Source organism: Embleya sp. L77 (assembly GCF_055557415.1).
The window spans coordinates 1,421,685-1,478,329 of the sequence record NZ_CM145710.1 but is presented as its reverse complement, the minus strand read 5'-3'; the positions used below and the strand labels follow the sequence as shown (position 1 = coordinate 1,478,329).

The window sequence follows — 56,645 nt, the reverse complement described above, 5'->3', positions numbered from 1 at the left end:
GGCGGTGGTCGCCGGGGTGCCCGTGCGCGAGGCGGTGACCGCGATCGGCGACACGATCGCGGCCTTCCCGGCGGACACCTATCCGCACCTGGTGGCGACGGCGCGCGAACTCACCGAGCCGCACATCGACGAACGCTTCGAGTTCGTCCTCGAACGCTTCCTGGACGGCCTGGCCGTGCTGCCCCGGAATCCGAAGTCCGACGGGGGAGGGACGACAACCGCGGCCGAGGACGGCTGACCGACGGGTCGGTCGGCGGCGATCGCCGGCGCGACGTGCCCGGAAAGCGGGTGCGCACACCGTCGTTCGGCGACCGATGCGCCCTCCTGATTCGGCGAGTTCACCATGTATTAACCCGCCCTGTGCCCAACTGGGCGTTATTCGGTGGACGGTTGGACCATCCGTCCAGGACAATCCGCCGTCGGACTGTCGGCAAGCGATGAGTTTCGGGGCGCCGCACAGTCTGAACACCTGTATGCAACACAGCAATTTTCGGCACCGACCGGTTGGCTCCGGGAGGGTCGCGGACAGTCTCGATCGCCCGGTCACGGAGCCGGCGTAGAGCTGACTCCATGTTGTCGATCGACCGCTGTTTCCTTGGAATCAGCCCATCAGCTGGGGGATACATGAACCGGATCAAGGCGCTTGCGGCGTTGCCGTGCGGGCGTCGATCCAAGTGGGTCGTGCTTGCTTTGTGGTTGGTGCTGCTCGTTGCGGCAGCACCGCTCTCGGCCAAGTTGACCGACGCTCAGAACAACGAGGTCTCGTCGTGGCTGCCCGCCGAGGCCGAGTCCACGAAGGTGATCAACGAACAGAAGGACTTCCGTCCGGACACCACGGTGCCCGCCGTCGTGGTCTACGAGCGGACCTCCGGCCTGACGCCGGACGACACGAAGGCGATAGCCGACGACCGGGCCGCGTTCGGTACCGCCAAGGGCGTCACGAACAAGGTCGAGGACGCGCGACTCGATCCGCAGAACAAGGCCGCGCAGGTCCTGGTTCCGATCACCATCAAGGACGGTGGCTGGAACGACCTCGGTGACGCGGTCGAGGAGATCAAGAAGAGCCTGAAGGACAACCCGGACGGGCTCAAGGCGTACGTCACCGGCCCGGCCGGACTCGGTGCGGACCAGGCGTCCGCGTTCGAGGGCATCGACGGGACGCTGCTGTACGCGACCCTCGGCGTGGTCGTGCTGATCCTGCTGTTCACCTACCGCAGTCCGGTGTTGTGGCTGCTCCCGGTGATCTCGGCGGTCGCGGCGCTGTTCACCGCGCAGGCCGTGGTGTACCTGTTCACCAAGGCCGGCCTGGTCGTCAACGGCCAGAGCGCGGCGATCCTGACCGTGTTGATCTTCGGTGCGGGTACCGACTACGCGCTGTTGCTGATCGCCCGCTACCGCGAGGAGCTGCACCGGTACGAGGACCGGCACGAGGCGATGGCGGCAGCGCTGCTCCGCGCCGGACCGGCGATCGTGGCCAGCGCCGCGACGGTCGGCATCGGCATGTTGTGCCTGATGGCTGCGGAGATGCAGTCGACCAAGGGCCTGGGCCCGGTCTGCGCGCTCGGTGTGGTGGTCGGCCTGATCGCGATGACCACGCTGCTGCCCGCGCTGCTCGTGATCGTCGGCCGCTGGGTGTTCTGGCCGGTCCGCCCGGCCTACGAGCCGGACGCGATCACGCACGACGAGAACGGCATCTGGGCCAAGGTCGGCCGGCAGATCGCCCGCGGCCCGCGCCTGGTGTGGATCGTGACCGCGGTCATCCTCGGCGTGATGACCATCGGCCTGACCAACCTCAACGGTGACGGCATCGCCAACAAGGATTCGTTCACCAACAAGCCGCAGTCGATCACCGGCCAGGAGATCTCCGAGCGCTACTTCCCGGCGGGCTCCGGCGACCCGATCGTGGTGATCGGCCGCGAGTCGGCCGCGGGCACGCTGATGCAGACGCTCCAGGGCACCCCCGGCATCGCTCCCGACGGGGTCCGCCAGACCGGCGCGGCCAACGGTCGGGTGCAGATCGAGGGCGTGATGAGCGATTCGCCCGACTCGGCGGCGGCCAAGGACACCGTCAAGCGGGTGCGCACCGCGATGCACGCGGTTCCGGACGGCGCGGCCAAGGTCGGCGGCGGCACCGCGACCCAGATGGACGTCGCCAAGGCGTCCGAGCACGACGACAAGGTGATCATCCCGCTCATCCTGCTCGTGGTGCTGATCGTGCTCGGCCTGCTGCTGCGGGCGGTGATCGCACCGCTGGTGCTGATCGCCACCGTGGTGTTGTCCTTCGCCGCGGCGCTGGGCATCAGCGTGTTCACCTTCGAGCACCTGCTCGGCTTCGAGGGCACCGACGTGGGCTTCCCGCTGTTCGTGTTCGTCTTCCTGGTGGCCCTGGGCATCGACTACAACGTGTTCCTGATGAGTCGGGTGCACGAGGAGTCGAAGAAGCACGGGACCAGGCGCGGTGTACTGATCGGCCTGTCCGCGACCGGCGGCGTGATCACCTCGGCCGGCCTGGTGCTGGCGGCCACGTTCGCGGTGCTCGGCACGCTGCCGATCGTCGCGTTCGCCGAGATGGGCTTCACCGTCGCGCTGGGCGTGCTGCTGGACACCTTCATCGTGCGCTCGGTCCTGGTCACCGCGCTGGGCCTGGACATCGGCCGCAAGATCTGGTGGCCGAGCAAGCTCGCGCAGCACCCGGACGATGAAGAGCCGAAGGCCGGCGGCGACGGCGACCGGGAGGGCGTCCTGGTCGGCTGAACCGGCAAGGCGCCGATCCGTTGATCGGGGCCTGCTGATCGAGGGTGGTGGGCGGATGGCACGCGCCCACCACCCTCTTCGCGTCCGGCGGGCGGCTACCGGCTCCGGGCCCGGGCCCGCAGCGCGGCCAGGAACCAGTCGAAGACCGGGGCCAGGCTCGGCCGGGACGGCCAACCGTTCATGACGCCGAGCAGTTGCCAGTAGCGTTCGGCGCGCGGGTCGGTGCCCACCTCGAAGCGCTCGGACAGCCAGGCGACGAACGCGTCGTCGGGGGTCCGGCCGAAGGCGGTGGCGTATTCCGCGAGCAGGTCGGCGAGCACCGGTTCGGCCTCGGGCGAGGTCGGTTCGACGCCGGCCGTGCGGGCCGCCTCGACCCACTCCCGGGTGATCGCGGTCAGCCGCTCGTGGGTGCCCGGAGCGACGTCGTCGCCGCGGGTGCGCGCCTGGTACTCGGCCATCCGCCGAATCGACGCGCGGAAGTCCGGATCGGCGACCAGTTCGCCCAGTTCGACCCACGCCTCGACCTGCTCGGCGGTCGGGTCGTCCGGCAGGGCCGGCAATCCGCAGCGCATCTTGGCCAGGAAGTCCGGGTCCACGTCCAGGTCGGCGAAGGTCGCGTCGAGGAAGTCGGTGATCATCTTCCGGCGTTCCTCGTCGGACAGTTTCGCGAGCTTGTGCATCAGGTCCAACTCCTCGGGACTGGAAGCCCGCCGAGCCACCGCGCGCAGCACGGCCCGGCGCAACCGCAACGTGCGGATCTGCGTGTCCACCGCGTTCGCGTGCGCCTCGGCGACCTCGGCGACGGTGACCTCGCGGGCCAACACCCGTCGGATGGTCACCAGATCGATGCCGAGGTCGCGCAGCGTGCGCACGAGTTCGAGGCGCACCAGCGCGTCGAGGTCGTACAGCCGGTAGCCGGCGGGACTTCGTCGAGTGGGCGGCACGACTCCCGCGTCCGCGTAGAACCGGATCGTCCGGACCGACAGGCCGGTCCGGCGCGCCAGGTCGCCGATCGAATACAGGGTTGCGCCGTCCATGTCCCCCACCGTGTCGCCTCCACCCGGTGGAGACTCAAGTCCCGTCCGTTCCGGGCCGCGAGCCCATGGGTCCGCGGCCCGGGGATCGGATAGCCCTTTCGGATCAGCCCTTGAGGCCGATCCGGTCCATCAGCACCATGCCGTCGTTGGTCAGCACCATGCCCACCACCGCGGACCGGTGGAACCCGGTCACCACCGAGGACTGGTAGGTCCACAGCGGGGCGTCCTGCTTGAGCTGGGCGGCGACCGCCGTGTACGCGGCCTTGCGCTGGGCCGGGTCGCTGGTGGTCCGGGCCTTGTCCAGGTTCTGGTCCACGGCCGGGTTGGCGTACAGCAGGTAGTTGTTCGGGCTCGTGCTGTAGAGGTTCACGTACAGCCCGGGCTCGGCGTCCGAGAGGTAGTAACTGAACATTGCGGCCTGGTAGTTCTTGTTGATCACGATGTCCGTCTGGTAGGCGGCGATCGGCATCGGGGCGAGCTTGACGGTGACGTTCTTCAGGCCCTGGAGCGAGGTCATGATGTATTCGGCGGTCCGCTGTGCGTTCGCGTTCTGCGGTATCGAGTACGTGAAGTCCAGCGGCTTGCCCTCGGCCGCCAACTCGTTCAGCAGCCGCTGCGCCTCCGCACGGTCGGTGCGCTGAACGGTCTCGGTACCGGGCTCCACCAGCGGGCTGTCCGGCGGGAAGATGCTCTTGGTGGGCGTGCCGTTGCCGCTGAAGGAGATCTTGTTCACCTCGTTCGCGTCGAGCGCGAGCTGCACGGCGCGGCGGGCGCGCACGTCGTCGAACGGCGCGCGCTTGTTGTTGAAGAAGAGCGACTCGCCGCCGATGATCGTGACGATCTTGGTCTCCAGGCCCTTCTGCTTGGCCTTGACCGGGTCCTCCGCGTTGACCGAGACCTTCAGGTCGGCGCTGCCGGAGAAGACCGTCTCCAGGGCCTGGGTGCTGTCCTGGATGATCTTGAACACCACGGTGTCGGCGTAGGGTTTGCCCGCGCCCTGCCAGTAGCCGGGGTTCTTGACGAACGTCATGTGGTCGCCGTTGGTCCACTCCTTGAACGTGTACGGACCCGCGCCGACCGGGTTGCGGGCGAAGCCGGCCGGATCCTTCTTGTACGCGGTGGGCGAGACGATGAAGGACAGGTTGGATGCGACGATGTGGTCGAAGTTGGCGTTCGGGCCGCTCAGCGTGATCTTGAGGGTGGTGGGGTCGACCACCTCGGTCGTCTTGACCGCCGCGATCGTGCCCGCCTGGTACGACTTGCGCGCCGGCGCGGCGTGTTCGTCCCAGGTGAACTTCACCGCCGCCGCGTCGTAGGGGGTGCCGTCGGAAAACTTCACATTCGGCTTGAGCTTGAGCGTCCAGGACGCGTTGCCCGGGTCCGGGGTCAGGCTCTCGCCGATCTGCGGCATCATCTTGCCGGTCTTGGCCTCGTGCCAGAACAGCGAGTCGTAGACCGTGTTCAGCCGGGTGTTGTCGGTGTACGAGTTGCTCAGCGCGCCGAACGGGTCCATCGAGCGCATGTCGCTCGCCATCGCCACGGTCAGCGTGCCGCCGCTCTTGGGCGCGACGGTGGAGGTGTCCGGGGTCTCGGCCGCCTTGTCGTCGCCTCCGCCGCATGCGCCGAGCACCAGGCACGCGGCGACGGCGGGGACCACGGTACGAAAGGCGCGTGCGCCGGCCGGGCCTCGGGACGGTTCGTCGGGGAGCCGATTCCGGCGTGTCGTATCCATCTGTTTGCCTCGCTTCGATCTGTGCGCCGACCCCCGAGGGGCAACCGGTGGCGGAGCATAATCGAAGCCGCGAACGATCTTTGTCGCGCTTTTTCGGGTACTGATGGATGTTTCGCCCGGGGCCCGGGCCCCGGGGCCCGGTGCTGCGCGTGCCCGCGGGCGGGATCCCTGCCGTCGGTCCGCTCGCCTGCGCGCGCGAGGGCCCTCGTCCGCCGACGAGGGCCCTCGGTGCGAGCGAGTGCGGGACGCGCGGGTCAGCGCTCCGGGTGCAGCGTCTTGCTCCACAGCACGGTCGAGGCGCCGTCGCGCAGATTGACCGTCAGGTTGCCCGAGGGGCCGTCGATCTCGACCTCGCCGAAGTGCTGGAAGCCCTCCAGCGGCGAGTAGTTCGCGCGCGGCGGGGCGTGCACGAACTCGGCCCTGGGGCCGAACGTGCCGTCCAGCGCATTGGGGCCGAACGCGCCCGCGTTCAACGGACCCGAGACGAACTCCCAGAACGGGTCGAAGTCCTTGAACGCCGCCCGGGACGGGTCGTAGTGGTGCGCCGCGGTGTAGTGCACGTCGGCGGTCAGGAACACGATGCCGCGCACGCCGCGCCGCTGCGCCGTGCGCAGGATCGTGGCGAACTCCATCTCACGACCCAGCGGATTGCCCGGGTCGCCCTGCGCGACGCCCTCCTGCGCGGCGGCGCCGTCCGGCACCACCAGGCCCAGCGGCAGGTCGTTGGCGATCACCTTCCAGGTGGCGCGGCTCTGCGACAGGCCCTCGATCAGCCACTGACGCTGCCGGTCGCCGAGCAAGCCGCGCTTGGGGTCGGCGTAGCGGTTGTCGTCGTTGGGGTCCTTGTAGGTGCGCATGTCCAGGACGAACACGTCCAGGTGCCGGCCGTAGGAGAGCTTGCGGTAGACCCGGTCGTCGCCGATCGGCACCCACTCGCGGAACGCCTGCCCGGCGCGCGCAGCGAGCACGTCGACGCGCTTCTCGGTGTAGCGGGCGTCGTCCAGGATCTGGCCCGGGTACCAGTTGTTGCGCACCTCGTGGTCGTCCCACTGGTTGATCTGGGCGACCTCGGCGGCGAACGCGCGGTAGTTGCGGTCGAGCAGGTTGTAGGCGAACTGCCCCCGGTACTCGGTCAGCGACTCGGCGACCTTGGACTTCTCCGGGGTGACCACGTTGTGCCAGATCCGGCCGTCGGGCAGCGGGACGCTCTCCACCAGCGGTCCGTCCGAATAGACCGTGTCGCCGCTGTTGAGGAAGAAGTCCGGACGCAGCCGGCGCATCTGCTCGAAGATCGTCATGCCGCCGATGTCCGGGTTGCTGCCCCAGCCCTGGCCGACGGTGTCGCCGGACCACACGAACCGCACACCGGAGCGGCTGCGTTCGCTCGGCGCGGTGAGCAGCGAACCGGTCACCGGCCGGCCGGCCGCGCCGCGTTCGCCCTCGACCCGGACTCGGTAGTGGATGCGCCGCCCGGACGGCAGGCCGCGCAGCCGCACCCGGCCGGTGAGGTCGCCGTCCGGGGTCAGCCACGGCCCCCGCACGCAGTGCGCGTCGCGCAGGTCGGGCCGGGTGCCGTACTCGACGATCAGCCGACCGGGCCGGTCGGCCCGGCCCCACACGATCGCCGAGGACGCGGTGGCGTCGCCGCTCTGCACGCCGTGGCTCAGGCTCGGCCGGCCGGAGGCCACGTACGCGGGCGCGCCCGACGTCGACGCCGAGGCCGAGGCGGCGCCCACCACGGGAGCGATCGCGAGGCCGGCGCCGACGACCGAGCCGGTGCGCAGGAGGGTCCTTCTGTCCACTGAGGTCATGGACATGTGTGTAGTGGCGCCGGGCGACGTATCGGCGAACGCGGGTTGGCCGACTCGTCAAGTCTGGTCGGCGGGCCGGGGCGGGGCCGCCGGGCAGGTCACCCGGGCGCGTGGTCGGCGGCGCCGTGCTCGCGCCACGGATATCCGTGCGACCGGAACGCCTCGGCCACCGCGCCGCGTCCGGCCTGCGGCCGGGCCCGCACCAGCGGGCGGGCGTCGTGGTCCAGCGCGACCACCCGCTTGGCGTCGAGGAAGACGGCGGATATGTCGGCCCGTTCGAGCGTGATGGTGCGGTCCGGGTGGTCGAACAGGACCCGGGAGTCGGTGAGGGTGATGCGAGTCGACTCGGCCACGGCGACGAGGGCGGCGCCGACGCCCAGCAGCAGTCCCAGGACCGCACCGACGGCGACCTGCCACGGCTCCTGCGTCGAGGCGACGAAGCGGACGACGGAGCGCATCGGCAGGATCGGCATCCGGATCGCGATCCGGGCCGCCGGCGGCAACAGGAACGCGAGCAGCAGCCCCAGCGCCGGTAGGCCGCCGAAGATCGCCATCAGGTGCGCTCGCGGGTGGCCCGGCACCGTCCGCCGCTCGGCGGCCGTCGTCGCCCGCGCGGCTGCGTGTGCGGACGCGGGTGCGGATTGCTCTTCGGCCATGGCGTGCGCTCCCTTCCCTGCGGTGGCGGTCGACACCGTCCGCCGTCTCGATGCTAGGGAGGCACGGTCGACGCCCGCAGCGGCCGAAGGTCGACGCGGCCCAGACTTACGTCGAGAACTCCGAGGCAAGCGGCGGACCGGCCGCGTCCGACCGCCGGCCGGCCGGACCGCCGGACACGGCCTAGACCACGGTCAGCACGATCTTCCCGGAGGTACGCCCGCTCTCGCCCAACTCGTGTGCCTTGCCCGCCTGCTCCAGCGGCAGCACCGCGTCGATCACCGGCCGCAGGAGGCCCGCCTCGGCCAGCGCCGCGATCTCCTTCAGCCCGCCCTGATCCGGCTCCACGATGGTGAACCCCGCGCGCAGCCCCGCCGCCTCCGCCACCGGCACCAACTCCGCCTCGGCCGGTGACGCCAGCGAGACCACCAGTCCACCCGGCCGCAACGTCCGCAGCGAGCGCGGCCCGTACTCGCCGCCGATCGTGTCCAGCACTACGTCCACGTCCCGCACCGCCTCGGCGAAGTCGACGCTCGTGTAGTCGATCGGTTCGTCCACCCCCAGGCCGCGCAACAACTCGTGCTTGGCCGCGCGGGCGGTGCCGATCACATACGCGCCGCGGGCCTTGGCGATCTGGACCGCGAGATGCCCCACCCCACCGGCCGCGGCGTGGATCAACACCCGCTGACCGGGCCGTACGTCGGCCGCGTCCACCAGCGACTGCCATGCGGTGAGCGCGGCCACCGGCAGCGCCGCCGCCTCCACGTGCGACAGGGCGACCGGCTTGCGGGCCAGGTGTCGGGCCGGCGAGGTGACGAACTCGGCGTAGGTACCGGCGGGCTGCGGCAGCCGGGGCATGCCGAACACCTCGTCGCCGGGCCGGAAGACGCTCACGCCCAGGCCGACCGACTCGACCACGCCCGACACGTCCCAGCCCAGCGGGACCGGGGTGTCGCCGAGCAGGCCGCCGCTGCCGCGGTGCCAGTAGTCGGTCGGGTTCACCCCGGCCGCGTGCACCCGCACCAGCACCTCGGAGGGTCCCGGGGTCGGGCGCTCCACCTCGACCACCTTCAGCACCTCGGGCCCACCCAGCGTGTCCTGTCGGATGGCGCGCATCGTCATCACATTCCCCTGCTCGTGTTCCGGTTCGACCGTCGTGTCCGGCGGCGTGGGAGCAACTCTGCCGTCGCCCCCCTGGCCCATCGAGTGGCCGAGTGGCCAACATGTGAAAGGATCCGGCCATGCATCGAGTCGTGGTCCTGGCCCTGGAAAACGTCTATCCGTTCGAGCTGGGCATCCCGGTGCGGATCTTCGGCACCGCGACCGGCGCCGCCGACGAACCGCTGTACGAGGTGATCACCTGCAGCCTCGACGGCCGACCGGTGCGCACCAGCGCCGACTTCGGCATCGCCGTCGAGCACGGCGCCGAGGTGCTGGCGAGCGCCGACACCCTGGTGCTCCCGCCGTTCACGTGCGGCGTGGACGAGAACGACGAGCCGGACTGGCTCCCCGAACCGCTCGCCCGGGCACTGGCCGGACTGCGGCCCGGCACCCGGATCGTGTCCATCTGCACCGCGTCCTACGTGCTCGCCGCCGCCGGCCTCCTCGACGGCCGTCCGGCGACCACGCACTGGAACGAGGTCGAGCAGTTCCGCAGGCGGTTCCCCCGCGTCGAGGTCGATCCGGACGTGTTGTTCGTCGACGACGGGGACATCCTCACCGCGGCCGGGGTGGCCGCAGGCATCGACCTGTGCATGCACCTGCTGCGCCGCGACCACGGCAGCGAGGTGGCCAACCGGGTCGCCCGGCGCTGCGTGACGCCGCCGTGGCGCGAGGGCGGGCAGGCGCAGTTCATCGAGCGCCCGGTGCCCGAGCCGTCCTCGGCCACCACCTCGGCGACCCGAGTTTGGGCGCTCGAACACCTGCACCGGCCGCTGTCGTTGGCCGAACTGGCCGAACACGCGCGGATGAGCGTACGCACCTTCACCCGGCGCTTCCGGGACGAAGTGGGGATGACCCCCGGCCAGTGGCTGACCCGGCAACGCGTCGAACACGCCCGCCGGCTCCTGGAGACCACCGACCTGAGCGTGGACCGGATCGCCGACCGGGCGGGCTTCGGCACCGGCGCCTCGCTGCGCCAGCACCTGGTCGCCACCATCGGTGTACCGCCGATGACCTACCGGCAGACCTTCCGCACCCACGAGCCGGTGTCGGCGCGCGGGTGAGACATCGGCCGGCGTGCGGGCAGAAATCGTGCAGACGCTGCCGGTTGCCCGCACTCGGGTGCGGCGGCCGGCTCGGCGTCCTGCCTGCGGGTGAGCACGGTCAAGCCGGCCGCCGTTCCGGCCGATATCTCCGACACCGTGCCCACGTTCCGGAGGAGATCCACTCGTGCCGTCGCCGTTCCGTGTCGCCGCGTCCATCGCCGCCGCCACGGCCCTCACGTTCGCCGGAGTCGGCGCGCACCCGGCTCCCGCCGCACCGGTCGCGCGTTACGCGGCGCTGGGAGACTCGTACAGTTCGGGCGTCGGCGCGGGCGACTACCTCGCCGACGGCGGCGACTGCAAGCGCAGCGCGAACGCCTATCCGGCGCTGTGGCAACGGGCGCACGCGGCGGCCGAGTTCGCATTCGTGGCGTGCTCCTCGGCGACCACGGCGGATGTGCGTGCGCGGCAGTTGTCCGCGGTGACCGCCGACACCACGCTGGTGACGATCAGCGCCGGCGGCAACGACATCGGCTTCGCCGACACGATCGCGACCTGTGTGCTCGGCAGCGACCGGGCCTGCTCGGACGCGGTGGCGACGTCCACGGCGTACGTGCGCGACCGGTTGCCGGCCGATCTGGACGCGACCTACGCGCAGATTCGTCGCCAGGCCCCGAACGCGCGACTGGTGGTGCTCGGATATCCGCGCCTGTTCGAAACGGGCAGCTGTCTCCTGGGGCTGAGCCTGGCCAAGCGGCGGGCGCTGGACGACGCGGCCGACACGTTGGCGGACGTCACGGCACGCCGGGCGGCGGCCGGCGGCGCGGAATTCGCGGACGTCCGGGCCCGGTTCGCCGGCCACGGGGTGTGTGCGGCGGACGAGTGGCTGCACGGGCTGACGCTGCCGGTCGACGAGTCGTACCACCCGACCGCCACGGGCCAGGCCAGGGGCTACCTCCCGGGCCTGGTCGCGCTCACCGGCTGAGGGGCCGCGGGCGTCGGACGGGCGGGCCGACGGTACGCACCCGGCCGCCCCGAGCCGCAGCGGGACCCGAACAGCCGAGTGCGTCCCGGAGGGTCAGCCACGCCCCTCGGCCAACACCTCGCCGAGCGTGGTGCGTCGGTAGTGCACGGAGCGGCCCACCCGCAGGCCGGTGACCAGGTCGGCGCGGCGCAGCACGGCCAGGTGGTCGCCGACCGTACCCAGGCCGAGGTTGAGCCGCGCGGCCAGTTGGGTGGTCGTCGCCTGGGTGGCCAGCGCGCGCAGGATCGTCGCGCGCGTGGTGCCGAGCAGGTCGGCCAGCGCCTCGTCGTCCGATCGGGCCGGGGCGCCCAGCAGTTCGGCCACGCCCCGGGCCGGATACACGATGGCGTACGGCCACGGCGGTTCCACGTAGGAGATCAGCGCACCGAACGCGGACGGCACGAACAGCAGCCCGTCGCCGCCGAGTGCCACCGTCTCGGTCGCCTTGCGGGCGACCTCGATCACGCCCTCGTCGCGCCACCGCAGCCGCGGCGACAGGTCGCCCAGCGCCGCACCCCAGCCGTACGCCGCCAACCGCCCGGCGGTGCGCACCAGATCACGCTCCAGCACCGCCCGCAGCGCCGGCCACTCCGGCTCGACCAAAGCCGTCCACGCGGCCTCGATCGCATCCGTCAGCCGCGCGACCACATCGGGGGAGTCGAGCAGCGCACGGGTCGAGGCCGAGGGCGCGCGGAGCCCGGCCAGGTTGCGGGCGAGTTCGGAGCGGGCCCGGGCCAGGGGTGTGGCCCGCAGTACGGCCAGTTCGTCGCCGATGCCGGCCGGAGTGCCCGACGGGGGCGGGTGCAGGAGGTCCGCGTTGTAGCCGCCGCGCCGGTAAAGCGACGTCATCGCGGCGACCGCCGGCTGCTCGCGGCGCAGCCGCTCGTACGCCGGCCGCAACCGCTCGATCCACGGTCGCAGCGGCCCGGCCTGGTGGCTTCCCGAGAGCGTCCGCAGCACCCACACCACCTCGCCCAGCGGCGAGATGCCGAATCTGCTGCGCGCCACGTCGGCCGGCCCGACCTCGATCCTGAGCATGCGCCGCCTCCCACCCGGCAGCCTGCCAGGTTTCGGCTGTGACCGAAAGATTGGCCGGCGGGCGGCGTGCCGCAGCACGCTCGCCCCCATGATCGGCGACGACGTCAAACCGGCGACCTACCGCGAGGTCTTCGCGGTGGGCGCCTTCCGGGTGCTGTTCGGTTCCTATGTACTGCTGCTGATCGGCGACACCGTGCGGATGCTCGCGCTCGCGGTGCTCGTCTACGAACGCACCGGGTCGCCGGCGCTGTCCGCGCTCGCCTTCGTCGCCGGGTTCGTCCCGCAGGCGTTCGGCGGTGCGCTGCTGCTCTCGCTCACCGACCGGGTGCCGGTGCGTACCGCGATGGCCGGGTACGACCTGGTGCGCTGCGCGCTCGCGCTGGTGCTCGCCGCCGACGTGTTGCCGGTGTGGGCGGTCCTGGTGCTGCTCGCGAGCGTCGGGCTGGTCAGTCCGGTCGCCGGCGCCGCGCGTCAGCGCACGCTGCCCGAACTGTTGCACGGCGACGCCTATGTGCTGGGGCGTTCGGTGTTCGGGATGACCGCCGGCGCGATGCAGGTGCTCGGCTATGCGGTCGGCGGCCTGTTGCTCGCACTGGTGGGGTCGAGCGGTGCGCTGCTGTTCGCGGCCGGTACCGCGCTGGCCTCCGCCGCGGTGCTGCGATTCGGCCTGCCGGCGGCGGCGCGCCCCGAGCGCGCCGCGGCGGCCCGGACCGAGGGCACGGTACGCGCGACCCGGCGGGTCAATCGCGAACTGCTGAGCGACCGGACCGTGCGCGGCCTGCTGCTGGCCCAGTGGATACCGGCGAACCTGGCCGTGGCCGCCGAGGGCGTGATCGTCCCGTACACGCCCGAGCACGCCGGTGTCCTGTACGGCTCGGCCGCCGCCGGGATGCTCCTGGGCAACCTGCTGGTGGGCCGCTTCGTGCGCCCGGCCGGGCGCGAACGCCTGGCGCTGTGGCTGGCCCTGCAACTCGGCGTCCCGCTGGTGTTCTTCGCCGCCGGGCCGCCGCTGTGGGCGACGGCCGGCCTGTTCGTGCTCTCCGGCGCGGGCCTGTCCTACCAGCTCGGCCTGCAACGCCGCTTCCTGGACGCCGTCCCCGAGGCCGCCACCGGCCAGGCGATGGGCCTGGCGATGACCGGCACGATGACCCTCCAGGGGGTCACCATGGCGGGCGCGGGCGCACTGGCCGGCGTGCTCGCCCCCGGCCACGTGATCGCGCTGGTCGGCCTGGCCTCGATCGTCGGCACGCTGGCGGTGCACCGCGTGCTGCGCCCGCCGGCGGACGGGCGGTCGGCGCCGGGGGCGGTCGCGGTGCCGGTCCAGTCCGCGGAGTCGGCGGAGTTGGCGGGGTCGGCGGGGTCGGTGGTGCCGCCGGGACAGGCGGCGGCGCCGACGGTGCCGGCGCTCGGGGCGGAACCGACGCAGGCCGGCTGACCGGGTTCGGGCCCTGGGTCCGGTTGCCGACGGGTGGCGTGGCGGAGGCCGCCGTTCGGGGTGTTCGGGGACGGGTACGGCCGGGCGGCTTCGTCCGCCGCGGATCGATTCGGCATTCTGTCCGCCGGGATGTCGAGAACCGTCGACTCGCTCCGACCCGGATACGAGCGACCCGCCCGGCGACTCGGCAGCGTGATCCCGAGCACCGGATCGGGCCGCCGGTCGGACCGGGGCACCCGGCCCGACCGCACCGAACCGGAACCACCAGGAGCCACCGATGAAGTTCATGCTGCTGATCCACAACCGCCCGGGATTCGTGGAGGAACTCTCCGAGGCCAAGCGCACCGAGCTGTTCGGCGAGGTCGACGAGCTGATGGCCGAGCTGACCGCATCCGGCGAACTGCTCGGCGGCGAGGCGCTGGCCGACCCCGCGCAGACCCGCACGGTAAGGGTCCGGGACGGTGTACCGGCGGTCACGGACGGCCCGTTCGTGGAGGCCAAGGAGCACTTCGCCGGCTACCTGCTGGTCGAGTGCGAGAGCACCGAGCGGGCCGTCGAGATCGCCGCGCGCTGGCCGGACGCCCGCTACTGGGCGATGGAGGTCCGCCCGGTGATGACCGACTCCGGGACGGAGATGTGAGCCGGGACGCGCACGTCGAGGACCTGCTGCGGGAACTGACCCCGCAGGTCCTCGGCGTGCTCGTCCGCCGGCACGGCCAGTTCGACGCGTGCGAGGACGCGGTCCAGGAGGCGCTGCTCGCGGCCACCGTGCAGTGGCCCGTGGAGGGGATTCCGGACAGTCCGTGGGGTTGGCTGCTCACCGTGGCCGACCGACGGCTGATCGACCACTGGCGCAGCGAGCGGGCCCGCCGCAACCGCGAGGAGCGGCTCGCCGCGCAGGCCCCGGCCGACGAGTTCGTCTCGCCGGCACCCGACGACGACACCGCCGGCGATCGCGACGACACGCTGACCCTGCTGTTCCTGTGCTGCCACCCGGCGCTGACGGGAGCCTCGCAGGTGGCGTTGACGCTGCGCGCGGTCGGCGGTCTGACCACCGCGCAGATCGCCGACGCCTTCCTGGTGCCGGAGAGCACCATGGCGCAGCGGATCAGCCGGGCCAAGCAGCGGATCAAGGCCGCCGGCGGTCGCTTCGGCACGCCGGCCGGGCGGGAGCCGATGGAGCGGCTGGGTGCGGTGTTGCAGGTGCTCTACCTGATCTTCAACGAGGGCTACACGGCCGGTTCGGGCCCGGATCTGCTGCGCACCGACCTGACCGCCGAGGCCATCCGGCTCACCCGTGCGGTGCGCCGGTTGCGGCCGGACGACGGCGAGGTGTCCGGGTTGCTCGCGCTGATGTTGCTGACCGATGCGCGCCGAGCCGCGCGCACCGCCGCGGACGGTGCGCTGATCCCGCTGGCCGAGCAGGATCGCGGCCGCTGGAACGCGGAGGCGATCCGGGAGGGCACCGAACTCGTCACCGACGCGCTCACGTGGGGGCCGCCGGGCCCGTACCAGATCCAGGCCGCGATCGCCGCGGTGCACGCGGAGGCGGCGCGTGCCGAGGACACCGACTGGCGGCAGATCCTCGTGCTGTACCGGCTGCTCGACCATCTGTCGCCGGGCCCGATGGTCACCCTCAACCGCAGCGTCGCGACGGCGATGGTGCACGGCCCGGGAGCCGGCCTGGAGCTGCTCGACACGCTGGCCGAGGACGACCGGATGATCGAGCACCACCGGGTGTGGGCGGTGCGCGGCCATCTGCTCGAACTCGCCGGCGACCGCGAGGCGGCTCGGATGGCCTACCGCGAGGCCGCCCGGCGGACCACCAGCCTGCCGGAGCGGCGCTACCTGGAGATACGCGCGGCGCGGGCGGCCGACGGGGCGTGATCCGCGGGTGGCGCGTGGCGCGTGGCGCCGCGGCGCACCGGCGGCCCCGCCGGCTCGCGCCCGCCCGCCGGTCGGCCCGCCCTCGACCGCTCGCCCGCCTGCCGGCCTCACCCACGCCCGTCCGCTCGTCCCGTTCGCTCCGCCCGCGCCCGCTTGCCCGCCCGCTCGTCCGCCCGCGCGAGGATCTCGGCGAAAACTTGCTCGGCAATCCGTCCGGACATGTCGAGGACCGGGGGTCGGCTCCGACCTCCCCGTGAGAACACCGGAGACCGGCACGATCAGGAGCCTCGAAATGCGCAAGATCCTCTACATGGTCCACCAGTCGCTGGACGGCTGCATCGAGGGCCCGAACGGCGAATTCGACTGGGCGATGATGGGTCCGGAGCTGTCCGACTTCGGGCAGACCCTCAACGACGGAGCCGACACGTTCCTGTACGGTCGGGTGGTGTGGGAGATGATGTCCGGCTACTGGCCGATCGCCGAGACCATCTCCACCGATCCCCACGACCTGCGGTTCGCGCCGATCTGGCGCGCGACCCGCAAGGTGGTCGTCTCGAGCACGCTGGACCGGGCCGAGTGGGGCGCCGAGGTGATCGGGAAGAACCTGGCCGAGGACATCACCGCGCTCAAGCACGAGCCCGGCAAGGACATCCTGCTCAGCGGCGGTTCCGGGCTGGCCGGCTCGCTCACCGGGCTCGGCTTGATCGACGAATATCTGATCTTCGTGCACCCGGTGATCCTGGGCGGCGGCAAGCCGGTCTTCCGGCCCGGCGACACCCGCCACTCGCTGAGCCTGGTCGACTCGCGCACGTTCGACGCGCGCACCGTGCTGCTGCGCTACACGCGAGCCGGCGAGTAGCGGCAATCCGCCGCCGGGCCCGGGCGGCTCAGCCCGGAAGTCTGCCGGCCGCGCGATCGGCGAGCCAGGCGTCGAACCCGGTCTGGGCCTCGGCGGCGTCCTGCTCGGTCAACGGGCGGGACTGGTGGGTGATTTCCAGGTGCGCGCCGTTGGGGTCGAAGCAGTACACCGAGTACCACACGCCTTCGTGGTCGATCGGGCCCCGGACCTCGACCCCGTGTCGGCGGATCTGCTCGGCCATCGCGTCGACTTCGGCGACGGAGTTCATGGCGAGCGATACGTGCCGGGCCCACCGTTCGAGGCCGTCGGGCACGGGAGCGAAGTCCTTGGCCACGTCGAAGAACGCGCCCGAACGCAGGCCCGATCCGTCTATCCGGTGCCGGCCCGGGAGTGATGCCGACCCGGGGCGGGCTTCGGTGCACGGTGGGTCGGTCGATCGTGGTGAAGGGGCCGGTGCGGTCGCCGATCAGGGTCGCGAGGCGGTCCAGGCCGTGGTCGATCGTGGCCGGGTCGAGCGTGCCGCAGGACAGCCGCAGGCGGTGGGTGGGTCCGATCCCGGGGTGGTAGAAGTGCGCCATCGGCGTCCACACCACGCCGTATTCGCGGGCGGACAGCTCCACCAGCTCGTCGTCGGCCACGAACGGCACGGTCAGCACGACGAGGAAGCCTCCGTCCGGGCTGCTCCAGTGCACCCGACCCGCGGCCGGACCCCGGCCGAACCGGGCGGCGAGGCCGTTCAGCAGGTGTGCCGGGTTGCCGCTGCGGCCGAGCCGACCCGGCCGGCCGGTTTCGCCGAACGAGCCGACGTGTACGACGCGTTGCCGGGTGTCCAGGGCCGCCAGTGTCGGCGGTCGGCGATCGCCGGCGACATGGCTCAGGCCGTACGGGTCGTCTTCGAGCAGCAGCAGGCCCAACTCTGCGGCAGTGGCCAAGAGTTCGCACCGGGCGAAGCGGTCCAGGCCGATCCCGGACGGGTTGGCGAAGTCCGGGACCACGTAGAGGGCGCGTGGACGCAGACCGGCCGCGCGGGCGCCGTGGACCTGCGCCGCGAGGTCGTCCAGGTCGACGCCGCGCGGGCCGTCCGCGACCGGGAGTACCGGTATGTCGGCCCGCCGGGCCGCACCGATCAGCCCGAGGTAGGCGGGCGCGACCGTCAGCACCACGTCCCGATCCGAGCCGCGCAGCACCCGCAACACCCGCAACAGCGCGTCCCGTCCGCCGGCGGTCGGCGGGTCCGTCGCGGTGTCACCGTACGGGAGCCGGCCGGCGAACGAGATCGCCTTCGGGTGGCGGCCGGCCACCGCGTCGAGCAGGGCCGCCGAGCGCAGGATCGGGTCCGTGGGTGCGGACTTCGGGCCGTCGGGGGTCGATTCGCCACCGATGTGCGTCATCGCGGGCCCCTCTCCCGTCGGCCGCCGACCCGGAGCGCGGTATCCACCGGCACATCACCGAGATGCCACGCGTCGCCCGGGCCGCCGGGTTGGCGACGAGGCTAGGAGGTGAACGGGGCCGGCGGGCGGCATCTGAGCAAAACGTGAGGTTCCCGGGGTGCGAGCGATGCAAAGGACCGGTGGGTATGCGGTGTTCAGCCGTTGCGGGCCGGGTGCCACATCCCCCGTTCCTACCCGATGGCTACCGGTAGTACCCCGCCACCACGTCGCGTACCTCTTCGAGCAGCGCCGGGCCGACCTGCGGTACGGGGGGTTGGCCGCTGCTCGGTCTGATGTCCAGGAGTTGTTCATTGGACAGCGCGAACACCACCCGGCGCAGGCCCGCCCGCTGGATGACCGCCGCGCACATTTCGCACGGCTGGCAACTCGTGTACATCGTGGTCTCCGCCGCCGTGGCCGCGTCCAACTCGCGTGCGGCCCATCTCGCGAGCTTCAGTTCCGGGTGGGCGGTGATGTCCCTGTCGGTGAGCGTTGTGTTGCGCTCCTCCGCGAGGACCTTCCCGTCCGGTCCCGCCAACAGCGATCCGAACGGCGGGTTGCCGTTGGCGCGGGCCTCGGCGGCGAGCGCGATGGCCTGCCGGAGGAGGGTGTGGTCGTCGGGTGTGTTGGTCATTACTGCTCCGTTCCCGTGCGGGTGGTGTCGAACCGCGCCGGCTCCGCGGCGAGTGCCTGCCGAGCAGCCTAGGGCCGGCGCGTCCGGCGGGGGCGCCGCCGTACGGGGCAAGGAGGACGGTCTCGGCGCCGGGCGGGCCCAGGTGCCGAGGGCGTCGACGATCAGGCGGGGTGGTCAGGGCGTCGGTCGGAGTGCCTACGCGGCATTGCCGGGTAGGTTTCGACCATGACTGCCTCAGCCTCCCGTACGACTACGCCTCGGGGCTCCGGCGGCCGACCGCCCGCCGGGTTCGACCGGCTCGGCCCGCGGCTGGCCCCCGCCGGGATCGCCATGCCCATCCTGATCGTGGCCTCCACGCTGTGCGCCGTGGCCGCGGACACCGATCTGGCCGATGCCCGCGGCCTGTGGATCCTGGCCGCGGCCGTGTGCGCGGTGGCGGCGGGCGTGGCGTGGACCGACATCCTGATCGTCGTCCACCGCCGCCGCCCGACACCGCGAGCCACGGCGCCGACCCCCGTGTCACCCCACCCCGCCCACCCGCCGGTCGGCCCATCGACTCACACCAACCCCGACTCGTAGGCCACGATGACCAGTTGCACCCGGTCCCGGGCGTCGAGCTTGGCCGGCAGGCGGGCCACGTGGCTCTTGGCCGTGGCCATGCCGATGTGCAGTTCGGCGGCGATCTCGCCGTTGGATCTGCCGCGCGCGATCAGCGTCAGCACCTCGCGTTCGCGCTCGGTGATCCCAGCGATCCCGGCGACCCCGAGGGCCCCCTCCCGGCGGCCTCGCCGCGTGTGCGCGGGGGCACGATCGACGAACTCGGCGATCAGCCGTCGGGTGACGGCGGGCGATCAGCGCGTCCCCGGCCGCGACCACCCGGACCGCCGCGATGATGTCCTCCAGCACCAGGTCCTTGACCAGGAAACCGCCGGCGCCGGATCGTGGCTCGCGCTCGCCCTGTGGCCGGTCGCCGCGCTGTGCGCCGCGACCGCCGTCCTCGGCCGGCGCGACGTGTGATCCGCCGCTGCGCCGGCCGCCCGGTCGGTTGACGCCGGGGCAGAGCCCGGCCCGGTGGGGCCGGCCCGTTTTCAGCGCCTGGGTCGGCCCTCCTTGGGTTCCAGCAACTGGGCTCGCAGGGCCGTCAGTTGGTGGGAGTGCTCGACCGATCGGGTCTCGTCCAGGGAGGCCACGGCCAGCAGCAGCGCGTCGCTGAGCACGATCGCGGCCAGCGATTCGGCGGTGATGCCGGTCGGGGTGTGCGGTGCGTACAGGACCGCGTCCGCGGTGTCGGCCAGGCGCTCGACCAGTTCGTCGGTGACCACCACGATGCCGGCGCCGACCACGTGGGCGCGGTCCAGAAGCACTTCCATGTCGCGCAGGAAGCGCCCGGGGACGAACATCACCACCACGTCCCGGCGACGCAGCGCGAGCAGCTCGTCGGCCAGGGCGAAGCCGGTGGTGCCGACGAAGCGGGCTCGCCGCCCCATCCGGTTGAGCTTGAGCGCGAGATGCCGGCCGGCCAGTTCCGAGGCGCCGACGCCGTACGCGAGCACCTCGCCGGCGTCGGCGAGCAGTTGGGTGGCCCGGCGGAAGGCGGTCGCGTCGAGGTTGGCCCGGCCGTGTTCCAGCCGTTCGATCGCCTCGTCGTAGACCCGGGCGCGGATGCCGTCGAGGTCTTGGCCGACCTGGGTGATCCGCTGCCGGACCCGGACCTCGGGGGCCACGTCCGCGCTGAAGTCCGCGGCGATGTCGCGCTTGAGCGCGGACAGGCCGCCCAGGCCCAGTCGCTGCAGCGTACGCACCACGGTGGCGTTGCTGACACCGATGCTCGCGCCCAGGTCCTGGGCGCTGGCGAAGAGCACCTGCTCGGGGGAGCAGTTGGTCAGATATCTGGCCACGTTCCGCTCGGCCGGGGACAGGTCGGCCCATTGATCACGGATCGCCGCCCGGAGTCGGGCCAGCGCCGGATTCTGCGGTTGTTCGCTCACGCCTCTTGACTCCCCGGTATCAACCATTACTCTCCTCATGAAACAAGCAATACATGTTACCGCGAACTCGTAATGAACATTACGAAGCCCGTGGGTCGAACCACCCGACCCGGGACGACGAACGGTCGCCACGAGGCTCGCGGCACCCGGGGCGTGCCCCAGGACAGCGTGCAGCACCCGCCCGCCCGCCCAACCCCCAGCACCCAGGAGACGACGTGAGTGGCGTGTCCCTTCCGACCATCGAGATCGGCGGCGAGCCCCGGACCAGGGGCCGCCAGTACGGCGAAGGGGCGAGCGCGCTCATCCATTCCGCGGTCGACTACTACGCCGAGGCATTCGGCGCGGCCGGCGGCCTGACCTGGCGTCAGGTCACCGACCGGGCCGAACACTGGCTCGCCCCGTCCCGCGCCTTCGCCCCCGACCTGGTCGAGGAGATGGCCGGGATCGCCGAGGGCGCCGGCCTCGGCCTGCTCGACATCCTCGCCCTCAACGCCCGCGGCGAGATCATCTACGACGACACCTTCGCCGCGATGGGAGCACCGGACGCGCCGGGCACACCGGACGCGTCGGCCGAGCCGCGGACGCCGGAGAACCCCGACGGCTGCACCTCCTTCGCCCTGCTCGACCCGGCCTCCGGCGACGGCCACGTCTACGCCGGCCAGAACTGGGACTGGCGCTACGGCGTGCGCGAGACGGTCATGGTCGTGCGGGTGGTCCAGCCCGGCAAGCCCACCGTGGTGATGCAGGTCGAGGCGGGCCAGGTCGGCCGGCAGGGCGCCAACTCGGCCGGCCTCGCGCTCAACGCCAACGGCCTCGGCGGGCGCTTCGACCACGCCGTCGGCATCCCGCAGACGCTGATCCGGCGGCGCGTGCTCGACTGCGCCAACCCGGCCGAGGCGCTGGACGTGCTCTTCCGCACCCGCGCACACATCGCCAGCAACGCCCTGCTCACCCACCGCGCGGGCTTCGCGATCGACATCGAGACCACGCCCGGCGCGAACGGCTGGATGTACCCCACCGACGGCCTGCTCGTGCACGGCAACCACTACCAGGCCTTCATGCCCACCCAACTGGCCGCGAACTACCGCCCCACCGCCCCGGATTCATTGCTTCGGGTCCCGCGCGCCGAGGCCGGCCTGCGGCGCTGCCGGGACGCGGGCGACCCGGCCGAGACCCGCAAGCTGATCCACGCCGCGATGTCCGACCACCTCGGCCACCCCGAATCGTTGTGCACCCACCCGGACCCGGCCCGACCGGCGGTCCGGCAGTGGGCGACGCTCCTGTCCAGTTGCGTCGACCTGACCACGGGCGAATACCGCGTCACCGCCGGCACCCCGTGCGATCACGAGTACGAACTCCTGCCCTGGAACCTGCACGACGGTCCCGGCGGCGCCTGACCCAACCGCCCGCTCCCGCGGCGCCCGACCACCCGCCCGCTTCCACGCCGGCGATCGGCCCACCGTCCCCCCCCGCACCCCCCGGAGAGTCGCATGTCCCGCACTCGCACCCTCGCCGCGCTCGGCCTGGCGGCCCTGCTCGGCCTGAGCACCGCGTGCTCCAACAAGACCGCCGGCGGCAACCCCGCCGCAGGCACCCCCGGCAAGCCCGCCGACCTCGCGCTGACCGACACCACCGCCAAGGCCACCGGCGCGGTGGACAGCGTCAAGTGGCTGCTGGCCAAGGAACCCAAGTCGCTGGACCTGGACGTGCGCTCGGACAGCGACTCCAACGCGCTGCTCGCCAACGTCTGCGAACGCCTGTTCCAGACCCAGCCCGACCTCAGCATGCGTCCGCACCTGGCCGACTCGGCGACCTACACCGACCCCACGACGCTCGTGCTCAAGCTGCGCGCCGGCGTCACCTTCCACGACGGCTCGCCGATGACCGCCGACGACGTGGTGTGGAGCCTGCAACGGCACGCCGCGGACGGGAAGAACGAATCGGACGAATTCGAGCGGGTGAGCTCCATCGAACGCACCGGCGACGCCGAGGTCACCGTGCGCCTGAAGGAGCCCGACGCACTGTTCACCAAGGCGCTCGCGGGCAACGCGGGCGTCGTGCTCGATCGCGAACAGGCCGAGCCCGCGGGCAAGGACTACGGCACCCCGGGCCGCACCGACGCGTGCTCGGGCCCGTACACGCTCAAGGAGTGGAAGGCCGGCAGCCGGATCACCCTGGAGCGCTACGACGGCTACTGGGACAAGTCCCGCAAGCCGCTCGTGCGTTCGGCCACCTTCGGCTGGGCGGACGAGAACGCCATGGTGAACAGCATGACCACCGGCGCCGCCGACGGCACCTACCTGACCACGATGAGCGCGGTCCCGCCGCTGGCCGGCAACGGCGCACTCACCGTCTCGTACGGCTCCTCCTCCCGCGCCTGGACGCTGATCCCCACCGAGCGCGGCGGGATGAAGGACCCGCGTGTGCGGCGTGCGCTCTCGCTCGCGCTGGACCGCCAGGGCATCGCCAAGGCGGCCTTCGCCGGACTGGCCACGCCGTGGAAGACCCCCCTGGGGCCGGGCGCGTGGGGCTACGAGAAGGCCACCTTCCAGGCCGGCTACGACGCGCTCCAGGGCGCCCCGGCCCAGCCCACCGCCGCCGACCTGGACGCGGCGAAGAAGCTGATCACCGAACTGGGCCCCGCCGCACCGACCATCGTGGTCGCCAACGACGGCACGCCCACCCGCAACCTGATCGCCAACGCGGTGGTGGACGCGGCCCGCCGGATCGGCCTCAAGGCCGAGATCAAGACCATGTCCGGCGCCGACTTCACCTCGCTGTACACCGACCAGGCGCTGCGCAAGAGCGTCGACATGTTCGCCGACGACTGGTACATCTCCAAGGCCGACCCGGCCGGCTTCTACGACAACGCGCTGACCGGCTCGAACAACAACTGGGTCGGCTTCAGTTCGCCCGAGTACGACAGGATCGTCAACGAGGCGCTGCGCACCACCGACGACGCCGCTCGGGCCAGGCTGCTGGTCGAGGCCGAGCGCCGATTCACCGCGGACGCGGTGTGGTTGCCGCTGGTCCAGGTGCCCAACGTGTTGATCACCAGCGCCAAGCTGACCGGCGCGCCCGCGTCGATGGCCAACGTCGCCTACCCGTGGCTGGCCGACCTCGGCGCCAAGGGCTGATCTCTCGCGTTGCGCCGGCCGTACCGGCACCCATGCCCGGCCGGCGCACCGGCCCGTTTCCCAGGCCCTCTCCTCGATCCCGCGCCGTGCACCACGACGCGGAATCGAAGACCGGCCCTCGCCCTCGGAGGTGTCCCCCATGCCCGCCCGCGCCCTGCGCATCACCCTTGGGCTGCTCGTCACCCTGCTCGCCGCGTCCTTCGTGATCTTCGGCGCGATCTATGCGGCCCCCGGCGACCCGGCCGCGTTCCTGGTCGGCGGCCAGGAGGACGCGACGCCGGAGAAGCTGGCCGCCGTCCGGGCCGCCTACCACCTCGACGACCCGCTGTGGGTGCAGTACGGGGACTGGATCGGCGGGGTCCTGCACGGCGACCTCGGCCGCTCGATGCAGTACCACGACCAGGTCGCCGACCTGGTGTCCTCGCGCGTGCCCACCACGCTGTTCCTGGTCTCCTACTCGGCCGTGCTGTTCGTCGTGGTCGGCGTCGCCCTCGGCGTGTGGTCCGCGGTGCGCGGCGGGCGGGTCGACGCGGTCGTGGTCGCGGTCACCACGCTGCTCGCGTCGATCCCCAAGTTCGTCAAGGCGCTGGCCCTGGTCGCCTTCCTGGGCGTGCAGTGGGGCTGGTTCCCGGTCACCGGCGCCGGTGAGGGCTTCGGCGACCGCCTCTACCACCTGACCCTGCCCGCGCTCTCGCTGGCGCTGGGCGAACTGGCCGTGGTCAGCCGGGTGACCCGGCAGAGCATGCTGGAGCAGTTCGCCCAGGACCACGTCACCGTGGCCCGCGCGGCGGGACTGTCCGAGTTCAAGGTGATCCGCCGACACGTGTTGCGCAACGCGCTCGCGCCGGTGGTGACCATGTGCGGCCTGATCACCGCGAGCCTGTTCGCGGGCACCGTGGTCGTGGAGACCGCGTTCGGGATCAGCGGGATGGGCTCGCTGCTGGTCCAGGCGATCAACACGCACGACTTCCCGGTGACCCAGGCCGTACTGCTGCTCATGGTGCTCGCGTACATGCTCGTCACCACGCTCGTCGACCTCGTGCACCCGCTGATCGATCCGCGGGTGCGCCTCGAAGGAAGCGCCGCATGACCCTCCTCCAAGCCGCCGCGCCGCCGGTGCCGGCGGCGTCCCCCAAGCCGGCCAAGCCCAAGCGGACCTGGCCGATCTCGTTCCGGATCGCGGCCGGATTCCTGCTGCTGACCGCGGCGCTGGCGATCCTGGCGCCGCTGGTGGCGCCGTACGAACCGGACGCGATCGACCTCGACGCCTCGCTCGCGCTGCCGAACGGCGCACACGTGCTGGGCACCGACCAGTCCGGGCGCGACCTGCTCTCCCGGGTGCTGCACGGGGCCGGCCCGAGCCTGGTGGCGCCGCTGGCGCTGCTCGCGCTCGCGTCGGTGATCGGGATCGCGTTGGGCACGCTGGCCGCCTGGCACGGCGGTTGGGTGGACGCCTTCGTCTCGCGCGTGACCGACGTGATGTTCGCCTTTCCCGGATTGTTGTTCGTGATCCTGATCGTGTCGGTGTTCGGCGACGGGCTGACCACGGCGGTGATCGCACTCGCGCTGGCCTACTCGCCGGTGGTGGCCAAGTACACCCGCAGCATCGCGCTGGCGGAACGGGCCAAGCCCTACATCGACGCCTATCGGGTGCAGGGCATGGGCGGATTCGCGATCTGCGCCCGGCGCCTGGTGCCCAACCTGGCGCCGTCGCTGATCGGCTACCTGGTGCTGATGTTCGGTCAGGTGCTGATGGGCATGGCCACCCTCAGCTATCTGGGCTTCGGCGCGCAGCCGCCGAGTTCGGAATGGGGCCTGATGGTCAAGGAGGGGCAGGCCGCGCTGGTCCAGGGCGCGCTGTGGCCGGCCCTGGTACCCGGTACCGCGATCGCCCTGGTCGTGGTGGCCTTCAATGTCGTCGGCGTGCGGATCTCCGACCGCCTGGGGGTGAGGGAACGGTGATGACCCACCACGAGAAGGACCCGGTGCGGACCGCACCCGGCCTCGATGCGCTGCTGGACATCGAGGACTTGACGGTGGAGCTGCCCGGCGTCGGGGCGCGGCGTCCGGTGCTCGACGCCGTGCGCCTGCGAGTGGATCGTGGCGAAGTGGTGGGTCTGGTCGGCGAGTCCGGCTCGGGCAAGTCCACCGCCGCCAAGGCCGTGCTGCGGATGTTGCCGCGCGATGCGCAGATCCGCGGTCGGGTGGGCGTGGCCGGGCGCGACGTGCTCACCCTGGACGCCGGCGACCTGCGTGAACTGCGGGCCCGTCGGGTGGCGATGGTGCACCAGGATCCGCGCTCCTCGCTCAATCCGGTGCGTCGGATCGGCGACTTCCTGACCGAGCGGCTGATCCACACCCTGGGCCGGCCGAAGGCGCAGGCGTACGCCGAGGCGCTGCGGCTGCTGGAGGCGGTGGGCATCGTGCGCCCGGCCGAGCGGCTGCGGCAGTTCCCGCACGAGTTGTCCGGCGGGATGCTCCAGCGGGTGGTGATCGCGGCGGCGCTCGCGGGCGACCCCGAACTGCTGCTCGCGGACGAGGCGACCAGCGCGCTGGACGTGACCACCCAGGCCGAGATCCTGGCCATCCTGCGCGAGCATCGCACCGGGCGCGGCCTGGGCCTGCTGTTCATCACGCACGACCTGCACCTGGCCGCGGCCTACTGCGACCGGGTGTACGTGATGTATGCCGGACGGGTCGTGGAGGAGCGGACCGCAGAGCGGCTGTTCGAGGATCCGCGCCATCCGTACACGGCCGGCCTGTTGGCGTGCACGCCCGAGTTGGGCGACCCGCGCCCGATCCGGCCGATCCCGGGCCGACCGCCGTCGCTGGACGACGCCTTCCCCGGCTGTCCGTTCGTGGCGCGCTGCCCGGTGGCGGAGACCGCGTGCGAGACCTGGCGGCCGGTCGCGCGCGAACTCGACGACGGCGGCAGCGTGATGTGCCGCCGAACCGATCTGGACCACCCCGTGGAGAAGGTGCGCAGATGATCACCCCGGCTCTGGAAGTACACGGTCTGTGCCGCGAGTTCGCGCTGCCGGGCCGGCGCGGCGAGCGCACGGTCGCGGCCTGTGACATCTCCTTCACCGTGCCGCCGGGCGGTTCGCTCGGCCTGGTCGGCGAGTCCGGCTCGGGCAAGACCACGATCGCGCGGATGCTGGTGGGCCTGGTCCGTCCGGACGCGGGCACCATCGCGGTGGACGGACATCGGCGCGCGCCGCGCGCCCGGGGTGCCGCGGAACGGCTGCGTCGGGCCCGGGAGATCCAGATGGTCTTCCAGGATCCGTACGTCTCGCTGGATCCCAGGCTCACCGCCGCCCAGTGCGTGGCCGGCGTGCTGCGCCTGCACGGCGAGGCGGACCGCGACAAACGGGTGCGCGAACTGCTCGACCAGGTCGGCCTGGGCACCCGCGAGGCCGACGCTCGACCGCATCGGCTCAGCGGCGGGCAGCGGCAACGGTTGTCCATCGCCCGGGCGTTGGCGGCCCGCCCGCGGGTCCTGGTGCTGGACGAGGCGGTTTCCGCGCTGGATGTGTCGATCCAGGCGCAAATCTTGGCCCTGCTCACCGAATTGCGCAAGGAGACGAACGTCGCGCTGGTGTTCGTCAGCCACGACCTCGCGGTGGTGCAACAGGTCACCGACGACCTTCTGGTGCTCTATCGGGGCGTGGCGGTCGAACAGGGACCGACCACCGACATCCTGACCGACCCGCGGCACGCGTACACCCGGTTGTTGGTCGGGTCCGCGCCGCGGCCGGGCTGGGACCCGGCCGCGGTGGGCGCACTGCGCAGGGAACTCGCCGGGTGAGGCGCGTGCGGCGCGTCCGGTGTGGGCGGCGCGCCGGCCGGTGCGCTCGCCGGGACCGGAACGGGCGGCAAATCAGGGCGTGGGCACGGGAATCGGGGCGCTGCGGAGCGTAACCGGTTGGGGACGGCGAGGTAAACGGAGTCGGATCGGGTGGAAAACCTTGACACGCTCTATTGGTCTGGACCACTTTGGCCTAGACCAATATGCGCGCAGGGCGGGCTGACGCGCATCCGGCGGTACCACGTCCACCCACATCGCTTCTCCACGCACGGAGGCAGTAGTGGCACGCGTTTCGCATGTTCCGCAGGCGAAGTCCCCTCGCCGCGGGCACCCCACCCTGGCCGCACTCGCGGCGCTCACCCTGGCCGGCGCCGGTCTGACCGTCGCCGTCGCGAGCAGCGCACAGGCCGCGGACAACCTGATGAGCAACCCCGGCTTCGAGGACGGCCTTTCCGGCTGGTCCTGTTCCGCCGGTTCCGGCGCCGCGGTGAGCACCCCGACGCATGCCGGTACCGGCGCGCTCAAGGCCACCCCGGCGGGTGCCGACAACGCCCGATGCACACAGACCGTCACGGTGCTGCCGAACTCCGCCTACACACTGAGCGCCTGGGTCCAGGGCAGCTACGTCTACCTGGGCGCCACCGGCACCGGCACCACCGACCCGTCCACCTGGACACCGGGTGCCGGAACGTATCAGCAACTCACCACCACGTTCCGTACCGGCCCCTCGACCACCTCGGTCACCGTCTACACGCACGGCTGGTACGGCCAACCCGCCTACTTCGTCGACGACATCACGCTCGCCGGCCCCGGCGGCAGCACCCAGATCCCGGCCACCCCCACCGGGCTGGCCGCAGGTGCGCCGACCGCCACGAGCGTGCCGCTGTCGTGGAGTTCCGTGCCCGGTGCGACCGGTTACAACGTGTACCAGAACGGTACGAAGGTGCAGTCGGTCAGCGGGACGAGCGCGACCGTCACCGGTCTGACCGCGAACACGGCGTACGACTTCCAGGTCACCGCGACGAACTCGGCGGGCGAGTCGGCCAAGTCGGCGACGGTCACCGCCACCACGACCGGCGGCGGCACCCAGATCCCGGCCACCCCCACCGGCCTGGCCGCCGGTGCGCCGACGTCGTCGAGCGTGCCGCTGTCGTGGAACCCGGTTTCGGGCGCGACCGGCTACAACGTGTACCAGAACGGCACGAAGGTGCAGTCGGTCACAGGGACGAGCGCGACCGCCACCGGTCTGACCGCGAACACCGCCTACAGCTTCCAGGTCAGCGCCACCAACTCGGCCGGCGAGTCGGCCAAGTCGGCCGCGGTGACCGCGACCACCACCGGCGGCGGGGGCGGCGGCCAACTGCCCAAGCACGTGCTCACCGGTTACTGGCAGAACTTCAACAACGGCGCCACCATCCAGACCATCGCCCAGGTGCCCGCCGAATACGACATCATCGCCGTCTCGTTCGCCGATGCCACCGGCACCCCGGGCGGCGTCTCGTTCACCCTGGACCCGGCGCTGAACTACTCCGAGGCGGCGTTCAAGGCCGACATCGCGGCCAAGAAGGCGGCCGGCAAGAAGGTGATCATCTCGGTCGGCGGCGAGAAGGGCACCGTCTCGGTCAACAGCTCCGCGTCGGCGACCAATTTCGCGAACACGCTGTACACGCTGATCCAGAACTACGGCTTCGACGGCGTGGACATCGACCTGGAAAACGGCATCAACTCCACCTACATGTCCCAGGCGCTGCGTTCGTTGTCCGGCAAGGTCGGCCCCGGCCTGGTGATCACCATGGCGCCGCAGACGCTGGACATGCAGTCCACCGGCACCGAGTACTTCAAGACCGCGCTGGCGATCAAGGACATCCTGACCGTCGTCAACACCCAGTACTACAACAGCGGCGCGATGCTCGGCTGTGACGGCAAGGTGTACAGCCAGGGCACGGTCGACTTCATGACCGGCCTCGCCTGCATCCAACTCGAAGGCGGCCTGGCCCCCTCGCAGGTCGGCCTCGGCCTGCCCGCCTCCCCGCGCGGCGCCGGATCCGGCTACGTCTCGCCGAGCGTGGTCAACAACGCGCTCGACTGCCTCGCCAAGGGCACCGGTTGCGGGACGTTCAAGCCGAGCAAGACCTACCCGGGTCTGCGCGGCGCGATGACCTGGTCGACCAACTGGGACGCCCTGAACGGCAACCAGTTCTCCAACACGGTCGGCCCGCACCTCGACACGCTCCCGTAGCGCTCGGCGCACCAGCGCACCAGCGCACGGCGTTTAGCGCCCGGGCCGGACCACGCGACCGGCCCGGGCGCCCCGCTCCGTTCCGTCCCGACCACGCGAGGAATCCCATGTCCGGATCCACCAGCGTTCGTCCCCCCAAGCGGCTGCGCCCCCTCGTCGCCGCGGCAAGCACCGCCCTGTTGACCGCAGCCATGCTGACCGCGGCCGGCGGCACCGCCGACGCCGTGGACGCCGCCGAACTCGTCCAGAACGGCGGCTTCGAATCCGGCCTGACCGGCTGGACCTGCAGCGCCGGCAGCGGAGCGACCGTCAGTACCCCCGTACACGCCGGGACTTCGGCCCTGAAGGCGACCCCGGCCGGCAGCGACAACGCGCGCTGCGCGCAGACCGTGACCGTGCAGCCCTCCTCCGACTACGTGATCTCCGGCTGGGTGCGCGGCAGTTACGTCTACCTCGGCGCGACCGGCACCGGCACCACCGACCCGTCCACGTGGACCGGCTCCGCACCGGACTGGACCCGACTGACCACCACGTTCCGCACCGGCGCGAACACCACGTCGGTGACCCTGTACACGCACGGCTGGTACGGCACGGGCGCCTACTACGCCGACGACCTGTCGCTGACCGGCCCCGGCGGCGGCACCCAGATCCCGGCGGTGCCCACCGGCCTGGCGGCCGGTGCGCCGACCTCGTCGAGTGTGCCGCTGTCGTGGAACCCGGTTTCCGGCGCGACCGGTTACAACGTGTACCAGAACGGCACGAAGGTGCAGTCGGTCACCGGGACGAGCGCGAACGTCACCGGGTTGACCGCGAACACCGCCTACAATTTCCAGGTCAGTGCGAGCAATTCGGCCGGCGAGTCGGCCAGGTCGGCGACGGTCACCGCGACCACCACCGGCGGCGGCACCCAGATCCCGGCCACCCCCACCGGCCTCGCCGCCGGCACCCCGACCACCACGGCCGTGCCGTTGACCTGGACCGCGGTCCCCGGCGCGACCGGCTACAACGTCTACCGCAACGGCACGTTGGCCCAGTCGGTGACCGGCCCGAGCGCCACGGTGACCGGACTGAGCCCGGCCACCGCGTACAGCTTCCAGGTCAGTGCGAGCAACTCGGCCGGCGAGTCGGCCAAGTCGGCGGCCGTCACCGCCACCACCGCCACCGACGGCGGAGGCGGCCAACTGCCCGCGCACGCCCTGGTCGGCTACCTGCACGCCAGCTTCGCCAACGGCGCGGGCTACACCAGGATGGCCGACGTGCCCGCGAGTTGGGACGTGATCAACCTGTCCTTCGGCGAGCCCACCTCGGTCACCTCCGGCGACATCCGGTTCGTGCGCTGCCCGGTCGCCGAGTGCCCGAGCGTGGAGAGCGACGCCGACTTCAAGGCCGCCATCCGGGCCAAGCAGGCGGCGGGCAAGAAGGTGCTGATCTCGATCGGCGGGCAGAACGGCCAGGTGCAACTGTCCACGACCGCCGCCCGGGACAAGTTCGTGCAATCGGTCGGCGGGATCATCGACGAGTACGGACTCGACGGCCTGGACATCGACTTCGAGGGTCACTCGTTGTCGCTGAACACCGGCGACACCGACTTCAAGAACCCGACCACGCCGGTGATCGTCAACCTGATCTCGGCGGTCAGGACGCTCAAGGCCAAGTACGGCAGCCGGTTCGTGCTCACCATGGCGCCGGAGACGTTCTTCGTGCAGATGGGCTACCAGTACTACGGCTCCGGCCAGTGGGGCGGCCAGGACCCGCGGTGCGGCTCATACCTCCCGGTCATCTACGCGTTGCGCGACGACCTGACCCTGCTGCACGTCCAGGACTACAACTCCGGCTCGATCATGGGCCTGGACAACCAGTACCACAGCATGGGCGGGGCCGACTTCCACATCGCGATGACGGACATGCTGCTCACCGGCTTCCCGGTCGCGGGCAACACGAACAACGTGTTCCCGGCGCTGCGACCCGACCAGGTCGCGATCGGCATGCCGGCCTCGGTGCAGGCGGGCAACGGCTGGGTGTCCACCACCGAGGTGAACAAGGCCCTCGACTGCCTGACCAAGGGCAGCAACTGCGGCGGCTACACACCCCACGGCGTGCGACCGAACCTGCGCGGACTGATGACCTGGTCGATCAACTGGGACCGCTTCAACAACCTCGAATTCTCCCGCAACTTCGACAACTACTTCGGTAGCTGAGCCGCTCGGCTGCCGCCGTTCCCCGGCAGCCGAGCCCCCGACGACCCCCGCCGCCGGCACCCACGAGAGACCGGCGGCGGGCCGGTCAACCCGGCACGTCGCCGCGCGTTCGCGCTACGGAACCGGCCAGGTGCCGTCGCGGAACACCTAGCGGCCCGCGAGTTCGTTCGCCTCGCGCCGGCTCTGCATCGGCTCGCTCGGATGATCGACGCTGCGTAGGTCGGCCTGCGACGGTTCAGTCTTTCGCACGTCCCGGTCGCCAGAACCGGGGGCCGATCTCCAGCGCCAGCGCCGGGATGAGCAGGCTGCGGACCAGGAAGGTGTCCAGGAGCACGCCCACCGCGACCAACACGCCCTGCTGGAGCGAATTCACCGTCGGGATCACGGTGAGCGCGGCGAAGGTGGCCGCCAGTACCAGGCCCGCCGAGGTGATCACGCCGCCGGTCACGGTCAACCCGGTGAGCACGCCCTCGCGGTGCCCGCGCACCCGGACCTCCTCCCTGGCCCGGGTCATCAGGAAGATCGTGTAGTCCACACCCAGCGCGACCAGGAACAGGAAGCCGAACAGCAGCAGCCCACGGTCGATCCGCGGGTAGCCCAGCGCGTGATAGATCAGCGCCGCGGCACCCACCGCCGAACCGAACGAGAGCACCACCGACAGCAGCAGCACGACCGGCGCGACCAGCGCGCGCAGCAGCACCACGAGCATCAGCAGGACCACAGCGAGAATCAGCGGGATCAACAGCCTCTCCTCCTCGCCCTGCGCCTGCGAGGTGTCCAACGCGACCGCACTCTGCCCGGCGACCAGTGCCGAGCGGGTCTGTGCCGGTCCCGAGCGCAGCGTCGCGCGGATCCGCTCGACGGTGTCCCGGGCGGCCCGGGTGTCGGGACTGTCCCGCAACACCGCCGCGATGTGCGTCCACCCGTCGGCGCTCGCCACCTCGGTCGCCGAGCTCACCCCGGGCACGGCCGGCAACATGTGCACCGTCGCGGCGGCACCCTCGCTGCGTACGTACACGTCCGCGGGAGCCGACGAGCCGGCCGCGAAGTGCTCGGCGAGTCGTTCCTGCCCGATCACCGAGTCGACCCGCTCGGTGAACTGCTCACCCGCGGTCTGCCCGCTGCCCAGCGTGAGTGCGCCGCACGCCAGCGCCGCGAGCACCAGCACACTGCCGATCCAGATCGGCCGGGGCCGCAGGCCCACCGCGCGCGAGACCCGGGCCCATGCGCCGTGTTCGCGCTCCACACCCACGCCCTCGTACCCGACCGTGTGGCGCGGGATCAGCGGCCAGAACACCCAGCGACCCAGGACGACCAGGAACGCGGGCAGCAGCGAGGTCATCGCGCAGAACACGATCACCACGCCGATGGCCACCACCGGCCCCAGGCCGCGGGTGGAGTTCATGCTGCCGAAGACCAGACACAGCGTGGCGATGCCCACCGTCGCGGCGGAGGCGGCGATCGCGGGCAGGCAGCGGGTCAGCGCCAGTGCCATCGCCTCGTGCCGGTCCCGGTGCCGGTGCAACTCCTCGCGATAGCGCGCGATCAGCAGCAGCGCATAGTCGGTGCCGACCCCCAGGACCAGCACGACCAGCACGTACGAGCTCTGCCCGTTGACCACCAGGCCCGCATACCGGGCGAGCAGGTACACCACGCCGGAGGCGACCTGACTCGCCAACGCCACCGAGATCAGCGGGATCAGCCACAACACCGGACTGCGGTACGTGATCAACAACAGCAGTGCCACGATCGCCAACGTGGTGGCCAGGAGCGCCGCGTCCATGCCGGAATACACGTCGATGAAGTCGGCGAGGTTGCCCGCCCGACCGGCGATTCGCACGTCGAGTCCGGCGGGTGCGCCCTCCCCGGTGAGCTTGCGCACGGCCTCGACCGCGTCGCCGAGCACCGCGTTGTCGCTCTTGTCGGCCTTCAACGGCACGGTGAGGTAGGCCGCCTTGCCGTCCTGCGACACCACGACGTCCGGAATCTCCGCCGCCGCCATCCGTCGCTCGCGCAGCCGGCTGCGATCCTCGCCGATTCGGGCCAGGTCACCCGGGGTGAGTCCCCGATCGCGGGTGTAGACCACGACCGCGGTCAGGATGCCCTTGTTCGTGAAGTGCTCGTCGGCGATGTCCAGCGCCCGGGTGGCCTGGGAATCCGCCGGCAACCAGGTCTGCTGCTCGTTGTTCTGCACCGAACCGAGCTTGGCGGCCAGCGACCCGCCGACGCCGATCAGCAACAGCCAGCACACCAGCACCACCCACTTCGAGCGCCGTCCGGCGACGAACGCGGCGTAGCGCCCGAAGAGCGTGGGCGGCGGCGCGGGGGAGGGTGCGCCGGCCGGTCGATCCGCCGGGGCGGAGGGGGAGGTCTGCGTGGTCATGGTCGCTCGCCAGGGGTCTCGTGGTGCGCTGCTTCGGTCACAGTGCTGACACGAGGCGGGCGGCGAATGTGACACCCGACGGGCCGACCGGTCCGGGCGCGACCCGGCTCAGGTGATGCGGTGCCCGAACTCGGCTGCGAGCGGTTCGAGTTCGGGCGTGCCGAACTCCTCGGCCAGCTCCCGGAAGGCGACCACCTTGTCGTCCCCGAAGCGCCGGATCTTCGCGGCGAACGTGTCCGGGCGCAGGAACCGCGGCGGGTTCGACTTGCTGTGGAACTTGTCCGCGTACATCACCAGACGCTCCTCGGCCGACTCGGCGAGGTAGTCGTCCACCGGGATCGGCAACTGTTGGCGCAGCACGTCGTGCCGGGTCAGCCCGACGCCGGTGTGGCACGAGCAGAACCGGTGCAGCGACTCGGGCAGGCCCTCCTTGCGCAGGATCTCCACGCCGAGCAGCCCGTGTCGCACGTAGTTGGCGCCGTCCAGCCGGCCCTCCTCGTCGTAGAGCCGGTAGACCCCGATGTCGTGCAGCAGGCACCCGGCCCGGACCAGGTCGAGGTCGACGCCGGCGCCGCCGGGTCCGGTCGCCAACTGCTCGGCGATCCGCCGGACGATCACGCAATGTGTGTGCACCTTCTCGAAGACCGCTCGGGTCGGTGCGTACGCCCTGTGCAGTGCGGTGATCTCGGCGACCGTCGGAAGCTGTGACATCCGGGGAGCCTAACCGAGGGACCGTCGGGTTTGTCCGTATGGGCGGCGGATCAGCGTGGCGGGCCCGGCGCCGGCCGTCGGCGCCGGTGCGCGGACACGCTTCCGGCGCGGCGGGGCCGGGATGGTCCGGGAATGCGCGGTGTGCGAGGGTCAATGTGCCTGTACGCAGCGCGAGTTCGGTGTCGGGCGGCTCCGACGGGTACCCTCGTGGTTGCCTGATGTTCGCCCGGTCGATCCTGCGGGGGCATCCCGGGATCAGGCACCGTGGAGGGGCGACGGCCGGCGACGTGCTCGCACGCTGGGTCCGTCCGCGACCGACGGCCATCCCAGCGAACCAGGACACCGCGATGACCCCGACCACGCTCGCAGGGCCCGCTCCCGCCGGGCGCACCGATCACCACACGTTCATCGCGATCGAGGGGCCGCCCGGCGCGGGTGGCGCCGCGCTCGCCGACACCCTCGGCGCCGCGCTCGGCTGCACACCGATCGCCGGGCGTGCCGAATCGATCCGCCTCGGCGCCCGCGCCGGATACGGCGTCGGTCTGGCCGGGCTGCTGCGGGCCGATGCGCTCGTCAAGCGCCGGCGCTCGGCCGGGCCGGTGATCGTGCACACGTGGGCGGCCGGCGTCGCCGCCGACGGTGCGGTGATCTACCGGGCCGACGGGAGCCGGCTCAGCGCCCAGGTCGCCGAATACCGGGCCGTGCTGGAGGAGCCGACGGTCACGGTCCACCTGACCGCGTCGGCCCGTACGCTGCGCGACCGGCTGTCCGCGCAGCAGGTGCTCTCCGCCGACGACCGGGGCTGGCTGACCCGCCGCGGCGCGCTGGAGCGCATCGCGGAGGCCCATGTCGCGATCGCGGTCGAAGCCGATCCTCGGCACGCGATCGTGGTGGACATCGACCGCTGCGGATCGCGCTCGGTGGCGGACGTGGTGCTCGCGGGCCTTCGGGCGCGCGAGATCGGCGTGGTGGACGCGGCGTAGCGGCGCTGCTGCCGGTCGGTGCCTCGGAGCCCGGCAGGGCCGGGCGGCAGGTGCCGCCGGTCGGCGTAGGGTGCCGCGCATGAGCGACCCCGAGTCTGGTGGCCCGGCTGTACGCATGCACCGAACGTTCGGAGGAGGCGGGCCAAGGGCCTGGAGTACGACCACGTGGTGGTGGTCGAGCCGGCCGCGATCGTGGCCGCCGAGACACGCGGGGCGGGCCGGCTGTACGTGGTGCCGACCAGGGCGGTCTCCCGGTTGGACATCCTGCACCACCGGCCGCTGCCGGCGCTGCTGCGCGAGGCGTCGCAATGACGGACGGCGTCCGGCCCGGCACCACCCGTTCGCGGTAGCCGAGCCGGCGCCGGGCGCGCGGCGAACCTACCGTGTGGACAGGACCGCTGCCCGGACACGGCCGGTGGATCGACCCGGGAGGCACGATGACGGGCGCGAGACACGAGGTCCCGGTGATGATCGCCGGCGACTCGATCGGTCACGTCGGCAGCGGCGATCGCACCTGGCGCTATCGACTGTGGCGGCACCTGCGCGCCCACGACGTGCGGCTCGACCTGGTCGGGTCCAAGGACCCGCTCGGCGACATCGAGGCCGAGGTGGCCGAGCACCGGCCCGACTACCTGCTGATCCTGCTCGGGGTCGACGACCTGCGGCCGACGGTGGATCCGACCCGGTTCGAGACGGATTTGCGCGCGTTCATCACCGACGCCCGGCGGGCCAACCCGCGCCTGCGGATCGTGCTCGGCCACGTGCTGCCCACCCATCAGGAGGGCCCGGACCCGGAGTTCGCCGCCCGCGCGGCGAGTTTCAACGCCCGCATCGATGCCATCGCGGCCGAACTGAACACCGACGAGTCGCCGATCGTGGTGGCCACCACCGATGCCGAATTCGTCGCGGCCGACCACACCGGGGACGGCCTGCACCCGAACCAGGCCGGCGAGTACCGGATCGCGGCGGCCTTCGCGGACGTCCTCGCCGATCGCTTCCATCTCGGCGTGCACTACCCGCGCCCCTTCCCGAGGGTCTCGGCCACCTCCACGGACACGGCCCCGCCGACGGATTGACGGCCCGCCCCGACGCCGCCGGTTCGTGGTGTCCCGCCGTGCTCGACCGCTGCTCCCGGAGCCCGCGATCGGGCCGGTGCGGCGCACCGATGCACGGCACCGGACGCCGCGGAGCCCGACGCGGGATCGAAGATGGGCCCTAGACGGCCGGGACCAGGGCGAGGTAGCGGTCGATGGCGTCGGGGTCGCCGGTGACGGTGAGTCGGTCGGCCGGGATGCGGCCCCACAGGAAGAGGGCCAAGTCCGATGCCGTACCGGCCAGTTCGACGTCACCCGGTCCCTCGGCCGGGCCGAACCGGACCTCGTCGCCGACGAAGCGCACCGCCCAGTCGCCCGGGCCGTCGGTCCGCCGGAACCGCAGGTGCTCGCCGGATCCGGGTGGGGCCTGCCGCCGGTCGCGCCGGGCCGGGACCATCACCTCGAAGTGCTGGGTGATCGCGTCCACCGCGAGTTCGGCGTCCACCGGGACCGCGGTGCCGAGCGTGTGCTCGGCATCCCAGCGGTGCACCGTGGCCTCGATGGTCTGCATGCGCAGCCAGAAGCCGACGCTCTGCTCGGCGGACCAGGTCCAGACCGGTCTCGCCGCCGGTGTGCGCTCGAACGCTTCGGCCAACTCGCTTGCCCCCGCGGCGAACCAGTCGACCAGACCGGCCGGCAACGGGCCCGGGGTGGGGGTGGCGCCGCCCGGGTCCGGCCAGCCGGTGCGGTCCTCGGGCAGCGCGTAGATGTCGATGTCGGTGACGGGCGGCGGCTCGGCGAGTCCGGCCACGACGATCCGGGTCACGAAACGGTGCACGCCGCCGAGGTGCACGACCAGGTCGGACATCGTCCAATCCGGGCAGGACGGCACGACGGGCGCCTCGGCGGCGTCCAGGGTCCGCCGCGCGGCGGTCTCGAACGCACGAACCTCGCGGCGGAAATGGCTGATGTGGTCCATCCCTCGATTATTGGACCCCGCCGGGGGCCGGGCGAGCACAGCGACCGATTCGGTACCCGAGGCCCCGATTGTCCGCCCGGATTCGCGGACCCGATCCGCGCACCCGGTGGGCGAAGGTCCCGGCCCGCGCGGCGTCGGCGGCGGTGACGGCGGGCGGGTACACCTTTCGGCTCACCGCTCTCGCGGGGCGCCGCATTGTTCGCGAGGCTGACGGAAGAACCCGGGTGCGTCGTGCGTTGGGCCCGATGCCACACCGGAAAGCGACAAGGGAGCAACGATGAAGCAGGACAAGCACCCCGCGTACGGCCCGGTCGTCTTCCGGGACCGGTCCGCCGGATACGCCTTCCTCACCAAGTCGACCGCCGTCAGCGAACAGACCATCGAATGGGACGACGGGAACACCTATCCGGTGATCGACGTCGAGATCTCCTCGGAGAGCCATCCGTTCTACACCGGCAATGCCCGTCCGGTGGACCCCGAGGGCGAGATCGCCAAGTTCGAGCGCCGCTACGGCGATCGGGGCGGTGAAGGTCGGGCCGATCCGAGCTGAGTCGGGCCGTCGTTGCCCGGGCACGGCTGCGTCCGGGACGGACGTCCGCCCGTGGCACGGGAGTTCGCCGCCGCCGCGCGGACGGAAACACTGCGGTTGATCCTTGCCCCGGGCAACAAAACCGGGTCGGGCACCAATAGGCTTACCGCCAACGGGAACCGATGATCACTCAACCCACGGTTGGAGCCTCATGGCAGACGACTCGCAAACGGCGGGCAACGCTCCGGTCGAGCCGGACGACGACTGGCGACCGGTCGGCATCGACATCTCCATGCCCAGCATCGCCCGGGTCTACGACGCCGTGCTCGGCGGCAAGGACAACTATCCGGTGGACCGCGCGATAGCCGAGGCCTCGCTGGCGATCGTCCCGGAGATCGGCGATGTCGGCCGGTACAACCGGGCGATCCTCGGGCGGGGCGTCCGGTACATGGCCGAGCAGGGCATCCGGCAGTTCCTCGACCTCGGCTCCGGCCTGCCCACCGTGCAGAACACCCACCAGGTGGCCCAGGCCCACTCGCCCGAGGCCCGCGTGGTCTACGTGGACAAGGACCCGATCGTGCTCGCGCACGGCCGGGCGCTGCTCGCGGAGAACGACCGGACCACGGTGGTCACCGCCGACCTGCGCGAGCCGGCCGAGATCCTGGCCCACCCGGACGTGCGCGCGCTGATCGACTTCGACCAGCCGATCGGGCTGATGCTGGTGGGTGTCGTGCACCACCTCAACGACGACGAGGGCCCGGAGCAGATCGTCGAGGCGTACAAGAAGGCGCTGCCGCCCGGCAGTTTCCTCTTCCTCACGCACTTCTGCGCATCCAGCCCGGACGCGGTCGCGCTGGAGAAGGCGCTGCTCACCGACCTGGGTTCGGGGCGCTTCCGCACCATCGAGGAGATCTCGGCGTACTTCGAAGGTCTCGAACCGGTCGAGCCGGGCGTGGTGTTCCTGCCGCAGTGGCGGCCGGAGGAGCCGGTCGAGGAGCCGCTGACCGTCGGTCAGAAGCTGATGGCCGGTGGCATCGCCCGGAAGCCGACGGCCTGAGCCGGCACATGTGATCGTCGCGGCGCGCGGTTCAGCGTGCCGCGGCGAGTTGTTCTTCGGCGCGGGCGATGACCTCCTGGAGATACAGCCCGCGGCGAACGTCGCACACGTGCTCGCCCCCGTCGCGCACCAGGCTCGCGAACTCCGCGCGCAGCACCGCGAACGCGGCCCCGTCGATCGCGGTGGACAGGTTCAGCTCGGTGGCCCCGGCCGACCCGTACATCTCCACGTCGTAGCGGTGGCCGGCCACGGCGGTGCAGCAGAGCACCAGTTGGGACACCGCGCCGCCGGCATGCACGAGTTGCACCGCCGTCCAGCCGGCACCGGGTGAATCGGCCCGCATGTCCACGATGTCGCCCAGCGCGACGCTCATCAGGTCGAACGCGTGCGGCCCCACGTCGAGAATCGCCCCCCGGGTCTGCCGCCACGGCGACGCGGCGAACGGACCGTCCAGGAACGCGTCGGTGACGCAGGCCAGTCGGCCGCCGCGCCAGGGCGTCTCGGCACTCTCCAGGTGGGCCAGGAAGTCCCGTACCCGCGGCGCGTATCGTGCGCTCAACGCCACCATCGAACCGACACCGGCCGCGCCGATCACGTCGGCCAGCCGGCGGGCGGTGTCCAGGTCGCCGGCGATCGGCTTCTCCAGCAGCACCGCCTTGCCCGCCCGGGCCGCCCGCTCGGCCAGCGCGGGTTGCGCCTCGGGGGCGATCGCGAAGACCACCGCCTCGCACCGGTCGAGCAACTCGTCGAACTCCGCACACGCCCGGGCCCCGTAGGACTCCGCGAGTTCCCGGGCCGCCTCCGGACGGCGTGCCCACACCGCGGTGAGCCGGGTCTCCGGCCCGGTGGCGAAGACCGGTGCATGCACCTGACTCGCCCATGGACCGGCCCCGACCAGACCCACCGCGACCCGCTCGACCATCGTCATCCTCGCCTCCGCCACCCGCACCGCCGACCCCGCCGAGCGAGCGTACCGGCGAGCCGAGCCCGCCCGGCCACGCCACGCATGCGCGCGGCCCGGGCGTGGCTCGTCGGGCCCGCCCGGGGCCGGCCGTGCCCGACTCGCACGACCCGGTTTCCCGGCACCCGGTGCGCACGGCCCGGTGCGCACGGCCCGGCTTCCGATCCGTCCCTCGGCGGCGCACGGCCCTGGAGAGCTTGCGAGGACGCTGCTAGCTTCCGGCCACATGAGGTTCTCCATGTCGCTGCCCGTGCTTCGGGATCCCGGCAACGCGCAGCCGTACCACCGGACCTTCGCGCTCGCCCGGATCGCCGAGGAGGCGGGATTCGACACCGCCACCGTCGGCCACCACCACTTCATGCCGGGCAACATGAGCGATCCGCTCACCCTGCTCGCCGCCGTCGCCGCGCGCACCGAGACGTTGCGGGTGGGGACCGGCATCTTCCAGCTCCCGGTGCACCATCCGGTGCGGGTCGCCGAACAGGTCGCCACGATCGACGAGATCTCCGGCGGCCGGGTCACCCTCGGCGTCGGGCTGGGCTGGTGGCCGCTGGAGTACACCGCGCACGGATCCGACTTCCGTACCCGGGGTGCGCGGATGGAGGAGGCGCTGGAGATCCTGCGATTGCTCTGGACCCGGGAGAATGTCGGCTATCGGGGCCGCTTCCACACCTTCCCCGAACTGACCGTGCACCCGCGCCCGATCCAGGAGAACATCCCGCTGTGGGTGGCGGGCGTCGCCGACGCCGCCGTCGAGCGCGCCGCACGGCTGGGCGACGCGTGGTTGTGCGGCCCGGTGCAGTCGCTGGCCCGGGCCCGGTCCTGCCTGGCGGTCTACCGGGCGGCCTGCGCGACGCACGCCAAACGTCCGGACTGGGTGCTGCGCCGCTACGCGTGGCTGGGCAAGGACCGGCGCACGGTGGCCGAGGACGTGCTGCCCGGGTACGTCGGCGGCCTGCTGGAGCACTGGCGCGAGTCGGCCGAGGACGCCGGTGAGCGGGACCTGTTCCGCCGCCTGGACGCGGGCGAGCACGTACCCGCCGAGGAGATCGCGCACGACCGCCTGCTGTGGGGCGGCCCCGAGGACGTGATCGCCCAGATCACCCGCTACCGCGACCTCACCGGCAGCGACCACGTGCACGCCGCCTTCGGCGCTGGTCTGCCGGCCGGCGCGAGCCCGGTGTCCACGCGCGGCTCCTTCGACGAACTGGCCTCGATGATCCGGCTGTTCGGCGCCGAGGTGATCCCGGCGTTCGACTGACCCGGACGGTCGGCGACGGCATCCGGTCGACGGCCCGCCGGGTCCCGGCAGGAGGCGCGATGCGATTCGCACGAGTGAAACCGCTCGTGCGGATCGGCCCGTCGCAGGCCGGAATCGGGTCGTCCGGATGATCTACTGGACGCCCGCGGAGTGTTGGTCGGACGAAGGGTTCGCAGCGTGCTGATCGATCTCGCCGGGAAGTTTGCCCTGGTCACCGGATCGACCCAGGGCATCGGGGCGGCGATCGCGATGGGCTTGGCCCGGGCCGGGGCCCGGGTCGCGGTGAACGGGCGCACCCCGGACTCCGTCGACGCCGCGATCGAGCGCATGCGCGGCGAGCTGCCGGAGGCGCAACTCCTCGCGGCTCCCGGCGACATCGCCGCCGACGAGGGCGCCGCGCGGGTGTGGGCGGCGGTGCCGCAGGTGGACATCCTGGTGAACAATCTCGGGATCTTCGGGACCCGGCCCGCGCTGGAGATCGACGACGCCGAGTGGCGACGCTACTTCGAGGTGAACGTGCTCACCGCGGTGCGGATGATCCGTGCCTATCTGCCCGGGATGCGGGAGCGGGGCTGGGGGCGGATCCAGAACATCGCGAGCGACTCGGCGGTGGTCACCCCGGCCGAGATGATCCAGTACGGGGTGTCCAAGACGGCGCTGCTCGCGGTCTCGCGCGGCTTCGCCAAGGAGGCGGCGGGCAGTGGGGTGACGGTCAACTCGGTGCTCGCCGGGCCGACCCACACCGGCGGGGTCGAGGACTTCGTCTACGAATTGGTGGACCCCTCGCTGCCGTGGGAGCAGGCGCAGCGCGAGTTCATGCGGCTGCACCGACCGCAGTCGCTGATCCAGCGGTTGATCGAACCCGAGGAGATCGCCCACATGGTGGTGTATCTCAGCTCGACCTTCGCCTCCGCCACGACGGGCGGCGCACTGCGAGTGGACGGCGGCTACGTGGACGCGATCCTGCCCTGAGCGCCCGGCGTCGCCCGGCCCGGTACGGTCCGGCGGCGACGGCTCCGCACCGGCGAGGCGGTGTGCCCGAGTGCGCGTACGGCGCAGGCCCCACCGCCGATGGCGATGGGGCCTGCGTTCGGGATACCGCCGACGAGTTCGTACCCGAAGGTCGGTGCGCGACGGTCAGTGCGTGGCGATCAGTGCACGAGCACCGGGATCGGCACCTCGTCCGCGTCCGTGTCCGCGTCCTTGTCGTTCGCGGCGACCACCGTGCTGTCGCCGTGCCCGACGGTGATGAAGGTGAACGCGATCGTCGAGGCCAGGGCCAGGATGCCGACCGCCCACCAGATCGCGGTGGCGTAGCCGTGCACCACGGCCTGCATCTTCAGCTGCTCCAGCCCGCCCGAACCGGCCGCGTGCGAGCCCACGTAGGCGGTGGTCGCGCTGGCCGCGATGGTGTTCAGCAGTGCGGTCCCGATCGCGCCGCCGACCTGCTGGGAGGTGTTGACCATCGCCGAGGCGACGCCCGCGTCCCGCGGCTGGACGCCGTAGGTGGCCAGGCTCATCGCCGGCATGAACGCGGTGCCCATGCCCAGGCCGAGCAGGATCTGCGCGGGCAGGATCAGCCCGACGTAGGAGCTGCCGACCTCGATTTGGGTGAGCAGCAGCATGCCGACACCGGCGGTCAGGAAGCCCGGGCCCATCAGCAGCCGGGCCGGGACCCGGGTCATCAGCCGGGCGCCGATCTGGGTCGAACCCGTGATCATGCCCGCGATCATCGGCAGGAACGCCAGGCCGGTCATCACCGGCGAGAAGTCCTTGACGATCTGGAGGTAGTAGGTGAGGAACAGGAACATGCCGAACATCGCGATGATGGCCAGGCCCAGCGAGAGGTAGATGCCGGCCCGGTTGCGCTCGGCGATCACCCGCAGCGGCAGCAGCGGGGCCTTGACCCGGCTTTCGACGAAGACGAACGACGCGAGCAGGACGACGGCGGCCAGGAACAGACCCAGCGTGCTGCCGGCGGTCCAACCGTGGCTCTCGGCGCGGGTGAACGCGTAGACCAGCGTGCCCAGGCCGATCGAGGACAGCAGCACGCCGGGGATGTCCAGCGGCGAGCGGTTGCGCGATCCGACCGGCTCGCTGATGACCAGGACGGCACCGGCCGCGGCGACCGCGGCGAACGGGATGTTGACGAAGAAGGTCCAGCGCCAGTTCATGTACTCGGTGAGCACGCCGCCCAGGATCAGGCCGACCGCGCCACCACCACCGGCGATCGCGCCGAAGATGCCGAACGCCTTGGCACGTTCCTTGGCGTCGGTGAACATCACCGCGAGCAGGGACAGCGCGGAGGGGGCGAGCAGTGCGCCGAATATGCCCTGGAGGGCGCGGGCGCCGAGCAGCATGCCGGTGCTTGCGGCTATGCCGCCGAGTGCGGAGGCCGCGGCGAAGCCGACCAGGCCGACGATGAACGTCCGGCGTCGACCCCACAGGTCGGCGATTCGGCCGCCGAAGAGCAGCAACCCGCCGAACGCGAGGGCGTATGCGGTGATCACCCATTGCCGGTTGCCGTCCGAGATGCCCAGGTCGGTCTGGGCGGACGGCAGCGCGATGTTCACGATGGTGCCGTCGAGGACGACCATCAGCTGGGCGATGGCGATGAAGACGAGCGCTTTCCAGCGCCTGGGATCGGGCAGGGCGGTCTTGGGCGGGGCCGTTGCAGACATGGGGGTACTCACTTTGCGGGTGCGTCGCGACGGCGGGCGTCGCGGAATGGACGGTGCGCCCTCGCCCGCGCGGAAGTGGCGAGGCGACGGTGAAGTGTTCGTGGTCGGTACGCGGACTGTCGGTACGCGGTCACGCACGTACGCGGTGCCGCGGGAGATCGTCGGAAGTCGGTGGGGCGCGTCAGCGCCCGTGAGGCCGCCCCTCGGGCTCGTCGGCCAGGTGTTCCAGGTCCCGCATCGCCACGGCGGAGCCGGACAGCGCGGTGGGTTCGGGCGTGCACAGACCGTCGAGCAGCACGTCGAGGTGACGGTGTACGAACCGGTCGTTCACCATGCAGCTGCCCATCCCGGGCAATGGTCGGGTGAGCTGGGTGATCGCCATCAGCAGATCACCCGAGCCGATGTCCGTGCGCAGCCGGCCCTCGGTGCGAGAACGCTCCATCAGCGTCTCGACCAAGTGCTCCAGCCGCGTTCGGGCGGCGATCAACTCGGGGTGTTCCTTGTCCACGGTCGCGGACACGAGCGGGCACAGCGCCCCGATCCGTTCCTTCATCGCACCGTGGGCGAAGCGCCGCAGGGCCGCGAAGGCCTCCGACTCCTCGGCCAGGGCCAGCTCGCCCTGTTCGGTGATCCGCTCCAGGACGGAGAGGATCACCCGGTGGGCGAGCTCGCCGCGGTCGGCGAAGTGACGGTACAGGGTCGCGTTGCCGACGCCGGCGCGGCGCGCGACCTCGTCGAACGGCACCTCGGAGCCGTGCTCGACGAACATCTCGCGTGCCGCGGCGATGATCCGCTCGCGGTTGCGTCGGGCATCCGCACGAAGTCGCGGACCGCGGTCCTCGGCAACGTCGGTGACGGTGGCGATGCTGCCCATGATCCGGCTCCTTCCTGTCGGTACCCGATCGATAACCGGGGAGGGATTCCCCGATTGTGATTCGCTCGGTTAAACGGACAAGAAGTCCCCGGATATTTCGATCGACCATGTGACCTGAGTCACATCGCCGGCGAGGGGTCCTCCGGACGGTGTTCCGGCGCTCTCCCGGAGGCCCTCGATGGTCTGCCGACAGGTCTCCTACCAGGCAAAAGACTCCGGCGCCGGTCCCGGGCCGGGGAAGATCCGGTCGAGTTCGGCGAGTGTTTCCGGGCTCGGTTCGACGCTCAGTGCGCGCAGTGCCGAGTCCAATTGGTCTCGTGTGCGCGGTCCCACGATCGGCCCGGTCACTCCGGGACGGGTGAGCAGCCAGGCGAGGGCGACCTCGCCGGGCGGCGTGCCGAGCTTGGCGCACAGGTCCTCGTACGCCTGGATCTGCTCGCGCCGTTCGGCCACCTCGCCCGCGGCCCGGTCGCCGGCCGAGCGGTGTCGGCCGCCCGCGCGCTCCTTCTCCAGCACGCCGCCCAGCACGCCGCCGTGCAGCGGCGACCACGGGATGACCCCGAGGCCGTACGCCTGCGCGGCCGGCAGCACCTCGGCCTCGGCGGCCCGCTGGGCCAGGTTGTACAGGCACTGCTCGCTGACCAGGCCCAACGAGGATCGGCGGGCGGCCGCCTCCTGGGCCCGGGCGATGTGCCAGCCGGCGAAGTTCGACGAGCCGACGTAGAGCACCTTGCCCTGGGCGACCAGCAGGTCCATCGCCTGCCAGATCTCCTCCCACGGCACCCGGCGGTCGATGTGGTGCATCTGGTAGACGTCGATGTGGTCGGTGCCCAGGCGACGCAGGCTGTCCTCGCAGGCCCGGCGGATGTGCCGGGCGCCGAGCCCGCCGGAATTGGGCCAGTCGCCCCAGCTGCCGTAGACCTTCGTGGCCAGCACGACCCGTTCGCGGCGGTCGCCGCGGCCCAGCCAGCGGCCGACCAGTTCCTCGGTGGCGCCCCGGGCTCCGGCGCCGGTCAGCTGGGAGCGCCCGTACACGTCGGCGGTGTCGAAGAAGTTCACCCCGGCATCGAGCGCGGCGTCCATGATCTCGCCGCTGTCGCGTTCGTCGGTGGCGGGGCCGAAGTTCATCGTGCCGAGCACCAGGCGGGAGACGGTCAGGCCGGTGCGGCCAAGCTGGGTGTACGGCATCTCGGGAGCGGTGGCGGAGGAGGAAGAGGTCATGTCCTTGTCGCTGCCCGGTCCGGCACGCCGGGAACCCACGGGACGGGGAGGGGCTCGCCGGGCGCTCGGGGTCGGGCGGGGCGGGGTTGCCGCTCGCGGAGTCGGAGGCAACGCCGGTGGGGGCCGGTTTTGCGGTTTGGTGCGGTTTGGTGTCCGGGATCCGGCGGGTGTGGGCCGGATTCCCGGCGCGGTCCGGGTCCCGGGGCCGGGTGCGGGAACACGGCCGGAGTCGGCGGTGCGGTGTGGTGTCCGGCGGCTGTGGGCCGGTTGGCGGCTTCGGGTGGTGTCCGGGGTCCGGCGGGTGTCGGCTCCGGGCCCGGTGGGTGTGGTCTCGCGTCAGCGGCTTGCCGCCAGGCGGCGGGTGTGTTCCTCCCAGGCGGCGGTCAGGCGGTCGACGGCGGATTCGAGCGTGGCCGGCGATTCGGCGAAGGACAGGCGTACGCCGCGGCGATGCCGGCCGTCCACGCACGCGGCGGCACCCGGGACGACCAGTACGCCGTAGCGCGCGGCCAGGTGCACGAACGTGGTGCTGTCCCCGACCGGTAGGTCGGCCCACACCGACAGGCCCGCCTGCGGCGGTTCCACCCGCCAGGCCGGCAACTGCCGGGCCAGCAGTTCCAGCAGCAGGTCGCGCCGCTCGGTCAGGGCCCGGCGCAGGCCGACCTGCCAGTGCGTGTCGGCGGCCCGCAACAGCCGGGTCGCGAGCACCTGCGCGGGCACGCTCGCCGCCGGCGCGCCGACCGCGGAGGTCTGCGCCAGGTATCCGCGCAGCGAACCGGGCGCCCGCAGCCACCCCACCCGCAGGCCCGCCCAGAACATCCTGGACAACGACCCGATCGCGATCACCGCGTCGTCGTCGGCGGCGGCCGGCGGCACGGGCCGGGTGCCATCGGGGGCCTGCTCCCGGTCCAGGCCCAGGCCCAGCCCGGTCTGGGCGAGGTCCTCGACGAGCACCGCGTTCCGCGCGCGCCGCACCGCGAGCAGGTTGTCCCGGCGGAGCCGGCCCAGCGGCGCACCGGTCGGATCGTGGGCGGCCGTGGCGGCCAGGATCACCGGCGCGTGCAGGCGAGCGGCGGCCCGGTCGACGGCGGCCACGTCCAGGCCCAGCGGGTCCACGCCGACCCCGATCGGCCGGCCCCCGGCTGCCGTCACGGCGGCGGCCAGGCCCGGTGGGCCCGGGCAGCCGGTGAGTACCGCCCGTCCCGGCGACACGAGCGCCGCGAACACCAGGGACAGCGCGTGCCGGCCGCCCGCGGTGACGATCACCTGGTCGGGCGTGGTCGGCAGCCCCACGTGCGCGGTGAGATGGTCGGCCAGTGCCGTGCGCAGCTCGGGCAGGCCGCTCGGGTGCAGGCCGTGATCATCGCTGCGGGACAGGGCGAACGAGCCGTCCACGGGCGGCAGATGCCCCGTTCCGGCGGGCACCGACAGGGACAGGTCGAGCACGTCGGCGTCGGCGACCAGACGCCGCCGGACCGGGGCCGCGACGGGCGTGGGCGGGTGGATCCACCCCGGTCGGGGGCGGACGAACGTGCCCGCCCCCTGTCGCCGCTCCACCAGGCCGGCCTCGGCGAGGGTCTCGTAGCCGCGCACCACGGTGCCGCGACCGACCCGCAACGCGTCCGCCAGCGGACGTTCGGCGGGCAACCGTGCGCCCGGGTCGGCGAGTCCGCGCTCGATCGCCTCGGCCAACGCCTCGGTGATCCGTCGGTGCCGTGGCCCGGGACGCGACTGCCAATCGTCCAGGGCGATCCGTACCCACCAGTTCAAATCCTGGTCCATTCGCTCAGATTGGCACTGTCTCGGCGGTGGGACAACGGGCAACCTGGTCGGCGGACGGGCCCGGACGCACGGTTGCCGGTTCCGCCCGCGCATCCGTCTCCTGCCGAAAGGTGTCCGCCGTGTCATCCGCTCCCGCTCCCACCCTGGCCAGACGGTTCTGGGAGACGATCGAACCCGTCCACGCCGTCGCGTACTTCGCGCCCGAGCCGATCGAGGCGGCCCGTGCACTCGGGCTGATCGGCTGGTGGATGGGCTACTTCGCCGGTCGCCTCGCCCCGCTCGGCGCGGTGCGCGCACCCGAGGCGAACGCACTGTGCTTCGCCTTCGCGCCGAGTCGGGTGGCCCGCGCGCTGCCCGACGCGTGGGCGTACAGCACGCCGGAAAAGGTGCTGGACACCCGGCTCGGCGCGGTCGAGGCGGCGCTCACCCGCACGCTGCCGGCCGTCGGCGAGCGCCACCTGACCCGCCTGGCCGACCTGCTGGAACGCGCCGTCGAGGGCTGCGGATACGAGGGGCGCGCCCTGGCCGCCGGGTGGGCCGGCGTGCCCCGTCCGGACGGCGTGGTCGGGCGACTGTGGCTGGCGAGTACGGTCCTGCGCGAACATCGCGGCGACGGCCACGTGATCGCGGTCGCGCATGCCGGGCTGACCGGGCTGGAGGCGGGCCTGACCCACGCCGCCACCGGCAACGTGCCGCGCGAGCTGCTCCAAAGCACCCGAGGTTGGACCGACGCGCAATGGGAACAGGCCCGCCGCCGACTGGTCGCCAAGGGCCTGCTGGACCGCGACTCCCGACTCACCAGGAGCGGCGGGGCGCTGCGCCGGGACGTGGAGCACGCCACCGACCGACTCGCCGCCGACCCGGTCACCCGGCTCGGCGAGGACGGTGTCGAGGAGGCCATCCGGCTGGCCGCACCGCTGAGCCGACACCTGGTGGACAGCGGCCTGATCCCGGTACCCAACCCGATCGGAGCGCCCCGCCCCTGACCTGGTGGACCTCGTCGACCTCGTTCACCCACGGGGGCCACGCCGACCGTGCGCGCCGAGCAGGCCGGCGTGAGCACCACGTCGAACACCGTGGTGGCGCGCGAGGGCACCGCGCCCGCGCCCGGCGATCGACGCCGGCCCGGCGGGGAGGCGTCCCGGTTCGCGGTCACCGTGTCGATCGAGGGTGGCGCGGCCGGACTGGAACGGTTCCGGAGCCGAGCGCGTCCGTAGTGGGCGGGAGTCGGTCTCGACCCCCCGACCGCTGCCCGGCCCGCCGACTCGAATGCGTTCGTGGTCGTGCGCGGCGGTCCATCGGTCGCGAGAGAACATGTGCCGGCCGCGACCCGGGGGGTCCGCCAGGACAGGGGGCGGCCGGCCCACGACACAGGGGGACGATTCGTATCGCCATCGCCGAGCCCGGGCGGACTGCCCAGGAGAGCACCGCGCGAGATGGGACAGGGGACGAGGCCGGCGGAACCGGGGCTTCGAAGGTGGACGCAGGTGGGGTGAACACGGGCGAGGTTGGTGGCCGCGAGGTGGGCGCCTTGGGGGCGGCGGCCGGCCGGGTCGGAACCCTCCGGGTGGGCGCCCGTGACGTGGTGGACTCCGGCGGGGGGAGCGGCGGCCCGGGGTCCTTTGGCGGCAGCGGCGACGCGCCCGGGGACGGTGACGGCGGGGCCGACGAGCGTGCGGCCCCCGGCGGGCCGCCCGAGGTGCCCTCGACGCGGCGCCGGGGGAGGCTGCGGCGCCGGTGGCGGTCGTGGAGTCGGTGGAAACGGGTCACCGTGATCCTGCTGCTCCTGGTGAGCCTGCCGCTGGTGCCGATCGGCGCGGCCGCGCTCGCGCTGCGGTTGGAGTACGCGGGCGATCCCTCGGATCAGGCCCGCAGTCGCGGCCGGGACGCGATCTGGCTGGGCCACGCGTGGGTGGACGGGCGCAAGGGGCCGGCCGAACTGGGCGTGCTGGCACAGCGGTTGCGCGGGACCGGCATCCACGACCTGTACGTGCACGCGGGTCCGCTGGAGCACGACGGCACGCTGCCGGCCACGGCCCACCCCGGGGCGCGGCAACTGGTCGAGGCGGTGCACCGCGAACTGCCCGGCGTACGGGTGCAGGCGTGGCTCGGCGACATCGTCTCGCACGGCGGCCCCGGGCTGAGCCTGGACCGCCCCCGGGTACGCGAGGCGATCACCGCGTCGGCCGGGCAGGTCCTGGACGCCGGCTTCGAGGGCGTGCACTTCGACCTGGAGCCGGTCTGGTCCGGCGACGAGGACTTCCTGACCCTGCTCACCGCCACCCACGAACTGACCCGGGCGCGCGGCGTCCCGCTCTCGGTCGCCGCCGCCCAGATCGACCCGCTGCCGTCCCTGCACAGCATCTCCAAGGCATTGCGCGACCACCCCAAGTGGTGGTCGCAGCGCTACTTCGGCCAGGTCGCGCGCCGGGTCGAGCAGATCGCGGTGATGTCCTACGACACCGCGATGCCGTTGGAATCGCTGTACGGCGGCTACGTCGCGCAGCAGACCGCACTCGCCCTGGAGGCGACGCCGGCCCGGGTCGACGTGCTGATGGGCCTGCCCGCCTACTACGCGAACTCGTGGGGCCACCGAAGCTCGGCCGAGACGGTCGCGGCGGCGGTGCGCGGCGTGCGCCTCGGCCTGACCCGAACCGACCTGCACCGGCCGGGTTTCGGCGTCGCGCTGTACGTCGACTTCGCCGCGTCCGACACGGACTGGGCGTCCTACCGCCGCGATTGGTGTCGGTTGGACCGCTGAACCGGACCCGGCCCACCCCTCCCGGCACCGAACGCGGCGTCCGAATGCCGCCGGCACCCCGTCCCGGCCCCGCCCAGGCTGGTGCCATGACCACCACCAACGTGCGTACCTTCGTCGTCCGAGCGATCCCCGCCGGGTTCCTCGCCACGGTCCGCGCCGCCGGCACGGACGTCTCGGGTCACCCGATCGAGTTCCACACGGCCGGCGGCGGCGAACCCCTGCGCTGCTGCCTGCGCGACGCCGAACCGGGCGAGGCCCTGATCCTCTTCGGCTACGAACCCCCGCTCCCGGCAAGTCCGTACCGCGAGATCGGCGCGGTCTTCGCGCACGCCGAAGCCTGCCCCGGCCCGACCACCGACGCCTACCCGCCGCACTGGCGCGACCGCCCCCAGGTCTTCCGCGCCTACGACGCCCGGGGCCGGATCCACCCCACGTCCCGAGTCCACGACACCGACGACCCCGAACCCGCCCTGGCCGAAATCCTCGCCGACCCGGAGGTCACCCGGGTCCACAGCCGCAACATCACCTACGGCTGCTACATGTTCACCATCACCCGTCCCACCCCCGACAACGCCTGATCCCCGGCCCCGTCCACCGAGTCGCCGGCTCCCCGAACAGCCCGAAGGCGCACACGAGTTCGGATGAATCCGCCGGAACGGCCGGGTCCGCCCCAGGACCCGGCCGTTCGGCATTCGCCCGCCCGGTCACGCCCCGGATCATCGGTCGTCGGTCGGGGATGCGCCGATGCCGTCGAGGACGTAGTGCAGACCCGTGGTGAAGGTGGCGTCCCAGTCGTTTTGGAGCATGTAGTCGTTGGCGCTGAGGGTGGGGTAGCGCTCGCTCAGGTCGTTCAGGCGTAGCTGGGCGGCCTCGCGGTCCGCGGCCGAGAGGGTGAAGCCGGCTCGGGCCACGGTTGCGCCCATGAGGTGGTTGTAGAGCGCCCAGGTGGCGGAGTTGAGGCGGCGGCCGGTGAAGCCCGCCCGGACCAGGGTGGCCTGGAGGAACTCCATCCGCGCGAGCAGGTTCGGGCCCAGCGTCGGTCGCTGGAGCAGCGCGGCCGACCACGGGTGGCGCAGCATGATCGCCCGCCAGTCCAGGAGCAGGGCGACGATGTCGGCCCGCCACGCGTCGGGGTCCGGGGATGCGGCCGGTACCGGTGTCTCGGCGAAGATCGCGTCGAGCGCGAGGTCGACCACGTCGATCTTGGTGTCGACGTGCCAGTAGAGGGTGGTGACGCCCGAGCCCAGCCGCTCGGCCAGCCGCCGCATGGTCAGCCCGTCGATGCCCTCGGCATCCAGGAGGGCCACCGCCTCGCCGACGATGCGAGCGCGTGTCAGTGGGGGTTCCTCGCGCGCGGCCCGGGATTCGCGCAGCCAGACGCTTTGCGCGCCCCCCGCGGCTTGGCCCTTGGCGTTGCCCTGCTTGCCCTTGATGGCTCGACCTCCTTGCTCTTTCCGTGACGGCGAGCCTAGTATCCCGGCCTGGTGTTGGTCGCGGGCTCGTTGGTGGGCTCGATCCTGATCGCGGGCAGACTGCCGGCCCGGGTGTCGCCCAGGACGCCGATGGTTCCCGGACTGCTCGCCATGGCCGCCGGGTTGTTGCTGCTGTCCCGGTTGACGGCGGACAGCGCGCATGTGCTGGTGCTGTATCTGGTGCCCGCGCAGATCCTGATCGGCCTGGGCCTGGGCGTGGTGCTCACCATCGCGACCGGCCTGGCCACGGCGGGGGTGGGGGCGGCCGACGCCGGGACCGCCGCGGCGACGTTCAACGCCGGACAACAGGTGGGCGGCGCGCTCGGCACCGCGCTGTTCAACACCGTCGCCACCAGCGTCACCGCGACCTGGCTTCGCACCCACGAGGGTGGTCGGGACGCGGTCACCGCGGGCACCGTGCACGGGTTCGGTACGGCCCTGCTGGTGGCCACCGGCATCATGCTCGGCGCCGCGGTGGTCGCGGCGGTGCTGATCGATCCGCGCCCCGCGCGCGACGCGCAGCCGTCGTCCTGAGCCGAGCGGGCAGGCCGGCCGTGCACTCGGCCGTTCGACGGCGGAACCGGCGTCGCGGCAACTCGGGCCCCGGCTGCGGACTCGGCCGGTCGATCGGCTGAGCACCCGCGCGGCCGAACGGCACGCCCGAGGAGCGGCGACCGCTCTTTCCGGTGCCGCGCGAGCCGCCGCCGAGCGCCGGCCGGACCCGACCGACGTGCGGGGCCGGCGATGAGCGGGCGGCGGGGGCACCCTGCCTCGACGAGGCACGTGCCCCCGCCACCCGACCCGAGAGGGTGCGGTCAGCGGAAGACGCCGGTATGGCCGAGTGAGTAGCGGCCCGGCTGCGGATACACGCACAGCCCGTGCGGCCCGACGCCGACCGGGATGCGGGCGAGCAGGTGCCCGTCGGTGGTGTCGATCGCGTACACCTCGGCGTTGTAGCGACCGCTGAGCCACAACACCTTGCCGTCGGCGGAGACACCGCCCATGTCCGGGCTGCCGCCGCCGGGCAGGTGCCACTTGGCGGTCAGCGCGCCGGTGGCGAAGTCGAGCACGGAGATCGAGCCCTCGCCGCGATTGGAGATGTACAGGCTCTTGGAGTCGCGGCTCGGGTACAGGCCGTGCGCGCCCTTGCCGGTGCGCAGCTTGGTCGGCTTGCCGAACGTGTCGCCGTCGAGCACCCAGATGCCGTCGGACATCATGTCGGCGATGTACCAGGTACGGCCGTCCGGGGAGATCTTGACGTCCTGCGGCATCGAGCCGGACTGCGGGATCTTCTGCTTGGCCAGCACCTTCATCTCCGCGGTGTCCACCTTGAGCAGTTCACCGGAGAACTCGCAGGAGACGATGAAGTACTTGCCGTCGGGGGAGAAGTCCGCGTGGTTGACGCCCGCGCACTCGCTGGGCACGGACTTGACCACCTCCATCGTGTGGGCGTCGCGGAAGACCAACTGGCGGTCCATCGAGGCCATCACGACCGCGTACTTGCCGTCCGGCGTGAAGTAGAGGTTGTACGGGTCGTCCACCGGGACCGGCGTGCCGGCCTTGCCGGTGGCCGGGTCGAGCGGGGTCAGCGTGTCGCCCAGGTCGTTGTTCACCCACAGGGTCTTCAGATCCCAGGACGGCACCACGTGCTGCGGCTGGTGGCCGACCTTGATCGTCTCGATCACCTTGTAGGTGGTCGGGTCGATCACGCTGACCGTGTTCGACTCGGTGTTGGGCACGTACACCCGGGACGGGAAGTCCTTGACCACGTCCGAGAGCATGCCGGGGCGGTCGGCGGCGTACAGGTCCTGCGGGTCCAGTGGCGGCGGCATGCCGGGCAGGAGGTTCGCGGTCTCCGCAGCGGGCACCGCGGGCGGGACCGGCGCGGCTTCCACGGGAGCGATCGAGGACTTGACCGGGGAAGGGTTCGCCGTGCCGTCCGTGGAGGACGCGCACGCGGCGGACGCCACCAGGCAGCAGCCCGCCAGGAACAGCGCGGCCGAGCCGGGACGGCGACGGGTGGGGGAGGGGTGAGTGGTCATCAGGTGACGAGCTCCGACATCGTGACCGCCCGCAGTCCGCGGGTCCGTAGGCCGTCGAGGATTGCGGGCATCGCGGCTACGGTGCCCGGGTGTCCGAAGTGCAGGCTGACCACCGAGCCCGGCCGAACCCCGTTCAGCACGGTGTGGCCGACGGCGGCGGCGCCGGGATCGGTGAAATCGAGGGAGTCCAGGTCGTAGCCCAGGCAGTGCGCGTATCCGGCGCGGCGGGCCTGGGCGACGACGGTGGGCGTGCAGTCCTTGGCTTGCGAGGGCCGAAACCAGCGTCCGATCGAGCCGGTGAGGCGTTTGAGCCGGTCGGCGCAGTCGGTGATCTCGGCATAGGTGCGATCGGCGGACATCGAGGAGATGTCGCCGTGATGCATGGTGTGATTGCCCAGTTCGTGACCGCCGGCCAGCACCCGGCGCGCCATCTGCGGCTGTTCGTCGAGCCAGGTCCCCACCGCGAGGACCGTGCCGCGTGCCCCGGCCGCCTCCATCAGGCCCAGGAGCGAGTCGGCGGTCTGCGGATCGCCCTGACCGTGGAAGGTCAGCGCCACCCGGGGTCGATCGGGTGGACCGGAGGTGACCTGGAACGGCAGACCGGCGGGCAAGGGGAGCGGTTCGGATCCGTTGCCGACGCCGCCCGAGGCGGCAAGAGCGCCGGACGGGGAGGCCGGCACCGAACCGGCGTCGACCGGCTTCGCCGTGGGTGCGGGCAGGGACGCGTGTGGGGAATCCTCGCCACACGCACTCGCGGCCGCACCGGCCGCGCCCAGCGCGGCGGCCCGGGCGAGCTGCCGAAGCACGCTACGGCGATCCAGAGGCGTCACCCTGGCGACCTTACGGGGTGTGATCGTTCGGGTGCGCGATATGCACGTCGGAGGAGGGTACGTGTCGCGGCATTAGGGTTCGGCGATGCGTCTGTATCTCTCCTCGTTCCGGATCGGGGACCGTCCGGAACACCTCCTCGCGTTGCTCGACCGGCCCGCCGCCGACCGGCCCGCTCTCGACCGGGCCGCCGCCGGTGGCTCCGCTTTCGACCGCCCGGCCGTCCACCGCCCCGCTCTCGACCGCCCCGCCGGGGCTGCGATCGCGGTGATCGCCAACGCGACGGACGATCGCTCGCCCGGTGACCGCGCGGCCGGCGTCGCCCTCGAACTCGCCGCCCTGGCCGCGTTGGGACTGCGGCCGAACGAGCTCGACCTGCGCACATTCTTCGACCGCTCGCCGGCCGAAGTCGCCGCCGTGCTCGGCGACTTCGACGCGGTCTGGCTGCGCGGCGGCAACGTGTTCGTGCTGCGCCACGCGCTCGCCCGCAGCGGCGCGGACGGCGTACTCGTCGAGCTGCTGCGCCGGGACGCGCTCGTGTACGCCGGGTACAGCGCCGGCGCGTGCGTGCTCGCGCCGAGCCTGCGCGGGCTGGAAGGGTGCGACGACGCGGACGCGGTGCCGGCGCTGTACGGCGAGACCATCCGCTGGGACGGGCTCGCCGTGCTCGACCACGCCGTCGTCCCGCACATCGACTCACCCGGCCACCCCGAGACCGAACTGCTCGCCGCCGTCGCGGCCGACTACCGCACCCGAGGCGTGCCGCACCGCACGCTGCGCGACGGACAGGTGCTCGTGATCGACGGCGCGCGGACCTCGATCCACTGACCGCAGGCGCGGTCGACGGCCTTCACCGGGCGGTCGGCGGCACCGCGTCCGCGTACGCCCGCAGGGTGACCAGCGCCTCGACGGTGATGCCCGGACGGGCCTCGGCCCGCACGGTGGGCGACCACTCGGCCCAGCGCAGCGGCCAACCGCCGTCCTCCTGCCGGGCGTCGGCCAAGGCCCGCAGACCCACCCGCAGTTCGGCGTCGGTGAACCACTCCCGGGCCAGGCTGTCCGGGCGCGGCGCGAAATCGTGCGGCAGGTGGTACTCGCCGGCCGCGTAACCGGGCGCCAGTCGGGCCTGTTCGGGATGCGCCGGGTCGAGCAACACGAGCCGCTGTTCCCGGACCAGTTCGCCCAACCGCTCGGCCTGACGCCGGGCCCAGGCCCGA

Annotated in this window: 51 protein-coding genes and 1 pseudogene (2 of these 52 cut by a window edge); 30 read left to right on the top strand and 22 right to left on the bottom strand. The window is 72.2% G+C overall.

Annotated elements, in window-relative coordinates:
* Both ACZOOI_RS36365 and ACZOOI_RS36360 read left to right on the top strand, forming a co-directional pair.
* Nucleotides 1-238, top strand: the end of a protein-coding gene (locus ACZOOI_RS36365) for a TetR/AcrR family transcriptional regulator (protein WP_465283829.1). The gene continues 503 nt to the left of window position 1, outside the view; 238 of the gene's 741 nt are visible here — the last part of the coding sequence; the start codon falls outside the window, past its left edge; it ends in the stop codon at nt 236-238.
* Nucleotides 239-624: 386 nt separating this feature from the next.
* The gene (locus ACZOOI_RS36360; RefSeq protein WP_465283828.1) at nt 625-2,754 is read left to right on the top strand and encodes an MMPL family transporter; all 2,130 of its coding nucleotides are present in this window, start codon (nt 625-627) and stop codon (nt 2,752-2,754) included.
* A 95-nt stretch (nt 2,755-2,849) separates the two neighbouring features.
* Here the strand turns inward: ACZOOI_RS36360 and ACZOOI_RS36355 are convergent, their stop codons facing one another.
* The 5 genes from ACZOOI_RS36355 to ACZOOI_RS36335 all read right to left on the bottom strand — a co-directional run bounded on the left by ACZOOI_RS36355 (nt 2,850) and on the right by ACZOOI_RS36335 (nt 9,104).
* Nucleotides 2,850-3,791: a helix-turn-helix domain-containing protein gene (locus tag ACZOOI_RS36355; RefSeq protein WP_465283827.1), complete on the bottom strand. Its 942-nt coding sequence runs from the start codon at nt 3,789-3,791 to the stop codon at nt 2,850-2,852.
* A 103-nt stretch (nt 3,792-3,894) separates the two neighbouring features.
* Nucleotides 3,895-5,523 carry an ABC transporter substrate-binding protein gene (locus ACZOOI_RS36350; protein WP_465283826.1) on the bottom strand — a complete coding sequence of 543 codons (1,629 nt, stop codon included), beginning with the start codon at nt 5,521-5,523 and terminating at the stop codon, nt 3,895-3,897.
* Between the two features lie 254 nt (nt 5,524-5,777).
* Nucleotides 5,778-7,334 carry an alkaline phosphatase D family protein gene (locus tag ACZOOI_RS36345; RefSeq protein WP_465283825.1) on the bottom strand — a complete coding sequence of 519 codons (1,557 nt, stop codon included), beginning with the start codon at nt 7,332-7,334 and terminating at the stop codon, nt 5,778-5,780.
* Between the two features lie 98 nt (nt 7,335-7,432).
* Complete coding sequence (locus tag ACZOOI_RS36340; protein WP_465283824.1) at nt 7,433-7,990, bottom strand: YqeB family protein; 558 nt, start codon at nt 7,988-7,990, stop codon at nt 7,433-7,435.
* A gap of 181 nt (nt 7,991-8,171) precedes the next feature.
* Nucleotides 8,172-9,104 (bottom strand): NADP-dependent oxidoreductase, encoded by a 933-nt coding sequence (locus tag ACZOOI_RS36335; RefSeq protein WP_465283823.1) that lies wholly within the window; start codon nt 9,102-9,104, stop codon nt 8,172-8,174.
* 125 nt (nt 9,105-9,229) lie between these two features.
* Between ACZOOI_RS36335 and ACZOOI_RS36330 the strand changes: the two genes are divergently transcribed.
* Nucleotides 9,230-10,213, top strand: a complete 984-nt coding sequence (locus ACZOOI_RS36330; RefSeq protein WP_465283822.1) for a GlxA family transcriptional regulator — start codon at nt 9,230-9,232, stop codon at nt 10,211-10,213.
* A 166-nt stretch (nt 10,214-10,379) separates the two neighbouring features.
* Nucleotides 10,380-11,177 (top strand): SGNH/GDSL hydrolase family protein, encoded by a 798-nt coding sequence (locus tag ACZOOI_RS36325; protein WP_465283821.1) that lies wholly within the window; start codon nt 10,380-10,382, stop codon nt 11,175-11,177.
* Nucleotides 11,178-11,270: 93 nt separating this feature from the next.
* Here ACZOOI_RS36325 and ACZOOI_RS36320 read toward each other — a convergent pair whose 3' ends face one another.
* Nucleotides 11,271-12,254 (bottom strand): ArsR/SmtB family transcription factor, encoded by a 984-nt coding sequence (locus ACZOOI_RS36320; RefSeq protein WP_465283820.1) that lies wholly within the window; start codon nt 12,252-12,254, stop codon nt 11,271-11,273.
* Nucleotides 12,255-12,342: 88 nt separating this feature from the next.
* Here ACZOOI_RS36320 and ACZOOI_RS36315 point away from each other — a divergent pair, with 88 nt between their 5' ends.
* The 4 genes from ACZOOI_RS36315 (at nt 12,343) to ACZOOI_RS36300 (ending at nt 16,435) form a co-directional block, all read left to right on the top strand.
* Nucleotides 12,343-13,689 (top strand): MFS transporter, encoded by a 1,347-nt coding sequence (locus ACZOOI_RS36315; RefSeq protein WP_465283819.1) that lies wholly within the window; start codon nt 12,343-12,345, stop codon nt 13,687-13,689.
* Between the two features lie 277 nt (nt 13,690-13,966).
* Nucleotides 13,967-14,329, top strand: a complete 363-nt coding sequence (locus ACZOOI_RS36310) for a YciI family protein (RefSeq protein ID WP_465283818.1) — start codon at nt 13,967-13,969, stop codon at nt 14,327-14,329.
* Nucleotides 14,326-15,576, top strand: coding sequence for an RNA polymerase sigma factor (locus tag ACZOOI_RS36305; protein WP_465283817.1), 1,251 nt, complete (start codon nt 14,326-14,328; stop codon nt 15,574-15,576). Before ACZOOI_RS36310 ends, ACZOOI_RS36305 begins: the two co-directional genes overlap by 4 nt.
* Nucleotides 15,577-15,868: 292 nt before the next feature.
* Entirely contained in the window at nt 15,869-16,435 is a 567-nt protein-coding gene (locus tag ACZOOI_RS36300) for a dihydrofolate reductase family protein (RefSeq protein ID WP_465283816.1), read from the top strand.
* Here ACZOOI_RS36300 and ACZOOI_RS36295 read toward each other — a convergent pair.
* Complete coding sequence (locus tag ACZOOI_RS36295; protein WP_465283815.1) at nt 16,414-17,826, bottom strand: aminotransferase class I/II-fold pyridoxal phosphate-dependent enzyme; 1,413 nt, start codon at nt 17,824-17,826, stop codon at nt 16,414-16,416. The genes ACZOOI_RS36300 and ACZOOI_RS36295 overlap by 22 nt on opposite strands.
* A 241-nt stretch (nt 17,827-18,067) precedes the next feature.
* Nucleotides 18,068-18,499, bottom strand: coding sequence for a nucleoside deaminase (locus ACZOOI_RS36290; RefSeq protein WP_465283814.1), 432 nt, complete (start codon nt 18,497-18,499; stop codon nt 18,068-18,070).
* A 225-nt stretch (nt 18,500-18,724) separates the two neighbouring features.
* On the opposite strand from ACZOOI_RS36290, the gene ACZOOI_RS36285 reads away from it, so the two are divergent.
* Complete coding sequence (locus tag ACZOOI_RS36285; RefSeq protein WP_465283813.1) at nt 18,725-19,078, top strand: hypothetical protein; 354 nt, start codon at nt 18,725-18,727, stop codon at nt 19,076-19,078.
* Here the strand turns inward: ACZOOI_RS36285 and ACZOOI_RS36280 are convergent.
* Both ACZOOI_RS36280 and ACZOOI_RS36275 read right to left on the bottom strand, forming a co-directional pair.
* Nucleotides 19,057-19,441 (bottom strand): annotated as a pseudogene (locus ACZOOI_RS36280) (response regulator transcription factor); the annotation flags it as partial. The gene ACZOOI_RS36285 and the pseudogene ACZOOI_RS36280 sit on opposite strands and share 22 nt — an antisense overlap.
* A 146-nt stretch (nt 19,442-19,587) precedes the next feature.
* Complete coding sequence (locus ACZOOI_RS36275) at nt 19,588-20,487, bottom strand: MurR/RpiR family transcriptional regulator (RefSeq protein WP_465283812.1); 900 nt, start codon at nt 20,485-20,487, stop codon at nt 19,588-19,590.
* 224 nt (nt 20,488-20,711) lie between these two features.
* Between ACZOOI_RS36275 and ACZOOI_RS36270 the strand changes: the two genes are divergently transcribed.
* From ACZOOI_RS36270 to ACZOOI_RS36235, 8 genes are all read left to right on the top strand, one after another.
* Entirely contained in the window at nt 20,712-21,884 is a 1,173-nt protein-coding gene (locus ACZOOI_RS36270; RefSeq protein ID WP_465284116.1) for a C45 family autoproteolytic acyltransferase/hydolase, read from the top strand.
* A 93-nt stretch (nt 21,885-21,977) separates the two neighbouring features.
* Entirely contained in the window at nt 21,978-23,624 is a 1,647-nt protein-coding gene (locus tag ACZOOI_RS36265) for an ABC transporter substrate-binding protein (protein WP_465283811.1), read from the top strand.
* A 139-nt stretch (nt 23,625-23,763) separates the two neighbouring features.
* Nucleotides 23,764-24,714, top strand: coding sequence for an ABC transporter permease (locus tag ACZOOI_RS36260; protein ID WP_396006110.1), 951 nt, complete (start codon nt 23,764-23,766; stop codon nt 24,712-24,714).
* Nucleotides 24,711-25,586, top strand: coding sequence for an ABC transporter permease (locus tag ACZOOI_RS36255; RefSeq protein ID WP_465283810.1), 876 nt, complete (start codon nt 24,711-24,713; stop codon nt 25,584-25,586). Before ACZOOI_RS36260 ends, ACZOOI_RS36255 begins: the two co-directional genes overlap by 4 nt.
* The gene (locus tag ACZOOI_RS36250) at nt 25,586-26,614 is read left to right on the top strand and encodes an ABC transporter ATP-binding protein (protein ID WP_465283809.1); all 1,029 of its coding nucleotides are present in this window, start codon (nt 25,586-25,588) and stop codon (nt 26,612-26,614) included. Before ACZOOI_RS36255 ends, ACZOOI_RS36250 begins: the two co-directional genes overlap by 1 nt.
* Nucleotides 26,611-27,432, top strand: coding sequence for an ABC transporter ATP-binding protein (locus ACZOOI_RS36245; RefSeq protein ID WP_465283808.1), 822 nt, complete (start codon nt 26,611-26,613; stop codon nt 27,430-27,432). Before ACZOOI_RS36250 ends, ACZOOI_RS36245 begins: the two co-directional genes overlap by 4 nt.
* Nucleotides 27,433-27,712: 280 nt before the next feature.
* Nucleotides 27,713-29,671, top strand: a complete 1,959-nt coding sequence (locus ACZOOI_RS36240; protein ID WP_465283807.1) for a fibronectin type III domain-containing protein — start codon at nt 27,713-27,715, stop codon at nt 29,669-29,671.
* 107 nt (nt 29,672-29,778) lie between these two features.
* Nucleotides 29,779-31,869 carry a fibronectin type III domain-containing protein gene (locus tag ACZOOI_RS36235; RefSeq protein ID WP_465283806.1) on the top strand — a complete coding sequence of 697 codons (2,091 nt, stop codon included), beginning with the start codon at nt 29,779-29,781 and terminating at the stop codon, nt 31,867-31,869.
* A gap of 235 nt (nt 31,870-32,104) precedes the next feature.
* On the opposite strand, the gene ACZOOI_RS36230 is transcribed toward ACZOOI_RS36235, so the two are convergent.
* Together ACZOOI_RS36230 and ACZOOI_RS36225 are read right to left on the bottom strand one after the other, a co-directional pair.
* The gene (locus ACZOOI_RS36230) at nt 32,105-34,252 is read right to left on the bottom strand and encodes an MMPL family transporter (RefSeq protein ID WP_465283805.1); all 2,148 of its coding nucleotides are present in this window, start codon (nt 34,250-34,252) and stop codon (nt 32,105-32,107) included.
* Between the two features lie 108 nt (nt 34,253-34,360).
* Nucleotides 34,361-34,963, bottom strand: coding sequence for an HDIG domain-containing metalloprotein (locus tag ACZOOI_RS36225; protein WP_465283804.1), 603 nt, complete (start codon nt 34,961-34,963; stop codon nt 34,361-34,363).
* Between the two features lie 347 nt (nt 34,964-35,310).
* Here ACZOOI_RS36225 and ACZOOI_RS36220 point away from each other — a divergent pair, with 347 nt between their 5' ends.
* From ACZOOI_RS36220 to ACZOOI_RS36210, 3 genes are all read left to right on the top strand, one after another.
* Nucleotides 35,311-35,946: a hypothetical protein gene (locus ACZOOI_RS36220; RefSeq protein ID WP_465283803.1), complete on the top strand. Its 636-nt coding sequence runs from the start codon at nt 35,311-35,313 to the stop codon at nt 35,944-35,946.
* 165 nt (nt 35,947-36,111) lie between these two features.
* Nucleotides 36,112-36,258: a hypothetical protein gene (locus ACZOOI_RS36215; RefSeq protein WP_465283802.1), complete on the top strand. Its 147-nt coding sequence runs from the start codon at nt 36,112-36,114 to the stop codon at nt 36,256-36,258.
* 125 nt (nt 36,259-36,383) lie between these two features.
* The gene (locus ACZOOI_RS36210; RefSeq protein WP_465283801.1) at nt 36,384-37,022 is read left to right on the top strand and encodes an SGNH/GDSL hydrolase family protein; all 639 of its coding nucleotides are present in this window, start codon (nt 36,384-36,386) and stop codon (nt 37,020-37,022) included.
* A gap of 139 nt (nt 37,023-37,161) precedes the next feature.
* On the opposite strand, the gene ACZOOI_RS36205 is transcribed toward ACZOOI_RS36210, so the two are convergent.
* Nucleotides 37,162-37,959 carry a maleylpyruvate isomerase family mycothiol-dependent enzyme gene (locus ACZOOI_RS36205; protein ID WP_465283800.1) on the bottom strand — a complete coding sequence of 266 codons (798 nt, stop codon included), beginning with the start codon at nt 37,957-37,959 and terminating at the stop codon, nt 37,162-37,164.
* A 277-nt stretch (nt 37,960-38,236) separates the two neighbouring features.
* On the opposite strand from ACZOOI_RS36205, the gene ACZOOI_RS36200 reads away from it, so the two are divergent.
* Together ACZOOI_RS36200 and ACZOOI_RS36195 are read left to right on the top strand one after the other, a co-directional pair.
* Entirely contained in the window at nt 38,237-38,509 is a 273-nt protein-coding gene (locus ACZOOI_RS36200) for a type B 50S ribosomal protein L31 (RefSeq protein ID WP_465283799.1), read from the top strand.
* Nucleotides 38,510-38,699: 190 nt separating this feature from the next.
* Entirely contained in the window at nt 38,700-39,545 is an 846-nt protein-coding gene (locus ACZOOI_RS36195) for an SAM-dependent methyltransferase (RefSeq protein WP_391584032.1), read from the top strand.
* Between the two features lie 31 nt (nt 39,546-39,576).
* Here the strand turns inward: ACZOOI_RS36195 and ACZOOI_RS36190 are convergent, their stop codons facing one another.
* The gene (locus tag ACZOOI_RS36190; RefSeq protein WP_465283798.1) at nt 39,577-40,473 is read right to left on the bottom strand and encodes a Gfo/Idh/MocA family protein; all 897 of its coding nucleotides are present in this window, start codon (nt 40,471-40,473) and stop codon (nt 39,577-39,579) included.
* A 259-nt stretch (nt 40,474-40,732) separates the two neighbouring features.
* Between ACZOOI_RS36190 and ACZOOI_RS36185 the strand changes: the two genes are divergently transcribed.
* Together ACZOOI_RS36185 and ACZOOI_RS36180 are read left to right on the top strand one after the other, a co-directional pair.
* Entirely contained in the window at nt 40,733-41,767 is a 1,035-nt protein-coding gene (locus tag ACZOOI_RS36185) for an LLM class flavin-dependent oxidoreductase (RefSeq protein ID WP_465283797.1), read from the top strand.
* 177 nt (nt 41,768-41,944) lie between these two features.
* The gene (locus tag ACZOOI_RS36180; RefSeq protein WP_465283796.1) at nt 41,945-42,739 is read left to right on the top strand and encodes an SDR family NAD(P)-dependent oxidoreductase; all 795 of its coding nucleotides are present in this window, start codon (nt 41,945-41,947) and stop codon (nt 42,737-42,739) included.
* A gap of 179 nt (nt 42,740-42,918) precedes the next feature.
* Here the strand turns inward: ACZOOI_RS36180 and ACZOOI_RS36175 are convergent, their stop codons facing one another.
* The 4 genes from ACZOOI_RS36175 to ACZOOI_RS36160 form a co-directional block, all read right to left on the bottom strand.
* Complete coding sequence (locus ACZOOI_RS36175; protein ID WP_465283795.1) at nt 42,919-44,448, bottom strand: MFS transporter; 1,530 nt, start codon at nt 44,446-44,448, stop codon at nt 42,919-42,921.
* Between the two features lie 181 nt (nt 44,449-44,629).
* Nucleotides 44,630-45,322 (bottom strand): TetR/AcrR family transcriptional regulator, encoded by a 693-nt coding sequence (locus tag ACZOOI_RS36170; protein ID WP_465283794.1) that lies wholly within the window; start codon nt 45,320-45,322, stop codon nt 44,630-44,632.
* Nucleotides 45,323-45,520: 198 nt separating this feature from the next.
* Nucleotides 45,521-46,510 (bottom strand): aldo/keto reductase, encoded by a 990-nt coding sequence (locus tag ACZOOI_RS36165; RefSeq protein ID WP_465284115.1) that lies wholly within the window; start codon nt 46,508-46,510, stop codon nt 45,521-45,523.
* A gap of 369 nt (nt 46,511-46,879) precedes the next feature.
* Complete coding sequence (locus ACZOOI_RS36160; RefSeq protein WP_465283793.1) at nt 46,880-48,325, bottom strand: aminotransferase-like domain-containing protein; 1,446 nt, start codon at nt 48,323-48,325, stop codon at nt 46,880-46,882.
* A 119-nt stretch (nt 48,326-48,444) separates the two neighbouring features.
* Here ACZOOI_RS36160 and ACZOOI_RS36155 point away from each other — a divergent pair, with 119 nt between their 5' ends.
* The 4 genes from ACZOOI_RS36155 to ACZOOI_RS36140 all read left to right on the top strand — a co-directional run bounded on the left by ACZOOI_RS36155 (nt 48,445) and on the right by ACZOOI_RS36140 (nt 51,664).
* The gene (locus ACZOOI_RS36155; RefSeq protein WP_465283792.1) at nt 48,445-49,311 is read left to right on the top strand and encodes an SCO6745 family protein; all 867 of its coding nucleotides are present in this window, start codon (nt 48,445-48,447) and stop codon (nt 49,309-49,311) included.
* 69 nt (nt 49,312-49,380) lie between these two features.
* On the top strand, nt 49,381-49,542 hold the full coding sequence (locus ACZOOI_RS36150; RefSeq protein WP_465283791.1) for a hypothetical protein: 162 nt from the start codon (nt 49,381-49,383) through the stop codon (nt 49,540-49,542).
* Between the two features lie 365 nt (nt 49,543-49,907).
* Complete coding sequence (locus ACZOOI_RS36145; protein WP_465284114.1) at nt 49,908-51,086, top strand: glycoside hydrolase family 18 protein; 1,179 nt, start codon at nt 49,908-49,910, stop codon at nt 51,084-51,086.
* 86 nt (nt 51,087-51,172) lie between these two features.
* The gene (locus ACZOOI_RS36140; RefSeq protein ID WP_465283790.1) at nt 51,173-51,664 is read left to right on the top strand and encodes a DUF1203 domain-containing protein; all 492 of its coding nucleotides are present in this window, start codon (nt 51,173-51,175) and stop codon (nt 51,662-51,664) included.
* Between the two features lie 138 nt (nt 51,665-51,802).
* Here ACZOOI_RS36140 and ACZOOI_RS36135 read toward each other — a convergent pair whose 3' ends face one another.
* Entirely contained in the window at nt 51,803-52,393 is a 591-nt protein-coding gene (locus tag ACZOOI_RS36135) for a TetR/AcrR family transcriptional regulator (protein WP_465283789.1), read from the bottom strand.
* A gap of 177 nt (nt 52,394-52,570) precedes the next feature.
* Between ACZOOI_RS36135 and ACZOOI_RS36130 the strand changes: the two genes are divergently transcribed.
* Nucleotides 52,571-53,092, top strand: a complete 522-nt coding sequence (locus tag ACZOOI_RS36130; RefSeq protein ID WP_465283788.1) for an MFS transporter — start codon at nt 52,571-52,573, stop codon at nt 53,090-53,092.
* A 281-nt stretch (nt 53,093-53,373) separates the two neighbouring features.
* Here ACZOOI_RS36130 and ACZOOI_RS36125 read toward each other — a convergent pair whose 3' ends face one another.
* On the bottom strand, nt 53,374-54,600 hold the full coding sequence (locus tag ACZOOI_RS36125; protein ID WP_465283787.1) for a YVTN family beta-propeller repeat protein: 1,227 nt from the start codon (nt 54,598-54,600) through the stop codon (nt 53,374-53,376).
* Nucleotides 54,600-55,430, bottom strand: coding sequence for a polysaccharide deacetylase family protein (locus tag ACZOOI_RS36120; protein ID WP_465283786.1), 831 nt, complete (start codon nt 55,428-55,430; stop codon nt 54,600-54,602). The genes ACZOOI_RS36125 and ACZOOI_RS36120 overlap by 1 nt, the downstream gene beginning before the upstream one ends.
* 85 nt (nt 55,431-55,515) lie before the next feature.
* Here ACZOOI_RS36120 and ACZOOI_RS36115 point away from each other — a divergent pair, with 85 nt between their 5' ends.
* Entirely contained in the window at nt 55,516-56,256 is a 741-nt protein-coding gene (locus tag ACZOOI_RS36115; RefSeq protein WP_465283785.1) for a Type 1 glutamine amidotransferase-like domain-containing protein, read from the top strand.
* A gap of 22 nt (nt 56,257-56,278) precedes the next feature.
* On the opposite strand, the gene ACZOOI_RS36110 is transcribed toward ACZOOI_RS36115, so the two are convergent.
* Nucleotides 56,279-56,645: the final stretch of a hypothetical protein gene (locus tag ACZOOI_RS36110; protein WP_465283784.1), read on the bottom strand. The gene runs 590 nt beyond the window's last position; 367 of the gene's 957 nt are visible here — the last part of the coding sequence; the start codon falls outside the window, past its right edge; the stop codon is at nt 56,279-56,281.

Coding starts and splice junctions, on each gene's coding strand:
- ACZOOI_RS36310 (WP_465283818.1), top strand. CDS start 13,967: ATGAAGTTCATGCTGCTGATCCACAACCGCCCGGGATTCGTGGAGGAA.
- ACZOOI_RS36300 (WP_465283816.1), top strand. CDS start 15,869: ATGCGCAAGATCCTCTACATGGTCCACCAGTCGCTGGACGGCTGCATC.
- ACZOOI_RS36320 (WP_465283820.1), bottom strand. CDS start 12,254: ATGCTCAGGATCGAGGTCGGGCCGGCCGACGTGGCGCGCAGCAGATTC.
- ACZOOI_RS36285 (WP_465283813.1), top strand. CDS start 18,725: ATGACTGCCTCAGCCTCCCGTACGACTACGCCTCGGGGCTCCGGCGGC.
- ACZOOI_RS36225 (WP_465283804.1), bottom strand. CDS start 34,963: ATGTCACAGCTTCCGACGGTCGCCGAGATCACCGCACTGCACAGGGCG.
- ACZOOI_RS36340 (WP_465283824.1), bottom strand. CDS start 7,990: ATGGCCGAAGAGCAATCCGCACCCGCGTCCGCACACGCAGCCGCGCGG.
- ACZOOI_RS36190 (WP_465283798.1), bottom strand. CDS start 40,473: ATGACGATGGTCGAGCGGGTCGCGGTGGGTCTGGTCGGGGCCGGTCCA.
- ACZOOI_RS36185 (WP_465283797.1), top strand. CDS start 40,733: ATGAGGTTCTCCATGTCGCTGCCCGTGCTTCGGGATCCCGGCAACGCG.
- ACZOOI_RS36235 (WP_465283806.1), top strand. CDS start 29,779: ATGTCCGGATCCACCAGCGTTCGTCCCCCCAAGCGGCTGCGCCCCCTC.
- ACZOOI_RS36295 (WP_465283815.1), bottom strand. CDS start 17,826: ATGACGCACATCGGTGGCGAATCGACCCCCGACGGCCCGAAGTCCGCA.
- ACZOOI_RS36255 (WP_465283810.1), top strand. CDS start 24,711: ATGACCCTCCTCCAAGCCGCCGCGCCGCCGGTGCCGGCGGCGTCCCCC.
- ACZOOI_RS36245 (WP_465283808.1), top strand. CDS start 26,611: ATGATCACCCCGGCTCTGGAAGTACACGGTCTGTGCCGCGAGTTCGCG.
- ACZOOI_RS36220 (WP_465283803.1), top strand. CDS start 35,311: ATGACCCCGACCACGCTCGCAGGGCCCGCTCCCGCCGGGCGCACCGAT.
- ACZOOI_RS36200 (WP_465283799.1), top strand. CDS start 38,237: ATGAAGCAGGACAAGCACCCCGCGTACGGCCCGGTCGTCTTCCGGGAC.
- ACZOOI_RS36160 (WP_465283793.1), bottom strand. CDS start 48,325: ATGGACCAGGATTTGAACTGGTGGGTACGGATCGCCCTGGACGATTGG.
- ACZOOI_RS36330 (WP_465283822.1), top strand. CDS start 9,230: ATGCATCGAGTCGTGGTCCTGGCCCTGGAAAACGTCTATCCGTTCGAG.
- ACZOOI_RS36140 (WP_465283790.1), top strand. CDS start 51,173: ATGACCACCACCAACGTGCGTACCTTCGTCGTCCGAGCGATCCCCGCC.
- ACZOOI_RS36350 (WP_465283826.1), bottom strand. CDS start 5,523: ATGGATACGACACGCCGGAATCGGCTCCCCGACGAACCGTCCCGAGGC.
- ACZOOI_RS36315 (WP_465283819.1), top strand. CDS start 12,343: ATGATCGGCGACGACGTCAAACCGGCGACCTACCGCGAGGTCTTCGCG.
- ACZOOI_RS36205 (WP_465283800.1), bottom strand. CDS start 37,959: ATGGACCACATCAGCCATTTCCGCCGCGAGGTTCGTGCGTTCGAGACC.
- ACZOOI_RS36230 (WP_465283805.1), bottom strand. CDS start 34,252: ATGACCACGCAGACCTCCCCCTCCGCCCCGGCGGATCGACCGGCCGGC.
- ACZOOI_RS36345 (WP_465283825.1), bottom strand. CDS start 7,334: ATGACCTCAGTGGACAGAAGGACCCTCCTGCGCACCGGCTCGGTCGTC.
- ACZOOI_RS36195 (WP_391584032.1), top strand. CDS start 38,700: ATGGCAGACGACTCGCAAACGGCGGGCAACGCTCCGGTCGAGCCGGAC.
- ACZOOI_RS36250 (WP_465283809.1), top strand. CDS start 25,586: ATGACCCACCACGAGAAGGACCCGGTGCGGACCGCACCCGGCCTCGAT.
- ACZOOI_RS36170 (WP_465283794.1), bottom strand. CDS start 45,322: ATGGGCAGCATCGCCACCGTCACCGACGTTGCCGAGGACCGCGGTCCG.
- ACZOOI_RS36260 (WP_396006110.1), top strand. CDS start 23,764: ATGCCCGCCCGCGCCCTGCGCATCACCCTTGGGCTGCTCGTCACCCTG.
- ACZOOI_RS36115 (WP_465283785.1), top strand. CDS start 55,516: ATGCGTCTGTATCTCTCCTCGTTCCGGATCGGGGACCGTCCGGAACAC.
- ACZOOI_RS36360 (WP_465283828.1), top strand. CDS start 625: ATGAACCGGATCAAGGCGCTTGCGGCGTTGCCGTGCGGGCGTCGATCC.
- ACZOOI_RS36335 (WP_465283823.1), bottom strand. CDS start 9,104: ATGCGCGCCATCCGACAGGACACGCTGGGTGGGCCCGAGGTGCTGAAG.
- ACZOOI_RS36175 (WP_465283795.1), bottom strand. CDS start 44,448: ATGTCTGCAACGGCCCCGCCCAAGACCGCCCTGCCCGATCCCAGGCGC.
- ACZOOI_RS36355 (WP_465283827.1), bottom strand. CDS start 3,791: ATGGACGGCGCAACCCTGTATTCGATCGGCGACCTGGCGCGCCGGACC.
- ACZOOI_RS36290 (WP_465283814.1), bottom strand. CDS start 18,499: ATGACCAACACACCCGACGACCACACCCTCCTCCGGCAGGCCATCGCG.
- ACZOOI_RS36265 (WP_465283811.1), top strand. CDS start 21,978: ATGTCCCGCACTCGCACCCTCGCCGCGCTCGGCCTGGCGGCCCTGCTC.
- ACZOOI_RS36125 (WP_465283787.1), bottom strand. CDS start 54,600: ATGACCACTCACCCCTCCCCCACCCGTCGCCGTCCCGGCTCGGCCGCG.
- ACZOOI_RS36210 (WP_465283801.1), top strand. CDS start 36,384: ATGACGGGCGCGAGACACGAGGTCCCGGTGATGATCGCCGGCGACTCG.
- ACZOOI_RS36165 (WP_465284115.1), bottom strand. CDS start 46,510: ATGCCGTACACCCAGCTTGGCCGCACCGGCCTGACCGTCTCCCGCCTG.